The 55,117-nt window shown below is 75.4% G+C and carries 52 protein-coding genes and 3 tRNA genes (2 of these 55 cut by a window edge); 25 read left to right on the top strand and 30 right to left on the bottom strand.

Annotated elements, in window-relative coordinates; translation table 11 throughout:
* Both HWY08_RS05060 and HWY08_RS05055 read left to right on the top strand, forming a co-directional pair.
* Nucleotides 1-361, top strand: the 3' portion of a protein-coding gene (locus tag HWY08_RS05060; protein WP_235969465.1) for a glycosyltransferase. Its footprint begins 956 nt before the window's first position; the window shows 361 of its 1,317 coding nt (coding positions 957-1,317); its start codon lies beyond the left edge, outside the window; the stop codon is at nt 359-361.
* A 302-nt stretch (nt 362-663) separates the two neighbouring features.
* Nucleotides 664-1,812, top strand: coding sequence for an HNH endonuclease (locus HWY08_RS05055; protein ID WP_176063568.1), 1,149 nt, complete (start codon nt 664-666; stop codon nt 1,810-1,812).
* 197 nt (nt 1,813-2,009) lie between these two features.
* On the opposite strand, the gene HWY08_RS05050 is transcribed toward HWY08_RS05055, so the two are convergent.
* The 3 genes from HWY08_RS05050 to HWY08_RS05040 all read right to left on the bottom strand — a co-directional run bounded on the left by HWY08_RS05050 (nt 2,010) and on the right by HWY08_RS05040 (nt 7,496).
* Nucleotides 2,010-4,262: a polysaccharide biosynthesis tyrosine autokinase gene (locus tag HWY08_RS05050; protein WP_176063566.1), complete on the bottom strand. Its 2,253-nt coding sequence runs from the start codon at nt 4,260-4,262 to the stop codon at nt 2,010-2,012.
* Between the two features lie 12 nt (nt 4,263-4,274).
* On the bottom strand, nt 4,275-6,191 hold the full coding sequence (locus HWY08_RS05045) for a nucleoside-diphosphate sugar epimerase/dehydratase (protein WP_235969464.1): 1,917 nt from the start codon (nt 6,189-6,191) through the stop codon (nt 4,275-4,277).
* 264 nt (nt 6,192-6,455) lie between these two features.
* Nucleotides 6,456-7,496, bottom strand: coding sequence for a GNAT family N-acetyltransferase (locus HWY08_RS05040; RefSeq protein ID WP_176063563.1), 1,041 nt, complete (start codon nt 7,494-7,496; stop codon nt 6,456-6,458).
* 183 nt (nt 7,497-7,679) lie between these two features.
* Between HWY08_RS05040 and HWY08_RS05035 the strand changes: the two genes are divergently transcribed.
* Together HWY08_RS05035 and HWY08_RS05030 are read left to right on the top strand one after the other, a co-directional pair.
* Complete coding sequence (locus HWY08_RS05035) at nt 7,680-8,885, top strand: glycosyltransferase family 4 protein (protein WP_176063560.1); 1,206 nt, start codon at nt 7,680-7,682, stop codon at nt 8,883-8,885.
* Between the two features lie 10 nt (nt 8,886-8,895).
* A complete protein-coding gene (locus HWY08_RS05030) occupies nt 8,896-10,098 on the top strand; it encodes a DegT/DnrJ/EryC1/StrS family aminotransferase (protein WP_176063558.1) in 1,203 nt (400 codons plus the stop codon).
* Here HWY08_RS05030 and HWY08_RS05025 read toward each other — a convergent pair whose 3' ends face one another.
* From HWY08_RS05025 to HWY08_RS05015, 3 genes are read right to left on the bottom strand one after another with little or no spacing between them, the layout of a single operon-like run.
* Nucleotides 10,099-11,163, bottom strand: coding sequence for an ATP-grasp domain-containing protein (locus tag HWY08_RS05025; protein WP_176063556.1), 1,065 nt, complete (start codon nt 11,161-11,163; stop codon nt 10,099-10,101). It abuts the gene before it with no gap.
* Nucleotides 11,133-11,798 carry a sugar transferase gene (locus tag HWY08_RS05020; protein ID WP_176063554.1) on the bottom strand — a complete coding sequence of 222 codons (666 nt, stop codon included), beginning with the start codon at nt 11,796-11,798 and terminating at the stop codon, nt 11,133-11,135. The genes HWY08_RS05025 and HWY08_RS05020 overlap by 31 nt, the downstream gene beginning before the upstream one ends.
* Nucleotides 11,782-12,588, bottom strand: a complete 807-nt coding sequence (locus tag HWY08_RS05015; RefSeq protein WP_176063552.1) for a PHP domain-containing protein — start codon at nt 12,586-12,588, stop codon at nt 11,782-11,784. The genes HWY08_RS05020 and HWY08_RS05015 overlap by 17 nt, the downstream gene beginning before the upstream one ends.
* A gap of 175 nt (nt 12,589-12,763) precedes the next feature.
* On the opposite strand from HWY08_RS05015, the gene HWY08_RS05010 reads away from it, so the two are divergent.
* Nucleotides 12,764-12,838 (top strand) — tRNA-Lys (locus tag HWY08_RS05010).
* Nucleotides 12,839-12,896: 58 nt separating this feature from the next.
* On the opposite strand, the gene HWY08_RS05005 is transcribed toward HWY08_RS05010, so the two are convergent.
* Nucleotides 12,897-14,969 carry a polysaccharide deacetylase family protein gene (locus HWY08_RS05005; protein WP_176063550.1) on the bottom strand — a complete coding sequence of 691 codons (2,073 nt, stop codon included), beginning with the start codon at nt 14,967-14,969 and terminating at the stop codon, nt 12,897-12,899.
* A 256-nt stretch (nt 14,970-15,225) separates the two neighbouring features.
* Between HWY08_RS05005 and HWY08_RS05000 the strand changes: the two genes are divergently transcribed.
* Nucleotides 15,226-15,621: a response regulator gene (locus tag HWY08_RS05000; RefSeq protein WP_176063548.1), complete on the top strand. Its 396-nt coding sequence runs from the start codon at nt 15,226-15,228 to the stop codon at nt 15,619-15,621.
* A gap of 17 nt (nt 15,622-15,638) precedes the next feature.
* Here the strand turns inward: HWY08_RS05000 and HWY08_RS04995 are convergent, their stop codons facing one another.
* The gene (locus HWY08_RS04995) at nt 15,639-16,028 is read right to left on the bottom strand and encodes a hypothetical protein (RefSeq protein ID WP_176063546.1); all 390 of its coding nucleotides are present in this window, start codon (nt 16,026-16,028) and stop codon (nt 15,639-15,641) included.
* Between the two features lie 203 nt (nt 16,029-16,231).
* On the opposite strand from HWY08_RS04995, the gene HWY08_RS04990 reads away from it, so the two are divergent.
* Complete coding sequence (locus tag HWY08_RS04990) at nt 16,232-16,816, top strand: hypothetical protein (protein WP_176063544.1); 585 nt, start codon at nt 16,232-16,234, stop codon at nt 16,814-16,816.
* 22 nt (nt 16,817-16,838) lie between these two features.
* Here HWY08_RS04990 and HWY08_RS04985 read toward each other — a convergent pair whose 3' ends face one another.
* Complete coding sequence (locus HWY08_RS04985) at nt 16,839-17,096, bottom strand: hypothetical protein (RefSeq protein ID WP_235969463.1); 258 nt, start codon at nt 17,094-17,096, stop codon at nt 16,839-16,841.
* Between the two features lie 79 nt (nt 17,097-17,175).
* Entirely contained in the window at nt 17,176-18,069 is an 894-nt protein-coding gene (locus HWY08_RS04980; protein WP_176063542.1) for an endonuclease/exonuclease/phosphatase family protein, read from the bottom strand.
* A gap of 346 nt (nt 18,070-18,415) precedes the next feature.
* Between HWY08_RS04980 and HWY08_RS04975 the strand changes: the two genes are divergently transcribed.
* The 5 genes from HWY08_RS04975 (at nt 18,416) to HWY08_RS04955 (ending at nt 24,964) form a co-directional block, all read left to right on the top strand.
* Nucleotides 18,416-20,044, top strand: coding sequence for an efflux RND transporter periplasmic adaptor subunit (locus HWY08_RS04975; protein ID WP_176063540.1), 1,629 nt, complete (start codon nt 18,416-18,418; stop codon nt 20,042-20,044).
* Nucleotides 20,045-20,058: 14 nt separating this feature from the next.
* Complete coding sequence (locus HWY08_RS04970; protein WP_176063538.1) at nt 20,059-23,760, top strand: efflux RND transporter permease subunit; 3,702 nt, start codon at nt 20,059-20,061, stop codon at nt 23,758-23,760.
* A 63-nt stretch (nt 23,761-23,823) separates the two neighbouring features.
* Nucleotides 23,824-23,896 (top strand) — tRNA-Glu (locus HWY08_RS04965).
* A 93-nt stretch (nt 23,897-23,989) separates the two neighbouring features.
* Nucleotides 23,990-24,841, top strand: a complete 852-nt coding sequence (locus HWY08_RS04960) for a lipase family alpha/beta hydrolase (RefSeq protein WP_176063536.1) — start codon at nt 23,990-23,992, stop codon at nt 24,839-24,841.
* Nucleotides 24,842-24,891: 50 nt separating this feature from the next.
* Nucleotides 24,892-24,964, top strand: a tRNA-Glu gene (locus tag HWY08_RS04955).
* Nucleotides 24,965-25,023: 59 nt separating this feature from the next.
* Here the strand turns inward: HWY08_RS04955 and HWY08_RS04950 are convergent.
* A complete protein-coding gene (locus HWY08_RS04950; protein ID WP_176063534.1) occupies nt 25,024-25,401 on the bottom strand; it encodes a hypothetical protein in 378 nt (125 codons plus the stop codon).
* Nucleotides 25,402-25,719: 318 nt separating this feature from the next.
* On the opposite strand from HWY08_RS04950, the gene HWY08_RS04945 reads away from it, so the two are divergent.
* The gene (locus tag HWY08_RS04945; RefSeq protein WP_176063532.1) at nt 25,720-25,980 is read left to right on the top strand and encodes a hypothetical protein; all 261 of its coding nucleotides are present in this window, start codon (nt 25,720-25,722) and stop codon (nt 25,978-25,980) included.
* Between the two features lie 3 nt (nt 25,981-25,983).
* Here the strand turns inward: HWY08_RS04945 and lpdD are convergent, their stop codons facing one another.
* The 4 genes from lpdD to metF form a co-directional block, all read right to left on the bottom strand.
* Entirely contained in the window at nt 25,984-26,343 is a 360-nt protein-coding gene (gene lpdD, locus HWY08_RS04940; RefSeq protein ID WP_176063530.1) for a prenylated flavin chaperone LpdD, read from the bottom strand.
* Between the two features lie 34 nt (nt 26,344-26,377).
* Nucleotides 26,378-27,304 carry an arsenic resistance N-acetyltransferase ArsN2 gene (arsN2, locus tag HWY08_RS21600; RefSeq protein ID WP_209005117.1) on the bottom strand — a complete coding sequence of 309 codons (927 nt, stop codon included), beginning with the start codon at nt 27,302-27,304 and terminating at the stop codon, nt 26,378-26,380.
* A gap of 65 nt (nt 27,305-27,369) precedes the next feature.
* The gene (locus tag HWY08_RS04925) at nt 27,370-27,804 is read right to left on the bottom strand and encodes a hypothetical protein (RefSeq protein ID WP_176063528.1); all 435 of its coding nucleotides are present in this window, start codon (nt 27,802-27,804) and stop codon (nt 27,370-27,372) included.
* Nucleotides 27,805-27,984: 180 nt separating this feature from the next.
* The gene (metF, locus tag HWY08_RS04920) at nt 27,985-28,890 is read right to left on the bottom strand and encodes a methylenetetrahydrofolate reductase [NAD(P)H] (RefSeq protein ID WP_176063526.1); all 906 of its coding nucleotides are present in this window, start codon (nt 28,888-28,890) and stop codon (nt 27,985-27,987) included.
* Nucleotides 28,891-28,916: 26 nt separating this feature from the next.
* Between metF and greB the strand changes: the two genes are divergently transcribed.
* The 5 genes from greB (at nt 28,917) to HWY08_RS04895 (ending at nt 32,653) form a co-directional block, all read left to right on the top strand.
* Complete coding sequence (gene greB / locus HWY08_RS04915; RefSeq protein WP_176063524.1) at nt 28,917-29,408, top strand: transcription elongation factor GreB; 492 nt, start codon at nt 28,917-28,919, stop codon at nt 29,406-29,408.
* 63 nt (nt 29,409-29,471) lie between these two features.
* On the top strand, nt 29,472-31,220 hold the full coding sequence (locus HWY08_RS04910) for an alkaline phosphatase family protein (protein WP_176063521.1): 1,749 nt from the start codon (nt 29,472-29,474) through the stop codon (nt 31,218-31,220).
* On the top strand, nt 31,217-31,996 hold the full coding sequence (locus tag HWY08_RS04905; protein ID WP_176063519.1) for an endonuclease/exonuclease/phosphatase family protein: 780 nt from the start codon (nt 31,217-31,219) through the stop codon (nt 31,994-31,996). Before HWY08_RS04910 ends, HWY08_RS04905 begins: the two co-directional genes overlap by 4 nt.
* A 57-nt stretch (nt 31,997-32,053) precedes the next feature.
* Nucleotides 32,054-32,305, top strand: coding sequence for a hypothetical protein (locus tag HWY08_RS04900; RefSeq protein ID WP_176063517.1), 252 nt, complete (start codon nt 32,054-32,056; stop codon nt 32,303-32,305).
* A 27-nt stretch (nt 32,306-32,332) separates the two neighbouring features.
* Nucleotides 32,333-32,653 carry a YtxH domain-containing protein gene (locus tag HWY08_RS04895; RefSeq protein ID WP_176063514.1) on the top strand — a complete coding sequence of 107 codons (321 nt, stop codon included), beginning with the start codon at nt 32,333-32,335 and terminating at the stop codon, nt 32,651-32,653.
* A gap of 12 nt (nt 32,654-32,665) precedes the next feature.
* On the opposite strand, the gene yihA is transcribed toward HWY08_RS04895, so the two are convergent.
* Complete coding sequence (gene yihA, locus HWY08_RS04890; RefSeq protein ID WP_176063512.1) at nt 32,666-33,322, bottom strand: ribosome biogenesis GTP-binding protein YihA/YsxC; 657 nt, start codon at nt 33,320-33,322, stop codon at nt 32,666-32,668.
* A 3-nt stretch (nt 33,323-33,325) separates the two neighbouring features.
* Nucleotides 33,326-33,781, bottom strand: coding sequence for a multiheme c-type cytochrome (locus HWY08_RS04885; protein ID WP_235969462.1), 456 nt, complete (start codon nt 33,779-33,781; stop codon nt 33,326-33,328).
* A 22-nt stretch (nt 33,782-33,803) separates the two neighbouring features.
* Between HWY08_RS04885 and HWY08_RS04880 the strand changes: the two genes are divergently transcribed.
* From HWY08_RS04880 to HWY08_RS04855, 6 genes are all read left to right on the top strand, one after another.
* Nucleotides 33,804-34,277, top strand: coding sequence for a hypothetical protein (locus HWY08_RS04880; protein WP_235969461.1), 474 nt, complete (start codon nt 33,804-33,806; stop codon nt 34,275-34,277).
* 23 nt (nt 34,278-34,300) lie between these two features.
* The gene (gene coaE / locus HWY08_RS04875) at nt 34,301-34,936 is read left to right on the top strand and encodes a dephospho-CoA kinase (RefSeq protein WP_176063509.1); all 636 of its coding nucleotides are present in this window, start codon (nt 34,301-34,303) and stop codon (nt 34,934-34,936) included.
* Entirely contained in the window at nt 34,933-36,066 is a 1,134-nt protein-coding gene (locus HWY08_RS04870; protein WP_235969460.1) for an SDR family oxidoreductase, read from the top strand. The genes coaE and HWY08_RS04870 overlap by 4 nt, the downstream gene beginning before the upstream one ends.
* Before the next feature lie 35 nt (nt 36,067-36,101).
* The gene (locus HWY08_RS04865; protein WP_176063507.1) at nt 36,102-36,515 is read left to right on the top strand and encodes a MaoC family dehydratase; all 414 of its coding nucleotides are present in this window, start codon (nt 36,102-36,104) and stop codon (nt 36,513-36,515) included.
* Nucleotides 36,512-36,988, top strand: coding sequence for an FAS1-like dehydratase domain-containing protein (locus HWY08_RS04860; RefSeq protein ID WP_176063504.1), 477 nt, complete (start codon nt 36,512-36,514; stop codon nt 36,986-36,988). The genes HWY08_RS04865 and HWY08_RS04860 overlap by 4 nt, the downstream gene beginning before the upstream one ends.
* A 172-nt stretch (nt 36,989-37,160) precedes the next feature.
* Nucleotides 37,161-37,994 (top strand): CZB domain-containing protein, encoded by an 834-nt coding sequence (locus tag HWY08_RS04855; RefSeq protein WP_176063502.1) that lies wholly within the window; start codon nt 37,161-37,163, stop codon nt 37,992-37,994.
* 33 nt (nt 37,995-38,027) lie between these two features.
* On the opposite strand, the gene argG is transcribed toward HWY08_RS04855, so the two are convergent.
* The 11 genes from argG to trmFO all read right to left on the bottom strand — a co-directional run bounded on the left by argG (nt 38,028) and on the right by trmFO (nt 51,719).
* The gene (argG, locus tag HWY08_RS04850) at nt 38,028-39,386 is read right to left on the bottom strand and encodes an argininosuccinate synthase (protein WP_176063499.1); all 1,359 of its coding nucleotides are present in this window, start codon (nt 39,384-39,386) and stop codon (nt 38,028-38,030) included.
* 63 nt (nt 39,387-39,449) lie between these two features.
* Entirely contained in the window at nt 39,450-40,361 is a 912-nt protein-coding gene (locus HWY08_RS04845; RefSeq protein WP_176063497.1) for a hypothetical protein, read from the bottom strand.
* Nucleotides 40,358-42,229: a molecular chaperone DnaK gene (gene dnaK / locus HWY08_RS04840; protein WP_176063495.1), complete on the bottom strand. Its 1,872-nt coding sequence runs from the start codon at nt 42,227-42,229 to the stop codon at nt 40,358-40,360. The genes HWY08_RS04845 and dnaK overlap by 4 nt, the downstream gene beginning before the upstream one ends.
* Complete coding sequence (locus tag HWY08_RS04835) at nt 42,226-43,191, bottom strand: J domain-containing protein (protein WP_176063493.1); 966 nt, start codon at nt 43,189-43,191, stop codon at nt 42,226-42,228. The genes dnaK and HWY08_RS04835 overlap by 4 nt, the downstream gene beginning before the upstream one ends.
* A 66-nt stretch (nt 43,192-43,257) precedes the next feature.
* Nucleotides 43,258-44,187, bottom strand: coding sequence for an ornithine carbamoyltransferase (argF, locus tag HWY08_RS04830; protein ID WP_176063491.1), 930 nt, complete (start codon nt 44,185-44,187; stop codon nt 43,258-43,260).
* Nucleotides 44,184-45,395: an acetylornithine transaminase gene (locus tag HWY08_RS04825; protein WP_176063488.1), complete on the bottom strand. Its 1,212-nt coding sequence runs from the start codon at nt 45,393-45,395 to the stop codon at nt 44,184-44,186. The genes argF and HWY08_RS04825 overlap by 4 nt, the downstream gene beginning before the upstream one ends.
* Nucleotides 45,396-45,439: 44 nt before the next feature.
* Nucleotides 45,440-46,846 carry an ATP-dependent protease ATPase subunit HslU gene (gene hslU, locus HWY08_RS04820; RefSeq protein ID WP_176063486.1) on the bottom strand — a complete coding sequence of 469 codons (1,407 nt, stop codon included), beginning with the start codon at nt 46,844-46,846 and terminating at the stop codon, nt 45,440-45,442.
* Nucleotides 46,847-46,848: 2 nt separating this feature from the next.
* Entirely contained in the window at nt 46,849-47,388 is a 540-nt protein-coding gene (gene hslV, locus HWY08_RS04815; protein WP_176063484.1) for an ATP-dependent protease subunit HslV, read from the bottom strand.
* A 506-nt stretch (nt 47,389-47,894) separates the two neighbouring features.
* On the bottom strand, nt 47,895-48,812 hold the full coding sequence (gene xerC / locus HWY08_RS04810; RefSeq protein ID WP_176063482.1) for a tyrosine recombinase XerC: 918 nt from the start codon (nt 48,810-48,812) through the stop codon (nt 47,895-47,897).
* A gap of 52 nt (nt 48,813-48,864) precedes the next feature.
* On the bottom strand, nt 48,865-50,409 hold the full coding sequence (locus HWY08_RS04805; RefSeq protein ID WP_176063480.1) for a TolB family protein: 1,545 nt from the start codon (nt 50,407-50,409) through the stop codon (nt 48,865-48,867).
* Nucleotides 50,397-51,719, bottom strand: a complete 1,323-nt coding sequence (gene trmFO / locus HWY08_RS04800) for a methylenetetrahydrofolate--tRNA-(uracil(54)-C(5))-methyltransferase (FADH(2)-oxidizing) TrmFO (protein WP_176063478.1) — start codon at nt 51,717-51,719, stop codon at nt 50,397-50,399. Before trmFO ends, HWY08_RS04805 begins: the two co-directional genes overlap by 13 nt.
* 183 nt (nt 51,720-51,902) lie before the next feature.
* Here trmFO and HWY08_RS04795 point away from each other — a divergent pair, with 183 nt between their 5' ends.
* Nucleotides 51,903-52,283: a TraR/DksA family transcriptional regulator gene (locus HWY08_RS04795; protein WP_176063476.1), complete on the top strand. Its 381-nt coding sequence runs from the start codon at nt 51,903-51,905 to the stop codon at nt 52,281-52,283.
* Nucleotides 52,284-52,299: 16 nt separating this feature from the next.
* Here the strand turns inward: HWY08_RS04795 and topA are convergent, their stop codons facing one another.
* Together topA and dprA are read right to left on the bottom strand one after the other, a co-directional pair.
* Entirely contained in the window at nt 52,300-54,795 is a 2,496-nt protein-coding gene (gene topA, locus HWY08_RS04790; RefSeq protein WP_176063474.1) for a type I DNA topoisomerase, read from the bottom strand.
* 33 nt (nt 54,796-54,828) lie between these two features.
* A protein-coding gene (gene dprA, locus HWY08_RS04785) for a DNA-processing protein DprA (protein ID WP_176063472.1) crosses the window boundary here: on the bottom strand, nt 54,829-55,117 show its 3' portion. It continues 581 nt past the right edge of the window; only the last 289 of its 870 coding nucleotides appear in the window; its start codon lies beyond the right edge, outside the window; it ends in the stop codon at nt 54,829-54,831.

Raw genomic sequence — 55,117 nt, 5'->3', positions numbered from 1 at the left:
GGACGGCATCCCGGTGGCGCTCATGGAGGCGATGGCCATGGGCCTCCCGGTCGTCTCGACGCGCGTCTCCGGCATCCCGGAGCTGGTCGAGGACGGGCGGACCGGGCTCCTGGCGCCGCCGCAGGACGCGCCCGCGCTCGCGGCCGCCCTGGAGCGCCTCCACCGCGACCCGCCGCTGGCCCGGCGCCTGGCGGAGGCGGGCCGCGCCCGCGTGCTCGCGCGCTTCGACCTGCGCGAGAACGCCGCGCGGCTGCGCGATCACCTGCTCGCGGCGATGGGGGCACCGCCGCGGGCGCGGAAGGCGCCCGCGCGGGCTCCGCAGGAGCTCGGCCCGGCCGCGTCGTCGGGGGCGGCGGAGTAGAGCGGCCCGTGGCCCGGCGAGGGTGAACACGCGTGACCGGTGGCGATGCATGGCTGGGCGGACCGCCATTCACGATGCGTCACTATCCTGGGTCATCCCGCATGGGAGCTTGACGCGTTCCCGCGCGGATCGCGCTTCGGCGAACGCGAAGGCGCGAGGAGGCCTCTCCCGCGGCCGCGCCGGGCCGCTCCGAGGAGCGACGGCCGACCGAACCCGTTCTCGCCGGGCGTGCCTTTCGCGCCGGTCCAGCGCGAACCTCGTGCGTCCGGGGAGGCCTCGAACACGCATGAGACACTCTCCGTATGACCGACGCCCGCGCCCTCTCCCGACGCATCGCCTCGCTCCTCGCCGAGGAGCGAAGCCGCCTCGCCGACTTTCTCGTCGCCCTGGCGGACTTCGACCGCCAGCGCGGGTGGGGCACGCTCGGCTACGCCTCGCTCTTCCAGTACCTCGAGCGCGAGCTCCGGCTCACGAGCAGCGCCGCCGCTCGTCGGATGACCGCGGCTGCGCTCGTCCAGCGCTTCCCCGCGGTGGTAGAGCCGCTCCGGGACGGCCGCGTGTGCATGTCGGTGGTGTACGAGCTCTCGAAGGCGCTCACCCCTGAGAACGCGGGCGAGGTGCTGCCGCGCTTCTACGGCCTCTCGAAGCGCGAGGCGGAGGCGCTCGTCGCGGAGCTCAGGCCGGTCGCGAATCCGCCGCGGCGCGAGGTGGTCACGGCGCTCGCGCGCACCGCGCCGCCACTGCGCGCGAGCGCGCCCGCGGAGGCGCGGACCGCCTCGCCTGTACCCGAACGGACTTCGCCGGCGAAGTCCGAAAGGGTACAGCCGGGCCCCGACCTCTTCTCCGCGCCAGCTCGGCCGCGCGACGAGGTGGTGCCCCTCGACGCTGACCTCCGCCGCTACCACGTCACCGTCTCGAAGGCGTTCCTCGCCAAGCTCGACGCCGCCAAGGACGCGCTCTCCCACGCCATCCCCGACGGCGACACCGAGGCGGTGCTCACCGCCGCGCTCGACCTCCTCCTCGAGAAGACCGACCGCCGGCGCGGCCTCGTGAAGCGGCCGCGGCCGGCGCCTCAGAAGCCCTCCGCCGACCCGCGCCACGTCCCGGCGGCGGTCGCGCGGGAGGTGTGGAAGCGGGACGGCGGCCGCTGCAGCTTCCGCCTGCCGGACGGGAGCGTCTGCGGCTCGACGAAGCGGCTCGAGCTCGACCACATCGACCCGGTCGCGCTCGGCGGGCGCAGCACCGCCGACAATCTGAGACTGTGTTGCCGCAATCACAACTCGCTGCACGCCGAGCAGGTCTTCGGAAGGGAGCACATGGAACAGTTCCGGAAGGACGCGGACCGGAGCGCTCCAGCTCTCGCTGGCGGAAGCACTTCAGGGGCGTGCGGCGAGGGCGCTGAGGCCGCTGGCTCGACACGGACGCAGCGACGGCGCGGTACCGGATCGTGAGCCGATCTCGCGGACGGCGCCGCGGACGCGGGGCGACGCCTCGCCGGCGCCGCTCGCCGGGCGGCGCCCTGGCTCGGAGGGGCGGCGGCCACAAGAGGGCCACGCACCTCCCTGCTGCTGGGACGGGGCGCGGCCGACTCCTGGCCAATCATGAGCCGCCGCGTCGCCCGCCCCCCGCGGGCTCGCGCACAGCCGGGCTACCCGGCGAGCTTCACCCTGGGCCGCCGGTAGGAGCGGTGCTCGTACGCGCCGCGATAGCCGTGCGCCGGCCGCGCGGCGTTCATGATCGCGCCGTGCACGGTCACGCCGCTCTGGGCGTAGCGCTCCAGGGCGAGCGCGATCTCGCTCAGCGGGTCGCGGCCGGACCGCAGCACGAGCAGGTTCACGTCGGCGCAGCGGGCGACCAGCACCGGGTCGGTGACCGCCAGGATCGGCGGGGCGTCCACGACCACCACGTCGTAGCGGGTCGCGGCCGCCCGCAGGACCTCGTGCAGGCGCGGGCTGGCGAGCAGCTCGGCGGGGTGCTCCGGCAGGTGGCCCGCGGACAGCAGGTCCAGGTTGGCGGTGCCGGTGCTCTGGATGGCCTCCGCCGCCAGCGTGCGGCCGGCCAGGACGTCCGCCAGGCCGGCGTGCGCGCCGGCCGAGAAGAACCGCTGCAGCCCGCCGCGGCGGAGGTCCGCGTCCACGAGCAGCACGCGCTTCCCCGCGGCGGCGAAGAGGTGGGCCAGGTTCACCGCCACGAAGCTCTTGCCCACCGTCGGGGAGGGCGAGCTCAGGGCGACCACGTTGCCGCGCGCGTTGAGCAGGAAGCCGAGCGCGGTGCGCAGGGCGCGCAGGTTCTCGGTGGCGAGATCGTCCGGCGCCGCCGCCGCCAGCGCGGCGCGACCGCGCCGCCCGCGGCGCTCGAGCCGCGCCTCCTCCTCGCTGTGCGGCACGGCCGCCAGGATCGGCAGCCCGAGGGCCCCCTCGATGAGCTGCGGGTCCACCAGCTCCTCGTGCAGCACGCGCACGGCGATGGCGAGGCCGCAGCCGAGCGCGAGCCCGACCAGGGCCGCCAGCGCCAGCACCGGGACGGGCTTGGGCGTGAAGGGCTTGTGCGCCACCACCGGCGCGTCCACCAGGCGCACGTTGCCGAGGTTGCCCGACTTGAGGACCCGGAGCGCCTGCGCCTTGTTGAGCAGCGACAGGTAGATGTCCGCCTTCGCGTTCACCTCGCGGGTGAGCCGGGAGGCGTCCATCTGCGTGGCCGGCGCGGCGCGCACCTGGGGCTCGAAGGACGCGCGCTCCCGGCGGGCCGCCTCCAGCTTGCGATCGAGCGCCACCAGGTCCGGGTGCTGCGGACCGTACTTCTGCGCCAGCTGCTCCCGCTCGGCGGCGAGCTGCGCCACCTGCTTGTCGAGCTCGGCGAACCGGTCCACCGTCGCCTTGGCCTCGATCGGCAGATCGACGGTGGCCTTGCGCGAGCGGTAGGCCGAGAGCGCGCCCTCGGCCGCGTCGAGGCTCGCCTTCACGAGCGGCAGCTGCGCCTCCAGGAACGCGAGCGTCCGGCCTGCGGCCGCCGTCTTCCGCTCCACGTTCTGCGCCACGTAAGCCGAGGAGAGCGCGCCGACGATGGCCGCGACGCGCGCGGGGTCGCGCCCCTCGAGCTCCACCGCCACCACGCCGCTCTTCTTCACCTTCTCCTCGATCCGGAGCTCGCGCTGCAGCTCGTCGATCACGGTGTCGCGCCGGCGCCGCTCCAGGCGGAACTCGGTGCCGGGGCGCGCGACGAGCTCGGCGACGCTCAGCTCGACGCGGTGACCCGCGGCGGTGGAGGTCACCGGCGCGCCCACGCTGCCCACCGCCCACGGCGCGCCGTCGCGGCCGGCGAGCCGGTAGCGGCCCTCGCCGAGCGCCGTCAGCCAGATGGGCTCGTCGAGCAGGTCGTCGGACACCTCCAGCCGCGCGACCGCGATCCGCTCCCCGCCCCAGCCGAAGCGGCCGAGCGCCGCGAGCGGCGGCGCCGCCGGGGGCTCCGCGGCGCGGCGCCGCGCCAGCGCGTCGCCGAGCAGCGGCACGCGCCGGGGCGCCGCCACCACCGTCAGCCCGAGCGCGTCCACGACCGGGCCGGCGAGCGAGCGCGAGCGCATGATCTCCATCTCGCCCTCGATCGGGAGCTTCTGCTCGAGGAGCAGGGCCGCCACGTGATCGGCCCGGTCCGCCTCGCTCAGCGGCGCCGGCTCGTCGTCGACCTGGACCAGGGCGGAGGAGCGGTAGAGCGGCGGCGCGAGGAACAGGTACGCGCCGGCCGCGGCGAGCGCCAGCGCCAGCGCGCCCAGCACCCAGCCCTTCCCGTCGATCAGCGCCTGGAGGAGCTCGCCCAGGCTCGGCTCCTCGCGCCGGGTCCCGCGCGGCGCCGCGAGCGCACGCCCGCCCCGCACCACGCCCACCGCCTCGTTCTCGCTCGCCATGTGCTCGCTCCGTCAGTCCGTCAGCACCCGAGGCGCCTCGGCGCCCCCGCCCACCACCACGGCCGGTCCGCGCACGCCGCTGGTCCGGCGCGCCGCCGCGCGCCCGGCCGGCGTCGTCAACAGCTCGAGCTCTGCCACGTTGCGCGAGGGCCGGTAGGTCGGCACCAGGGCGCGCAGCACGGCCAGGAGCGTGTTCCGGTCGCCGACCTCGGCGAGCCGCTTCAGCTCGCCCAGCCAGTGGGCGAGGTCGGGCGGCGGCGCGGGGCTCTCGGTCACGTGGATCCGGTTGCGCACGCGCTCCGAGCGCTCCTCGTCCTCGGTGAGCAGCTCCTCGTGGAGCTTCTCGCCCGGCCGCAGGCCGGTGTAGGTGACCTCGACCTCGCCGGCGCGGCCGGCCAGCGTGATCATGTAGCGGGCGAGGTCGGCGATCCGGATGGGCTCGCCCATGTCGAGCACGCACAGGTCGCCGTAGCCGCCGAGCCCCGCCAGCAGCGTGAGCCCGACCGCCTCGGAGATGGTCATGAAGTAGCGCGTGCACTCGGCGTGGGTCACGGTCACCGGGCCGCCGCGGGCGATCTGCTCCTTGAAGATGGGCACGACGCTGCCGGCGGAGCCGAGGACGTTCCCGAAGCGCACCGCCGTGACCCGGGTGCGCGAGCTGCGGCCGAGGTCCCTCACCACCAGCTCGGCCACCCGCTTCGTCGCGCCCATGACCGAGGTGGGCTTCACCGCCTTGTCGGTCGAGATGAGCACGAAGCGCTCGGCCCCGCAGCCGTCCGCCATGCGGGCCGCGTTGAGCGTGCCGAACACGTTGTTCTTGACCGCCTCGTCCGGCGCCAGCTCCATGAGCGGCACGTGCTTGTGGGCGGCGGCGTGGAAGACGTCCTGCGGGCGGTACCGCTCGCCGAGCCGCAGCAGCGCGTCGGCGTCGCGGACGTCGGCCACCTCGGTCCGGATCTCCAGCTCGGGGTGGCGGGCGGCGAGCCGCCGGCTGCCGAGGTACAGCTCGTTCTCGTTCATGTCCACCATGACGAGCTGCCGCGCCCCGAAGCGCGCCAGCTGCGCGCACAGCTCCCCGCCGATCGTCCCGCCCGCGCCGGTGACGAGGGCGCGGCGGTCCGCGACCAGCGCCCGGATGGCCTCCTCGTCGAACGCCACGCTGTCGCGCGGGAGCAGGTCGGCCGGGGACACGTCGGCCAGCATCGAGGCCGAGAGCCGCACGGACTGGTCGAAGGAGGCGGGCACGATCTTGAAGCGGACCCGGCAGGCGGCGCAGGTCTCGATGATGCGGCGCACGTCCTCGCCCGAGCCGCAGCGCTCGGCCAGGAGGACCGTCGAGACGCGGTGGCGGGCGATGAGCGCGGGCAGCTCCCCGATCACCCCGAGCACCGGCAGGCCCGCCAGCCGGGAGCCCACCAGCAGGCGATCGCTGCACACCACGCCCACGACCTGGTGGAGCGCGGTGGTGCTCCGCTCGAGGTCGCGCCCGAGGAGCTCGGCGGCGCTGCCGTCGCCGATGATCACGGTCCGGTCGGCGCCGGGCCCGGAGCGCGCCAGGCGCTTCGACCAGCGCAGGAGCGCCCGCGGCCCGAAGCGCAGCGCGCCGTAGGCGGAGGTGGTGAGGAAGAACTCGAGCACGATCACCGAGCGCGGCACGCCGCCCGGCACGAGCGGCGCGGCCGCCGCGAACAGCCCGGTGCCGGCCAGCGCCGCGAAGCTCACCCGGAGCGCGTCCGACATCCCCGCCAGCCGGAAGGTCCAGCGGTCGAGCGAGGCGGCGCGGCTGCACAGCACGCGGCACCCCGCCACGATCAGCGCCGCCCGCGGCAGCGAGGCCAGGTAGGCGTCGGGGACGCGGCCCTCGAAGCGCACCTCCAGCGCCAGGCGCAGCGCGAGGACGGCCACCGCGCCGTCCGCGAGCAGGATCAACGTGCGACGAACCGCGTGCCACGCTCTAGGGTTCCGACGCATGCCCGACCCCCCGCCGACCTGCCGCCCACCCACCGCCAACATGAGTTCGCAGCCTGCGCCGCAGAAGCATCCCTCCGCTCGGGGTCCGCGCTCCCGCCAGAGGGCTCGCTGCAGGGGCGTGCGACCGTACCTTCACGGTGCGTGTTACCCGCCCGGCCGCGAGCGCCGGAGGGCTCGCTCGCCCGTCCGTCCACGGGGCCGGCCGCCGCCCGCTCGCCCAGTTCAGGCGCGGTACCCGGGGAAGAACCCCGGGCGCGGCGACCAGCCGGCTCCGGTGCGCGCGGCGACGAGGCCGACGTACGCGCGCTCGTCGTGCACGAGGCAGCCGACGCGGAACGGCACCTCGCCCGACCGCGCGTAGGCGCGCTTGTAGCGGAAGAGCCCGTCGCCCGGCGCGTAGCCGCCGCCCAGCACGTAGCCCTGCTTCCCCTCCCCGGCGGCCCAGCTGGCGATGCGGTGCTTCAGGAGGTAGTTCGGGCCGAGCGGGAAGGCGTCGGCGTGCGTCCCGCCGAGGAAGTAGTAGACGTGCTCCTCGGAGCAGAGCACCAGATCAGAGGAGACCACCGCGCCCTGCGAGAGCGTGTGGAAGAAGGCGAAGTGGCCCGCGAGCCGCTCCACCAGCTGCGCGAAGAAGGCGCGCGGGAAGAAGTACCAGGGGTCGGCGCCGTTCCGCTCCATGGTGTGCGTGTAGACGCGGACGAAGTCGTCGAGGCGCGCGCCCTCGCGATCCAGCTCCACCTGCAGCCCGGCGCGCTCGGCCACCTGCACCCACCTGCGCACCTTCCCCTCGTACCCGCGCCAGAGCGCCTCGGGGCCGCCCTGCAGCGGCACCACGATGTTGCGCGAGCGGACCTCGACGTGGCCCGGGAGCTCCGCCAGCTGCTCCGGGAAGAGCGAGAGCCGCACGAAGGTGCTGACGATCCGCTCCTGCTCGCACCAGCGCTCGTGCGCGCGCCAGTAGGCCTCCTCGTCGCGGCGCCCCCAGGCGAACGGCCCGCCGTAGCCGTACGGGGTCACGGCGTCGAGCCGCGCCTCGCCCGGCGCGGCCCACGGCTCGGCCGCGAGCGGGCGCAGCAGGAGCGGGAAGAGGATGCCGCCGTCCGCGTCCTCGCCCACCGCGCACACCACGCGGTCGCACGGACGCGCAAAGAGGCGCGCGTACTCCGGGTGCGCCTGGATCTCGCGCCGCGGCCACCGCCGCCACAGGGCGAGCCACCGGGCGAGATCCTCGGGCGAGGCGGCGTCGAGCACGCGGAAGTCCATGAGCGCACGATGGTCGCTCGGCGCGCGCGCGGCGCCCGCCTCGTTGGGCACCCCGCCTGCCGAGGGCCCGCAGGTCCCCCGCGCGGAAGGCGGGCGGGCGAGCGGGCCCTCGCGCGCACGCCGCGCCCGGCCTGACCCAAGTGATCCCTCCCGCGGCCGTCCGGGAGACGCCACCTTGCTCGCGTGCTGACCGTCATCGCCCGGCCGCTGCGGCTCCTGCACGTCACGACCGTGCCCGAGAGCCTGCTCTTCCTCACCGGCCAGCCCGGGTACCTCCGCGGGCGAGGCTTCGAGGTGGCGGCGGTCTCCTCGCCCGGCCCCGCCCTGGAGCGCTTCGAGCGCGCCGAGGGGGTCGTGGTCCACCGCGTCCCGATGGCGCGCGCCATCACGCCGGGGCGCGACCTGGTGGCGCTGGTCCGCCTCGTCCTCCTGATGCGGCGCCTCCGCCCCGACCTCGTCGACGCGCACACGCCCAAGGGCGGGCTGCTCGGGATGCTGGCGGCGTGGCTGGCCGGCGTGCCGGTCCGCGTCTACCACGTGCACGGGCTGCGCTTCCTGACGGCGACGGGGCTCGCGCGCCGCCTGCTGCGCACCACCGAGCGCCTGGCCGCGGCGCTCGCGACGCGCGTCCTGTGCGTCTCGCGCTCGGTGGCGGAGCTGGCGGTGGCCGAGGGCGTCGCGCCGCCCGAGAAGGTCTCCGTCCTCCTCGGCGGCAGCATCAACGGCATCGACGCGGCCGGCCGCTTCCGCGCGCCGTCGCCCGAGCAGGCCGCCGCCGCGCGCGCCGCGCTGGGCCTGCCGGAGCGCGCGCGCGTGCTGGGCTTCGTCGGGCGCCTGGTGCGCGAGAAGGGCGTGGTCGAGCTCTGGAGGGCCTGGACCGTGCTGCGCGAGGAGCTGCCGGACCTGCGGCTCGTGCTGGTCGGGCCGCTCGAGCCGCAGGACCCCATCCCCTCCGAGGTGGTGGCGTCGCTCGCGGGCGATCCGCGCGTCCTCCTCGCCGGCCAGGACTGGGACACGCCGAGGTACTTCCGCGCCATGGACGTCCTCGCCCTCCCCAGCTACCGCGAGGGCTTCCCGGTCGTGCCGCTGGAGGCGGCGGCGATGGGGCTGCCGGTGGTGTCGACGCGCGTCCCCGGGTGCGTGGACGCGGTGGTGGACGGGGTCACCGGGACGCTCGTCCCGGCGCGCGACGCGGCGGCGCTGACCGGCGCGCTGCGGGCCTACCTCGCCGATCCGGCGCTGCGGCGGCGGCACGGCGAGGCGGCGCGCGCGCGCGTGCTGCGGGACTTCGCGCAGGAGCGGCTCTGGAGCGCGCTCCACGACGCGTACGTGGAGCAGGTGGCGCGGGCGGGGCGAGCGCCGCTCGTGCCGGCCGGCGGGCAAGGCTAGGGGGCAGCGCATGGGTCGCGTCCATCTGTCGGTGCCGCACATGGGCGGCCGCGAGGAGGGCTACGTCCGCGAGGCCTTCGCGTCGAACTGGCTGTCCAGCGTGGGGCCCCAGCTCGACGCGTTCGAGCGCGCCTTCGGCGAGCGGCTGGGGCGGCCGGCGGTGGCGCTGGCGAGCGGGACGGCCGCCATCCACCTCGGGCTGCGCCTGCTGGGCGTCGGGCCCGGGGACGAGGTGATCGTCTCGGACTTCACCTTCGTGGCGAGCGTGAACCCGATCCTGTACCTCGGCGCGACGCCGGTCTTCGTGGACAGCGAGCCCGGGAGCTGGATGATGAGCCCGGCGCTCCTCGAGGAGGCGCTCGCCGAGCGCGGGCGCCGGGGCAGGCCGCCCAGGGCGGTGGTGGTGGTCCACCTCTACGGCCAGTGCGCCGACCTCGACCCCATCGCCGCGCTGTGCCGCGCGCACGGCGTGCCGCTCCTGGAGGACGCCGCCGAGGCGCTGGGCGCGAGCTACCGCGGCCGGCCGGCGGGCTCGTTCGGCGACCTGGCCGCGTTCTCGTTCAACGGGAACAAGATCATCACCACCACCGGCGGCGGGGTGCTCGCGTCGCCGCGCGCCGACTGGATCGACAAGGCGCGCTACTGGTCCACGCAGGCGCGCGAGCCCGGCCCCGCGTACCACCACGTCGAGGTCGGTTACAACTACCGGATGTCCAACGTGCTCGCCGCGATCGGGCGCGGCCAGCTCGAGGTGCTGGACGAGCGGGTGCGGCAGCGGCGCGCCGTCGAGGCGCGCTACCGCGCCGCGCTCTCGGACCTGCCGGGCGTCGAGTTCATGCCGGAGGCGGCCTACGGCCTCCACACGCACTGGCTCACCTGCCTCACGCTCGATCCGGCGCGCGCCGGCGCCACCCGCGACGAGGTGCTCGCCGCGCTCGCCGCCGAGGACATCGAGGCGCGGCCGCTGTGGAAGCCGATGCACCTGCAGCCGCTGCACGCGCACTGGCCGCGCCACGGCGGCGAGGTCTCGGCGGGGCTCTTCGCGCGCGGGCTGTGCCTGCCCAGCTCGAGCAGCCTCACCCTCGCCGACCAGCACCGGGTGATCGAGGTGGTCCGCCGCACCGCGCGGCGGGCGGCGGCGCCGGCCCGCGCGCCGGCGGAGGCCGGGGTGGCCTTCGCCGGGGCGGCCGCGGCGGTCGCCCCGGCGGGCTGATCAGAAGTCGGCCTCCTTCCGCCCCGCCGGCCCCTCCACCCGGCCGTCGCGGCGGACTGCGGCGCACGCCTCCTCGTCGAGGTAGACCTCGTCCCAGTACCGCAGCGCCCAGCCGCGGCGGACCGCAGGCATGGCGAGCGGCTCGCCCAGCACGAGGTCGCGCAGGCACAGCTCGGCCTCGTTGAAGCCGAAGTGGGCGCGCATCACCGCCGAGCTGGAGAAGCGCAGGTTGATCTCGAAGACGCGCACGCCCTCGCGGGTCTTCCGGAGCTGCAGGTTCACCGGCCCCCAGAGGTCGAAGGCCTCCACCACCCGCCGGCACGCCGCGGCGATCTCCTCGTCGAAGACCACCTCGGCCTTGTAGGTGAGCCCGGCCGCCAGGCTGCGCCGGAAGGTGATCTGCCCCAGGTAGCCCGAGCGTGGGCTGCGGTAGACGCCCACCGTGTACTCCTCGTCGTCGGGCAGCAGGTGCTCCTGCAGCACCGGCTCCGGCACGTGCTCGGTCAGCCAGGCGAGCTCGCCGGCGCTCTTCACGAGGTGGAGGTCGCGCGAGCCGGAGCCGTGGCGGGGCTTGAGGATGAGCGGGAAGCCGCGCCGGGCCACCAGCGCCGCCGCGGCGGCCCGGTCGCCGGCCAGGACGGTCTCCGGCACCGGCAGCCCGCGGTCGTGCAGCGCCTCGAACATGCCCCACTTGTCCATGAAGCGCTCGAGCAGCGCCGCCTCGTTCACGACCAGCCGCGCCCCGGTGCGCCGCTCGAGCTCGGCGCGGAAGGGCGCGACCCGCCGCATCTCCACCTCGGACCCGAAGCAGACGAGGTCCACCCGCTCGCGGCGGCACACCTCCTCGAGGCGCGACAGGTAGGCCGGCTCGTCCGCGGTCACGCGCGGCAGCACGTACCCCGCGTCGGCGCGGAACAGGCCCACCGAGATCGGGTCGGCGTCGGTCGCCACCACCCGCGGCCGCAGCGCCGACTGGCGGAGGGCCTTGAAGATGCTCACCCCGGGCGGCGCGCCCGCCCCGGTCACCAGCGCCGTCAGCTCGCGTCGCGCTTCTGCTCCGGCCATGGCCGCTCTCCCGTGGGTTCGCCGAGCTTCCTCGGCAGCTCCGTCCCCTCGCGCGCCAGCACCACCTTCACGGTGCGCGCGACGACCTGCAGGTCGCGCCACAGGGACCAGCCGTGCACGTAGGCGAGGTCGAGCTCGATCCGGGCCGGCCAGGAGATCCCGTTGCGCCCGTTGACCTGCGCCCAGCCGGTGATCCCGGGCCGCATGTCGAGCCGCCCGCGCTGGCGCGCGTCGTAGCGCTCGGCGTGGTGGGGCAGGTCGGGGCGGGGGCCGACGAAGCTCATGTCGCCCTTCAGGACGTTCACGAGCTGCGGCAGCTCGTCGAGGCTGGTGCGGCGCAGGAGCCGCCCGGCGCGGGTGATGCGGGGGTCGTCGCGGTAGCAGTAGCTGCCGAGCGGCGACCGCTCCGCGCCCTCCACCATGGTCCGGAACTTGTACATGGTGAAGAGCCGCCCTCCGCGACCGGCGCGCTGCTGGCGGAAGATCGCGCCGCCGCGGGAGTCGGCCCTCACCGCCGCCGCCACGAGCAGCATCACCGGCGAGAGCGCGGCCAGGAGGAGCGCCGACCCCGCCACGTCGAGCGCCCGCTTCACGGCGAGCTGCGCGCCGCGCCCGCGCTCACGGTCCGCCGGCATGCTGGCCCCCCTCCCCTGCCGTCCCGAGCTGATACTGCGGCGCGGCGGGCCCCCGGCCCCGCCCCGCGTCGTCCTTCCGGAGCCGCCGGCGCGCCGCGCGGTAGCCTTCCCGCACGAACGGGGGCAGCGCCCCCGCGTGCCGATGGTAGAGCTCGAGGGCGGCGCGCTTCAGCGGGTGCTCGTGCAGCTCGCGCTGCGGCGGGAACCAGATCCGCCGCGGCGAGCGCCCGTGGAGCGGCGCGGCCGCGTCGTACTCGACGAAGACCGAGCCCACCTCGCTGGCGCGGTGGGCGTCGCTGCTCGCCACGCTCGACAGGCCGCGCTCGGCGGCGAAGGCGCGGCTCGCGGCGTTGTGCTCGAAGGTGTCCCGGCCGTTGAAGCACTCGACCAGATCGGCCCGGGCGAGGACCTCCTCCACGAACGCCGGGGTCCGGCGCAGCTCGTGCCGGAAGACGCCGCTGCCGCGCCGGAAGAGGTGCGGCAGGAGCACGAGGCCGCCCTGGGCGTGGATGGCGTCCATCACCTCCAGGAGCCGGCGCTCCGCGAACATCGTCTGGAGCCCGAGCCCGATCACGTGCGAGCCGTCGTCGCAGGTGAGCTCGCACCCGATCACTACCTCCAGCGCGCCGCCCGCCAGCGCCCGCAGCGCCAGCGCGCCCTCGATGGTGTCGTGGTCGGTCACGCAGACGGTGGTCAACCCGGCGCGCCGGGCGGCCTCGAGGATCTCCGGCGGGGTGGCCCGCCCGTCGTACGAGTACGAGGTGTGGAAGTGGTAGTCGACGCGCGTCACCGTGGTCCCCGGCGCCGCCCGCCCTCCGGGCGTCCGCCCGGGCGGCGCGCGCCCACGGCATCATGTGCACGCGGCGGGAGCGCGCCTCGGCTCGGGACGGGGCGGCGCCCGGCGGGGCCGGCGCGGAGACTCGCGCGCCGCCGCGGATGGGTTATACGTCGTCGGCGCACGAGAGGGGGCGCTAGCTCAACGGTAGAGCTGCGGCCTTTTAAGCCGTAGGCTGAGGGTTCGAGTCCCTCGCGCCCCACCACTTTTCACCTACGCCCGCGGCGCTTCCGCCGACCCGGGAGCACGGGGAAGCCGGAGGCTCACCGCCGGTCGAGGGTCACCTCGGCGACGTAGACGCCGCGCCCCGCGGTCCCCGCGTAGCTCGTCGCCCAGGTGGGGGCGAGCAGGCTCACGAGGGCGTCCACCGCCTGGAGCGGGCTCGAGACCAGCAGGTGGCACCGGTACCAGCCGCCGCCCAGGTCGTCGATCGAGGCCGCCACCGTCGCCCCGCCGCCCGCGGAGGAGCGCACCGCCCCGCCCGCCAGGTCGAACCTCGCCTGCGGGTAGGGCGCGCCTCCGGGGTCGAGCTGCAGGTAGAGCTGGCTCCCCTGGTCCGCGTGCGCGACCGCCGTCAGCTCCCAGCTCCCCGTCGCGCGCGTCGGGTCGCTGCCCACGAGGTAGTGGTAGGTGCCGCCGCTCGCCTCGGTGAGGGCCTGCGCGGTGCGCCCCGCGAACGCCACCGCCGGGCCGACCAGGACCCCGTTCCGCTCCCAGCCGCTCCACGCCACCGGCGTGTACGTACCGACGGGCGGCGGAGGAGGCGGCGGTGGAGGAGGAGGCGCCGCGTAGGCGAACGCGCCCGCCAGCGTGGCGGACTGGCCGTCGGGGTTCGTCACCTTCACGTCCACGACCCCCGCCGCGTGCGCCGGCGCGGTGACCGCGAGCGACGTCGCCGAGGCGCTCGCGACCGCCGCGGCGGCGCCGCCGAACGCGACGGTCACGCCGGAGGCGAACCCGCCGCCGCTCAGGGTCACCACCGTCCCTCCCGCGGCTGGACCGCCTCCCGGCGCCACGCTGGTCAGCGTGGGCGGGGGCGCGGCGGGCGGCGGAGACGGCGGAGGCGGAGGCGCCCCCGTGCGCAGATCGAGGGTCACCTCGGCGATGTAGACGTCGCGGCTCCCGTCCCCGGCGTAGCTCGTCGCCCAGGTGGGGGCGAGCAGGCTCACGAGCGCGTCCACCGCCTGGAGCGGGCTCGAGACCAGCAGGTGGCACCGGTACCAGCCGCCGCCCAGGTCGTCGATCGAGGCCGCCACCGTCGCCCCCCCGCCGGCGGAGGAGTGCACCACCCCGGTCGAGAGGTCGAACTTCGCCTGCGGGTACGGCGCGCCCCCAGGGTCGAGCTGCAGGTAGAGCTTGTCGCCCCGGTCCGCGTGCGCGACCACCGTCAGCTCCCAGCTCCCCGTCGCGCGCGTCGGGTCGCTGCCCACGAGGTAGTGGTAGGTGCCGCCGCTCGCCTCGGTGAGGGCCTGCGCGGTGCGCCCCGCGAACGCCACCGCCGGGCCGACCGAGACCCCGTCCCGCTCCCAGCCGCTCCACGCCACCGGCGTGTACGTACCGGTTGGCGGCGGCGGCGGCGGAGGTGGGGGGGGAGGAGGCGGCGGACCTCCCGCCCCGGACATGAGCGCCACCCCCTCCCGGATGGTGACCACCTTGATCTTGCGCTGCGCGATGTAGTCGAGCGCGGCCAGGAAGTCCGAGTAGGCGAAGTCGGTCGAGGCGACGACCGTGTCCGTGAGGTTGTGCAGGTACAGGATGATCCAGGTGCGCTGCTGCAGCGCGGTGTCGACCCACCGCTCGATGTCCGAGAGCAGGAGGGGCGTGTCGCCGGCGAGGAGCTGGTAACGGTCGGTGTCGGCGAAGTCGAGGGTGGGGAGGTTGCAGGTGCGGTGCGACGCGTAGACCTGCTGGATCGCGGCGAGCACCCGCGCGTCGTAGGCGCCGAACGGGGAGGCGAAGCTCGGGACGTCGGCCAGGCCGAGCATGGACTCGAGCTGGCGCTTCGACTCGCCGAGCTGGTACGCGAGGTCGGCGTCCGAGAGCGTGGTCAGGTTCAGGTGGTCGACGGTGTGGCTGCCGATCTCGTGCCCGTCGGCGACGAGGTCCTGGGCCTGCGCCACCGTCAGGCCGGTGCCGCGCCCGAGCCTCCCGGAGATGAGGTAGAAGGTCGCGTGGAACCCGTGCTGGTTCAGCGCGGGTCTCGCGAGCGTGTACTGCGACGCCAGGTTGTCGTCGAACGTGAGGGTGATCATGCCCTCGGCGAACGGCGCGGCCGCCGAGGCGGGGAGAGAGACGGCTACTGACACGGCCAGGAGCGCTGCGCGTGCCGCCACCATGGGTTCTCCGAGCGGGAGGGACGTACCTCGGGCTCAGGATGTGGAAGGTGCCGCTAGGCCGGTAGTCCTGAAGGCGTGCGACCCTCAGTGAGGTCGGCGCCCGGGCCGCCCAGCCGCCGCCGCCGTGCCCGGCGTGCGAGGGCTCCGGCGCGGAGGGCAGGCGGCCGCACGCCGGCGCGGGGTGCGGGCGCCCGCCCGGCGCCTCGCCAGCCGGGCGCGGCTACCCGCCGGCGCCCGCCGTGAGCACCCTCGCCTCATGTCCGCGGAGCCCACCCTGGGCGAGGAGCTGAGCTGCCGCCGCGTGCTGGTGGTGGACGACGACGGGGCGCTCCGGGAGCTCCTCACCGACTACCTGGAGCTGCAGGGGATCGAGGTGGTCGCCGCGGACTCCGGCGAGGCCGCGCTGCGCGAGCTCCAGGGGCCGAGACCACCCGACCTGGTGGTGCTCGACATCCGGATGCCCGGGATCTCCGGCAACGAGGTGCTCCGCCGCATGAAGGCGGATCCGCGGCTGGAGCACATCCCGGTCGCGGCCATGACGGGCATGCGACCGGGGGAGTTCCAGCTCGTCGCGCCGCCGGACGAGTTCCTGGCCAAGCCCTTCGACGTCGAGAGCCTCAGCGCGGCGCTCACCCGCATGTGCGGCAAGTGAGCGCCTGGCGCGCCCGCTCAGCGGGCGGCGGCGCGCGCCGGCGGCTGCGGCGGCATGAACAGCCCGCTCGCCTGGGCGCGCAGCCGCAGGAAGGCCTTGAACAGATCGGTCGGGTCGAAGCCGCGCGTGCGCGCCAGCTCGGCGTAGATCTCGAGCGCGTGCAGCCCGCCGCCGAACAGGGTGCCCCCGTCCACCTGCCGCTCGGCGTCGTCGTGCTGCGCGCACTCGATGCGCCAGCCCAGCCCCGCGCGGTGCGCGAGGAATACGCCGCGCAGGTCGTGCAGGTCCGCCCCGCACCCTTCGCAGCGGAAGGTCACGCCGTCGATCCGAGGCAGGTAGGCCGTGCGCCGCTGCTCCTCGCCGGCCGTCGCCGGCGTGCGTTGCTCCGCCGTCTCGTGCGAATGCATCCGGGTTCTCCTCCTCGCTTCCCCGCGATCCCAAGCACGTACCGCGGGACTCTGACACCCAGCGGCGGCGCGTCGGGCCGCCAGCGGCCGCGCCCCCTCCCTCCTCGGCGCACCCCAGGCGGCCATGAAGGCGGGTGTCAGCCCTCGCTGGCAGAGTTTCGCGTGCGCCGGCTGTTTCCTCGGGGCGGGAGCGGAGGGCGGGCATGGGGTTCGAGATCGGGCGGAGGGTCAGGGAGGCAGCCGGCGCCATCGGCGAGCGCGTGGCGGAGCGGGCGCGCCGCCTCGGCCGCCTCGCGCACGCCGAGGCCGGACGCGTCTGGCGCGACGTCGGCGCGCGGCTGCACCTGCAGGACGCGCCGGCGGCCCGCGAGCCCGAGCTCCCTCCGCTGGGCAACGCCGAGGAGAACCAGGCGGTCGGCCCGCGCACACTCGCGGTCGTCGAGGCGATGGCCGAGGTGCTGGCGCGCTCCGGGTACGACGAGGTCCGGGCCGACGTGGCGGGGCTCACCGCCCCCGAGATCGTGCGCGGCACGGTACGCAGCCACCGCCCGTGCCTGTCGGCGCGGGCCGCCGGGCGCCCCGTGCTGGTCGACGTCTTCCTGCCGGAGGAGAGCGACGTCGACCGCCAGCTCTCCCGGTGGCACCTCTTCGCGAGCGCGGCCGAGCAGACCGGCGGCGAGTTCCACCTCGTGGTCCCCTCCTGGTTCGAGGGGCGCTCGGGCCGCGGCTGGGTGCGCCAGCTCTCCGAGGCCTCCGGCCTGGGCGTCGCGAAGATCTGGGAGCTGTAGGGGAGCTGGCGAGCGCCGCGCGCTAGCCCCAGAGCTTCTCGACGGGCCCGGCGACGATGCGGCCGCACTGCGAGCACACCTTGGTCCGGCCGCCCACGATGGCGCTCCGGCCGCTCGCGTCGGTGTGCTCGCACCCTTCCAGCAGCCGCGCGATCTGCTCCTGGACGTCCCGGAGCTGCCGCTCCAGCTTGGCGGCGTCGCTCTTCAGGAACTCCTTGCGCGCGAGGCGCTCTGCCTGCGACAGCGGACGCGAGGGCTGGGCGTGCACGGGCTTGGGCATGCGACCACCTTCCCCCTGAATGGTATCTCGCGCCAGCGGTCCTGTCTCGCCCGCGCCGGGGGGGCCCCCGGGTCCGAGCTCACCGGTCCGGCCGGAGGGGGTCGAGCCAGAGGTCCACCACCAGCGGCCGGTGATCCGAGGCGGCCGCCACCTCGGGCCCGCCGGCCACCGCCACGGCGGCGACGGACGCCGCCTGGCTGCGGCGCACGAGCGCATAGTCGAGCCGCTCCTCGGCGCCGCCGCCCACCCAGGTGAAGCCCTCGGCCGGCGCGAGCGCCGCTCCCAGATCCGCGATCGCTCCGTCTCCGAGGAGCGGCGCGAGCGCCCAGGAGCCGGGCAGGTCATTCAGGTCGCCCAGCAGGACGGCGAGGGCGCCTGGGTCCCGCTCCGCCGCGGCGAGGAGGACCTCCCGCGCCCGCGCCGCCTGGCGCGCGCGGCGGGCGCCGCTCGCCGGGTCGAGGCGCGAGACGAGGTGCGCGCCCACGAGGACGAGCGCCTGCGCCGCGCCCCCGAGCCGCACCTCGGCCAGATCGCGCGCCCAGAGGAACCCGCCGTCGGGGTCGCGCTCATCGAGGTGCGAGCGGTACTCGAGCAGCGGGAGGCGCGTGAGCACCCCCACGTCGATGCCCCGCGGATCGTGCCCCTCTGCCAGCGCCGCCCGGTACCCGCGCCCTGCCAGCGGGCCGCGCGCGAGCCGCTCGAGCAGCGCCAGGTTCTCCACCTCCTGCAGCACGACGGCGTCCGCGTCGAGCCGGCGCAGCACCGCGCCCACGCGCTCGAGCTTCGCCTCCACCTCGGCCGGCCCGAGCACCGCGTCGGCCTCGCCGGGCGGAGCCGTCCGGTCGGCCTCGTCGAACAGGTCGTGGACGTTCCAGGTGACGAGCCGGACCGAGCGGGTGGGCGGCGGCGGAGCCGCCGGCGCGGGGCCGCAAGCGAGGAGCAGGAGCAGGGAGGCGGCGGTCGCGCGCAGCATGGCGCGGAGCGCGGATGCAACCGGCTCGCCAGCGCGCGGGGCCTCGCCTGGCGCGCGGGTCGGGGCTCGGGCGCGGCCGCCGCGTCCGTCAGGCGGTCCGCGCGCGGTACGCGGCGAGGCCCGCCACCAGCGCCGCCGCCAGCGTGCCGTGGACGTAGCCGAGGTCATCGACAAGAGGAGGATGCGCGCCCGAGGGCGCACCCCCGGGAGGGGCAGGCGCTCGGTGGGCCGGCCGGCGAACCAGGGCTCGCGTGTCCATTCGGCCACCGGACGGCAAGCCCCTTGAGCCCCCTGCGTGCCGGGGCATGAAACCAAAGTAAGATGGAGGAATTCCGAGGAGTCCTCCATGAGCGACCGCGAGCTGACGCCGCCCCCGGCGGGCCCGGCGACCGAGCCGATGCCCGAGGGCTCCGAAGCCCCCCCGCCCGGCGTCCGCGCGATGGCCATCGCGCGGTGGGCGCTGGTCGCCCTCATGGCGGTGGCGGCCCTCGGCGCGTGGGCTCACTTCGCGGGCCTGGCGCCTGGCGGCCGCGCCTCGGCGCGAGCGGCGGGGCAGTACCACTGCCCGATGCACCCGGCCGTGCTGCAGGACCGGCCGGGAGCTTGCCCGATCTGCGGGATGGACCTCGTGCCGGTCGAGGGGAAGCCGACCTCGACCTCGACCTCGACCTCGACCTCGACCTCGACCTCGACCTCGACCTCGACCTCGACCTCGACCTCGACCTCGGCCTCGACCTCGACCGCGACCGCGACCGCGACTGGGGCAGCGGCGCAGGGGAAGTACTGGTGCCCGATGCACCCGGAGGTGGCGAGCGACGATCCGGAGGCGCGCTGCGAGAAGTGCGGGGGGATGAAGCTCGTGCCGCGGGCGCCGGCCGCGAACCAGGGCGGGGTGGCGGGGCTCGTGCCGGTGGAGCTCGACGCGGCGCGCACGCAGCTCATCGGGATGCGCACCGGCCCGGTGCTGCGCGAGCGGCTCGCGCCGCAGCTCCGGACGGTGGGGTTCGTCGCCGCGGACGAGCAGCGGCTGGCGCTGGTGACGACGCGCTTCAGCGGCTGGATCGAGAAGCTCCTGGTGGCGCAGAGCGGCGCGCGCGTCGAGAAGGGGCAGATCCTCGCCACCGCCTACAGCCAGGAGCTGGTGACCGCCCAGCAGGTCTACCTGAACTCCGTGAAGTGGGCCGACAAGCAGGGGCTCGCGACCGCGGGCGGGGCCGCGGGTGGCGTGGAGTACGACGCGCGCCGCCGCCTGGAGCTGCTCGGGGTGGCGCCCCAGGACGTGGCCGAGATCGCCCGGACCGGGCAGCCGCTGGCCACCGTCCCGGTGCGCTCGCCGGTGGCGGGCTACGTGGCGCGCAAGGCCGCCCTCCCCGGCCTCTACGTGCAGCCCGGCACCGAGCTCTTCCAGATCGTCGACCTCTCGACCGTGTGGGTGGTCGCGGACGTCTACGAGCGCGACGTCGACCGGGTCCGGGTCGGGCAGCGCGCCCGCTTCACGGTGGCCGCCCGCCAGGGCGAGACGTTCGGCGGGCGGGTGCAGTTCGTCTATCCCGCCGTGAACCCGGAGAGCCGCACCGTCCAGGCGCGGATCGAGCTGAAGAACCCGGGGCTCCGGCTCAAGCCGGGCATGTACGGCGACGTCCTGCTCGACCTCCCGGCCGGCGACGCGCTCACGGTGCCCGGCGAGGCGGTGGTCGACACCGGCGACCAGCAGTACGTGTTCGTCGCCCGGCCCGCCGGTCGCTTCGAGCCCCGGCGCGTGCGCCTCGGCGCGGGCGGCGACGGCCGGGTGCAGGTGCTGGAGGGGCTCGCCGAGGGGGAGATGGTCGTCACCACCGCCAACTTCCTGGTGGACTCGGAGAGCCGGCTGCGGGCGGCGGTGGAGGGCTTCCGCCCGGTGGGCGCCGAGGACGAGCGCCGCGAGCGCGAGGGCGACGACCGCCGCGAGCACGCGCGGGCGGACGCGCGGAACTAGCACCCGGGAGCGCCATGGTCGCCCGCGTCATCGAGCTCTGCGCCCGCAACCGCCTGGTCGTGCTGCTGGCGGTGGCGGTGGCGACCGCCGCGTCGATCTACGCCATCCGGCACGCCAAGCTCGACGCCATCCCCGACCTCGGGGATCCGCAGGTCATCGTCTTCACCGAGTGGATGGGGCGCTCGCCCACGCTGGTCGAGGACCAGGTCACCTACCCGGTCGTCAGCTCGCTGGTGGGGGCGCCCCGCGTGGCCGGCGTCCGCGGCTACTCGATGTTCGGGATGTCGTTCGTGTACGTGGTGTTCGAGGAGGGCACCGACCTCTACTGGGCCCGCAGCCGCGTGCTCGAGCACATGAGCTCCCTCCGCGCCCGGCTGCCCGAGGGCGCGAACCCGGTGCTCGGCCCGGACGCCTCCGGCGTCGGCTGGGGCTTCCAGTACGCGCTGGTCGCCGACGGGCGCACCTCGCTCGACGAGCTGAGGACGTTCCAGGACTTCACGCTGCGCTACGCGGTCGGCCAGGTGCCGGGGGTGGCCGAGGTGGCGAGCGTGGGCGGGTTCCAGCGCCAGTACCAGGTGACGGTGGACCCGAACAAGCTGCGCGCCTACGGCGTCACGCTGGAGGAGGTGGCGGCGAAGATCCGCGACTCCAACAGCGACGTGGGCGGCCGCTCCATCGAGATGGCCGGCCGCGAGTACTACGTGCGCGGCCGCGGCTACATCCAGGACCTGGGCGCGCTGGAGCGGGTGGCGGTGCGCGCGCGCGGGCCCGCCGGCGTGCCGGTGCTGGTGCGCGACCTCGGCACGGTGCGCTTCGGGCCAGAGCTCCGGCGCGGGCTGCTCGAGTGGAACGGCGACGGCGAGGCGGTGGGCGGGATCGTGGTCGTGCGCTACGGCGAGAACGTGCTCGACGTGGTGGGCCGCGTGAAGCAGAAGCTGCGCGAGCTGGAGCACACCCTGCCGCCCGGGGTGAAGGTCGAGGTCGCCTACGACCGGACCGACCTCATCCACCGCGCCATCGGCACCCTGCAGCGCGCGCTGGTGGAGGAGGCGCTGGTGGTCGCCTTCGTCATCCTCGCCTTCCTCCTGCACGTGCGCTCGGCGCTCCTGCCCATCATCTCGCTGCCGGTCGCGGTCGCGCTCGCCTTCATCCCCATGGTGCTGCTCGACATCCCGGCCACCCTCATGAGCCTGGGCGGCATCGCCATCGCGATCGGCGCCACCGTCGACGCCGAGATCGTGATGATCGAGGCCTCGCACAAGAAGCTGGAGCACGCGCCCCCCGGCGCCGACCGCCGCGCGCTGCTGGCCGAGGCGGCGCGCGAGGTGACGCCGGCCATCTTCTTCTCGCTGCTCGTCATCGCGGTGGCGTTCCTGCCGGTGTTCACGCTCACCGGCCAGGCCGGGCGCCTCTTCCGCCCGCTCGCCTACACCAAGACGTTCGTCATGCTCTCGGCGGCGGTGCTCTCCATCACCTTCGCCCCGGCGCTGCGCGACCTGCTCCTCCGCGGCGAGATCCGCAGCGAGGCGCGCCACCCGCTCTCGCGCGCCATCGCCCGCGTCTACCGGCCGTTCGTGTTCGTGGCGCTGCGGAACCCCAAGTCGACCCTCGCCATCGGGCTCCTGGCGGTGCTCTCGGCGGTGCCGCTCGCGCTGCAGCTCGGCCACGAGTTCATGCCGCCCCTCGAGGAGGGCGACGTGCTCTACATGCCGACCACCTTCCCCAACCTCTCCATCGAGGAGGCCAAGCGGCAGCTGCAGCTCCAGGACCGCGTGTTCCGCGGCTTCCCGGAGGTGGCGAGCGTGTTCGGCAAGGCGGGCCGCGCCGAGACGGCCACCGACCCCGCCCCGCTCACCATGGTCGAGACCACGGTGCGCCTCAAGCCCGCCGCGGCCTGGCGCAAGCTCGAGCGCCGCCGCTGGTGGTCCGGCTGGGCGCCCTCGTGGCTCGCCCCCGCCCTGCGGCCGCTGTGGCCCGATCGCACCCGCATCACCTGGGAGGAGCTGACGGCCGAGATGAACCGGGCCATGCAGCTCCCCGGCTGGACCAACGCCTACACCATGCCCATCAAGGCGCGGATCGACATGCTCTCGACCGGCGTGCGCACCCCGGTCGGCGTCAAGATCATGGGCACCGACCTGGCCGAGATCGAGCGGGTGGGCGTCGCGCTCGAGGGGCTGCTCGCGTCGCTCCGCGGCACGCGCAGCGCCTTCTACGAGCGGAACGAGGGCGGGCTGTACCTCGACGTCGTGCCCGACCGCGACGCGCTCGCCCGCTACGGGCTCACCGTGGGCGACGTGCAGCGCACCGTCGAGGCGGCCATCGGCGGCGCGCCCGTCGGCGTCACGGTGGAGGGGCGGAACCGGTTCTCCATCAACGTGCGCTACCCGCAGCACCTCCGCGGCGACCTGGAGCGGCTCCGGAGCGTGCTCGTGCCCATCGGCGGGGCGGCGCCCTCCGGCAAGATGGGCGCGCTCGCGCCGCCGCGGGTGCCGGCGCTGCTGCTCGCGCAGATGGGCGGCGGGATGGGGGGCGGCGACGCGCCCGCCGGGCCGGTGAAGCGCCTGCCCCGGACCATCCCGGGCACCCTCTCCGACGCGCCGGCGCTGGAGTGGGACCAGGCCGTGAACCAGGCCGACCAGGGCACCCTGGCCGGCCTCGCCGGCGGCGCCGGGCGGCGGGCGCAGGCCTTCGTGCCGCTGGGGCAGGTGGCGGACGTGCGGATCGTGGGCGGCCCGCCCATGGTGCGCGACGAGGGCGGGCTCCTCGTCGGCTACGTCTACGTCGATCTCGACCCCGCGCGCGACGTGGGCGGGTACGTGGCCGAGGCGAAGCACGTCGTGCACGAGGCGCTCGAGCACGGCCGGCTCACGCTGCCGCAGGGGACCTTCCTGCGCTGGACCGGGCAGTACGAGGAGCTCGAGAAGATGGCGGAGCGGATGCGGCTCGTGCTCCCGGCCACGATCCTCATCATCGTGCTGCTGCTCTTCCTGCACTTCCGGAACTTCGTCGAGGTGCTGATCGTCCTCCTCTCCATCCCGTTCGCGCTGGTGGGGAGCGTGTGGCTCCTCTGGCTGCTCGACTACCGGCTCTCGACGGCGGTGTGGGTGGGGATCATCGCGCTCACCGGGCTGGCCGCCCAGACCGGCATCGTGATGATCGTCTACATCGACCACGCCTACGAGCGGCGGCGCAGGGCGGGCAAGATCCGCGACCTGTCCGACATCATCTGGGCGCACATGGAGGGCACGGTCCAGCGGGTCCGCCCGAAGCTCATGACCGTCGCCACCATGCTGGCGGGGCTCATCCCGCTGCTCTGGGCCACCGGCTCGGGCTCCGACGTCATGAAGCGCATCGCCGCGCCCATGGTGGGAGGCCTCCTCACCAGCGCCTTCCTCACCCTCGAGATCATCCCGGTCGTCTACACCTACTGGCGCCAGGAGCAGGTCCTCTGGGAGCGGCTCGAGGCGCTGGACGCGCGGCGGCTGGCGCGCCTGCGCTCCTTCACCCGCGTGCTCGGCACCGGCTGGGCGCTGGCGGCCGCGGTCGCGGTGGCGGCGCTCTACGTCGCGCTGCCGCGCCTCGCCTGGGCGGCGGCGCTGGCGCCGGCGGCGGCCTGCGTCGCGCTCGGCTCCTTCGCCTACCTGCGCGAGCGCCCCGCCGCGCGCCGCCTGGTGTGGCCACCCGCCTCGACCGCCGCCGGGCGCGCCGCCTAGGGGGTCTCGGAAGCGCGCACGCGCGCTTTGACGCCGCCGCCGCCTTTCGATAGAACCGCGCGCGACCCCATCGTCTAGAGGCCCAGGACGCAGCTCTCTCAGGGTTGAAACCGGGGTTCGAATCCCTGTGGGGTCAATCGGTTGCACGGCGGCGAGCGGGGAGGCACGCACAGCTCCCCACGCCGCCGCCGTTGCCCGCCGGGTGAGCCGAAGCTAGCGTCGCGCGCGCGTGTCGCCGCTCCTCGCCCTCGCGCTCGGGGTCCTGGCCGCCGGCGCCGCCGGCGCGGCGTGCTGGCTCGTCTGGCGCCGCTTCCGCCCCGCCCCGCGCCCCCTCCGGCGCGCGCCCCACCTCCGCCACCCGCTGGTCCTGGTGCACGGGCTCATGGGCTTCGACGCCGTCGAGGTGCGCGGCGTCCGGCACGACTACTTCCGCGGGCTGCCGGACCTCCTCGAGGCGCAGGGGTGCGCCGTCCACCGGCCCCGGGTGGCCGCCACCGGCTCGGTGGCCGCCCGCGCCGAGGCGCTCGCCGCCTGCGTCCGGGCCCTCCCCGACCGCAAGGTGAACATCCTCGCCCACTCCATGGGCGGCCTCGACGCGCGGTACGCGGTGAGCCGGCTCGGCCTCGGCGACCGGGTCGCCTCGCTCACCACCGTGGCGACGCCGCACCGCGGCACCCCGCTCGCCGACCTCGGCACCGAGGTCCTGGGCGAGCGCCTCGGCCTGCGCTGGGCCCTCACCCGCCTCGGCGTGGACGTGGACGGGTTCTACGAGGTCACCAGCGCCCGCACCGCCGCGCTCGGCGCCGCGGCCCCCGACGTGCCCGGGGTCGCCTACGGCTCGGTGGTCGGGGTGGCCGCCCGGCGCCGCGAGACGCACAAGCTCCTGCTGCCGGCGTGGGCGTACCTGCGCTCCGCCGCGGGGGCGAACGACGGCCTCGTCCCCGCCAGCTCGCAGCCCTGGGGCGAGGTCCTGGCCGAGATCGACGCCGACCACTTCGCCCAGATCGGCTGGTCGCGCCACTTCGACGCGCCCGCCTTCTACGAGCGGCTGCTGGGGGAGCTGCGCGGGAGGGGGTTCTAGGCGAGGACTCTTTGACAGCCGCGGCCCCGGCGGCTAGTTTCCGGCGCTCCGACCCCATCGTCTAGAGGCCCAGGACTCGGCCCTTTCAAGGCTGCAACCGGGGTTCGAATCCCCGTGGGGTCAACCTCTTCGTCGAGCGCCGCCGCGGCCCTTGACGAGCCGGACCCGGCGCGTGCGCTCCGCTAGGGCAGCCGGAACTGGATCCCCGCCCGGACGTTGTTCGCGACGCAGCCGCCCTCGACGCCGATCCAGGCGAGCTGCCACATCGTCCGGTACGGCTGCGGCAGCAGGCGCGCCACGGTCACGTGCAGGAGCAGCGTCCCCACGAAGTACCCGGTCACGGTGGCGGCGGCCGGGCGCCGGCCGAGGATCGGGTTGTTCTCCACGTATCTCGGGTCGGCGCTGATCCGCAGCGTCTGCGACATGTCGAGGAGATGGAGGGTGGCGCCGGCCGCCTCGATGACCGTGTCCTTCACGGTCCACGTGCTGGCCCGGGCCGGAGCGGCCACCAGCACCAGGAGTGACAGCAGCAGCCACCGCTGGGTCCGCTCGATCCTCATGCTCCCCCCTGGCGGATCTCGACTATCCGTCAACGCAGGGGAAGCCCCCCGCCGACCGACCGGGCGAACCGCCCGCTGGCGTCAGAAGATGGTGCTCCCCGGCGCCGACGGCAGCCGGGCGGCGCCCCCCGCCCCTTCACGGCATGGGGCCGAGCAACCTCGCGCGGGGCGCGCTCGCGCCGCCCACGGAAACCTGCCCGCCGGTCCGCGTCCGTGGTAGACGCCGGGGGCGATGACGCGACTCGTCTTCTGGCTCTGGATCGCGGGGATGGTCCTCGCGGTGGCGGTGCGGGTCCTCACCCGCAAGCGCAGGCGCCGGTGATCGCGCCCCGCACCCGCGCCCTCCTGGCGGCGCTCATCGGCTTCGGCCCCGGCCTGGCGTGGTTCGCCGCGGTGGCGGTGCGCTACCGCGCCAGCCCCGACCGCACGGCCGCGCTCGCGCTCGGCGCCCTGACCGCGCTCGGCGTGGTGGGCCTGTGCGGCGTCTTGCTCGCCTGGTTCCCCTACACGGTCGAGCGGCTCGGCTTCCGCCGCCTCGGGGCCTGGCTGCGGAGCTGGTGGGACGAGGACGCGCGGTAGAGGTCAGCCGGCCGTCGCGAGCCGCGCGAGCAGCTCCAGCGCCAGCTCCTCGCTCACCCGGCGGACCTCCTCGATCTCGGCCGGGGTGATCCGGTCCAGGTGGATCCCGCACGCCACGGTCACCACGCCGCGCGTCGCCGCCGCGAGCCGCGCCGCGATCTGCCGGGCCAGCTCGTCCTCCCGGTGGCCGAGGATGGCCAGGACGGAGGTGGTCGCGCCGGCGTCCGCCCGCGGCTGGCTCACCGCCACCGCGCCGACGTGGGGGCGGTCCCCGCCCGAGAGCGTCACCGCGAGGTCCGCGCCCAGCCGCACGGCGGTCAGGCGCAGGGCCACGCGCCCGCGCGCGAGCGCCAGCTCGATCACGGCGCCCTCCCGGCTCCGGCGCGCCGCCCGCCGCTCACGCCGCGTGCGACCGGGAGGCGAGCCGCGACATGAGCAGCACGTCGGTGCGCTCCTCCCACCCGAGGCGGCGCCAGAACGCGCGCGCGGCCGCGTTCGACGGCAGCACCATGAGGTGACACTTGTCGACACCCTCGCGCGCGAGCGCCTCCGCGGCCGCCAGCGCGAGCGCGCGCCCGAGGCCGCGGTGGCGGTGGGCGGGCGCGACCGCCAGGTGGTGGAGGAACCCGCGGCGGCCGTCGGTGCCGCAGAGGACGGCGCCGGCCAGCTCCGCCCCCACCTCGCAGACGAAGCTCAGCCCGGGGTTCCGGTCGAGGTAGCGGGTGATGGGCTCGCGCCGGTCGTCCGCGTCCCGCAGCACGATCCCCTCGCAGGAGCGCCACAGCGCCAGCGCGCGATCCACGTCGTCCGGGGCGAACTCGCGGACGCGCACCCGCGGCGGCCGCGGCGCGGGCGCCGCGCCCTCGCTCGCCGCCGCCCCGTCCGCCGCGAGGCGCTTCATCATGCAGACGGCGCTCGCCGGGCAGAGCGTCTTGAACTCCGGGCTCTCCCGCACCGGCCCGGGCACGTGCTCCCGCGCCACGCGCGCGAACCCGGCGCGCTCGAAGAACCCCTCGGCGGTGGTGGTGAGGAGGTAGACCTCGCGCACCCCCTTGGCGCTGGCCTCCGCCAGCACCCGGCGCGCGAGCTCGCCGCCGAGCCCCTCCCCGTGCCGCGAGGGGACGACGGCCAGGGAGCGGAGGAGCGCGTTCGTCCCGTACAGCTCGAGCCCGACGAACCCGACGAGCGCCTCGCCCGCGCGGGCCGTGGTGAAGCTCTGGTGAGGGGCGCCGACGTCGTCGGACGGCAGCCCGAGCGCCGCCAGGACGCGCCGGATCTCCCCGAGATCCCCGGCGGCGGCCGGGGCGAAGCGCAGCTGTTCCATCGGCCCAGCATACCGCGCCCGCGGCCGCAGGGTAGCGGTCGCCGCCGGGCGCGCCGGGCTTCCGGCTAGAACCGGCCGCCGAGGCGCACCGTACGGGCGGTGAGCACCGGGTAGCGCTCGGTGGTGTTGAGCCCGTCGGTGGCGGCCACGCCGCGCGAGTCTCCGAGCGCGTGCGCCGCGCCGAGCGCCCCGCCGATGAGGATGCCGGCACCGGCGCCGATGGCGATGTCGCGCCCGTAGTTGCCGTTCTCCAGGAGCCCGATGCCGACGCCGACGACCGCGCCGGCGAGGCCGCCGTAGAGCGCGCTCATGAGGATGGTGCCGCCGCCGGAGGCGTCGGTGGCGCCGACCGCCTCGCGCTCCACCGGGGCGAGCGGCGGGAGCGCCGCGAGCGCCGTGCGGCTCATGGCGGCGGGCGGCGCGCCCTCGTCACCGGCGCGCGCCGCCCCGGCGGCGGCGGAGAGGGCGAGGACGCAAAGGACCAGCGTGACGCGGTGCATGTTTCCCCCCAGTGCGCGCGAGGCGCGCTCGTCTGTAAGCTCGGGGCAGACCGGCGCGCGCGCAAGCGAGCGCGGGCGGGAGTCGGACGCCGGCCTCCCGAGGGGATGCGAGGGGACGGCGCCCGGCCGGCCGGGCGAGCGTCCGGGGCACGGCGCACGCCTTCCGGCGGAGCGGCGCCGTCAGCCCTCGCGCCAGGGCTCGGAAGCCCGCAGCGCGGCGACGATGGCCCGGGTGGAGGGGGAGCGGTTGAGCGTGTAGAAGTGGATGCCCGGCGCGCCCCGGCGCAGGAGGTCGGCGCACTGCAGGCCGGCGTACGCGACCCCGAGCTGCAGCGAGCCCTCGGCGTCCTCCCGGCGCACCTGCATCGCAGCGCGCAGCCGGGGCGGGATCTCCGCGCCGCACAGGGCCGTGAACCGCTCCACCTGCTCGACGGCCGTGAAGGGCATGATGCCCGGCAGCACCGGCAGGGCGATGCCGGCGGCGCGCGCGCGCTCGACGAACCGGAAGTAGTGGGCGTTGTGGAAGAAGAGCTGGGTGACGAGGAAGTCGGCGCCGGCGTCCACCTTGAGCTTCAGGTGGGCGAGGTCGCGCGCCAGGTCGCGCGTCTCGACGTGCCCCTCGGGGTACGCGGCCGCCCCGACGCAGAAGCTCCAGCGCGCCGGCTCCGCCCGGATGAACGCCACCAGCTCGCTCGCGTAGCGGAAGCCCTCGGGGTGCGGCTCGAAGACGCGCTGCCCGCGCGGCGGGTCCCCGCGCAGGGCGAGCACGTTCTGCACGCCCGCCGCCGCCAGCTCGTCCAGCACCTGCGCCAGCTCCTGGCGCGACGCGCCGGCGCAGGTGACGTGCGCCACCGTCTCCACCTCGCTCTCGCGCTTGAGCCGGGTGACGAGCTCGAGGGTCCGGGCGCGGGTCGAGCCGCCCGCGCCGTAGGTCACCGACACGAAGCCGGGCGCGAGCGGCCGGAGCGCCTCGACCGCCTCGAAGAGCTGGCGCACCCCGTCCTCGGTGCGGGGCGGGAAGAACTCGAACGAGAAGACGGGCTCGCCCCGCTCGCGCGCGAAGCGCAGGATGTCGGTGACCTTCACGCCGCGCAGGTTACCATCGCACCGCCATGAGCTCGACCCCGAAGCGGCCCCGCTACATCACGCCCGAGGGCTACCAGCGGATCGCGGCCGAGCACGACCGCATCTGGACCGAGCTGCGCCCCCGCGTGGTGGCCGAGGTCGAGGCGGCCGCGGCGCTGGGCGACCGCAGCGAGAACGCGGAGTACATCTACGGGAAGCGCAAGCTGCGCGAGCTCGATCGCCGGCTCCGGTTCCTCTCCACCCGCATGGACGAGCTCACGGTCGTCGACCCGCGCCCGCACCCCTCCGGCCGCGCCTACTTCGGCGCCTGGGTCACGGTCGAGGCGGAGGACGGCGAGGAGAGGCTGTACCGGCTGGTCGGCCCGGACGAGGCGGACGCCGGGCGCGGCCTGCTCAGCGTCGACGCGCCGCTCGGGCGAGCGCTCCTCGGGAAGGCGGAGGGGGACACCGTCCGGTTCGAGCGCCCCGCCGGCCGGGTGGAGATCACGGTCGTCGAGGTGCGCTGGACCGCGCGCTGATCCCCGGCCCCCCGCGCGCCATGCCGCGCTGCCGCTCGCCCGACGCCTCCCTAGCCTTGGGAGGTGAGGCTGCGGGGCACGAAGGCGCGGGTCGACGACGCCCTGGCGCGGCTGGCGGGCCCCGGGGTGCGGCACGTGCTCCGCCCCCTCTCGGAGCGCGGCCGCCTCCGGCCTGGACCGCTGGAGAGCGGGCGGCGGCTCCTCCTGGTTCAGCTCGACGGCGTCTCGCGGCGCCGGCTCGAGTGGGCGATGGACGCGGGCCACATGCCGTTCCTCGCCCGCCGGCTGCGGCGCGGGGAGAGCGGGCTCGCCAGCGCCCGCGGGGGCGTCCCCGCCTCGACCCCCGCCTTCCAGGCCGGCCTGCTCTACGGCGTCTCGCCCAGCGTCCCGGGCTTCGTCTGGTACGACCGCCGCAGCGGGCGCGAGATCCGGATGGACCGCGCCTCCGACGCCGCCGCCATCGAGGCGAGCCTCTCCGAGCGCCACCGCCCGCTCCTCGAGGGCGGGACGTCGTACTTCTCCATCTTCAGCGGCGGCGCCGCGCTCCCGCACTTCTGCCTCTCGGGGCTGGCCGGCGAGTACGGCCTGGAAGAGCTCGCCGGCGGCTTCTCCGGCTGGGACGCGCTGGCGAGCGCCCTCGTCCACACGGTCACGGCGGCGCGCACGGCGGGCCGGGCGGCGCACGAGCTGGCGCTGGGGCTGTGGCAGGGCGCCGCCTGGTCGCTCACGCTGGGGCGGCTGAAGCACGAGCCGCGCTTCCTCCTCCACCGGCTGCTGGTCGGGGCGCTCATGCGCGAGCTGGCGGTGGAGGGCATCCTCATCGACGTCGCCCGCGGCGTCCCGATCGTCTATTGCGACCTGCTCGGCTACGACGAGTTCGCGCACCGGCGCGGGCCCGACGCGCCCGAGGCCGTGTCCCAGCTCCGCTCCATGGACCTCGCGCTGGCCGCCGTCTACGCCGCCGCCGAGGCGGTGCCGTCGCTGCGCTACGACGTCTACGTCTTCTCCGACCACGGGCACGTCGCCACCAAGCCCTTCGAGTCGTTCACCGGCCTCTCCCTGCCCGAGTACCTGGCGCTCGCCGACGGCGGCGTGGCGGTGCCGCGGCGGCTCGGGGGCGAGGAGGCGGTCCGGCTGGCGCAGACGCGCGCCGTGCGGGCCGCGCTCTCCACCTGGCCCGCCGCGTTGCGCGTCCGCCTGGGCCGCGGCCTCGACCGACTGGAGCGGGGGGTCATCGGGCACGCCCTCGGGTTCGCCCGGCTGGACCGCGTCGTGACCGCGGAGGCGGGCGACCTCGCCCACGTCTACTTCACCGACGAGCGCGCCCCCATCGACCTCGAGGCGGTGCGGCGGCGCCACCCCGGGGTGCTCTCCGCGCTGCGCGAGTCGCGCGCGGTGGGGATCGTGGTGGCCCGCCAGGGCCGGCGCGGGGTGGCGCTCGCGCGGGGCGAGGAGCTCGACCTCGCGCTCCCGGCGGACGTGGCGCGGCTGCCGCACCCCGACCCGGCGCTGCTCGCCGGCTACCTGGCGGACCTCGTCTCCCTCCCGCACGCCGGCGACCTGGTCGTCCTCGGCTGGCGCGGCGAGGGGCAGGTCCCGGTGGCCTACGCCTGGGAGTTCGGCTCGCACGGCGGCGTGGCGCCCGAGGAGCTCGAGACCTTCTTCGTCCACCCGCCCGGCTGCGCCCTCCGCTTCGGCGACACCGTGCGCCCCGACGCCCTCTACCGGCTCTTCGACGAGGCCTACCGCACGCCGCGGCGCGCCCCCGGCCAGCGCGGCGCGGCGGCGGCGCGGCGCGGGAGCGCACCGTGAGGGTCCTGTCGTGGAACATCCACGGCATGCGCGGCCGGGACGGGCGCGCCGATCCGGAGCGGGTGGCCCTGGTCATCGAGGAGACGCGCGCCGACGTGGCCGGCCTGCAGGAGGTGGGCGCGCTGGGCGGGCCGGGCGAGCTGCTCGATCCGGCGGGGACGCTGGCCCGCCTCACCGGCCTCGCGCAGGCCTTCGGCCTCACCGAGCTGCGCGGCGGCTATCCCTACGGGAACTGCATCCTCTCGCGGCACCCCATCGCCGCCACCCGCAGCTACGACCTCTCGGTCCCGCGCCGGGAGAAGCGCGGCTGCCTGCGGGCCGACGTCGACCTCGGAGCGGGCGCGCTGCACGTCTTCAACGTCCACCTCGGGCTCGACCGGCGCGAGCGGCGGCGCCAGGCGGCGCAGCTCCTGTCGGCGGACATCCTGCGCGACACCGCGCTCGCCTACCCGCTCGTGCTGCTGGGCGACTTCAACGCGTGGTCGAGCCGGTCCGCCGTGCCGCGCTGGATCCGGCGCCAGCTCGCCGACGCGGCGCTCGCCGCCGGGAGCCCGCGCGCCACCTTCCCGTCGGCGTTCCCGCTGGTCCGCCTCGACCGGGCGTACGTGGGATCGGCGGTGCGCGTGCTCGGCTGCTCGGTGCACGACACCCGGCTCGCCCGCCTCGCCTCCGACCACCTGCCGGTCGTGGTGGACCTCGAGCTCGCGCCCGCGGCCCGCCGGCCCCCACCGGCCCGCCCCGTCGCCACCCAGGGGGTCACCACCGAAGTGCGTTAGCGCGTCGCGCCGGGCGTGCGCAGCTTGAGCGCCGGGCGGAGATCGAGGGGGTTCGGCATGGCGGACGGCGCGCGGCTCGACATCCAGGAGATCCTCGAAGGGCTGGGGCAGCGCGTCCAGGAGCGCCCCTACCCCATGCTCGCGCTCGGCGTGTTCGCGGGCTACGTGGCGGGAGGCGGGTTCTTCTCGAAGCTGACCCGGCCGATGGCGCGCGCGGCGCTGGGCGCCCTGCTCGTGCCGGGTGTCCGCGAGCGGCTCCGCGGGGTGGCGGCCGACCTGGGCGCGAGGGCGCCGGCCGCGCAGGCGTAGCTGAGGGCTCAAAACGAGGGGGAAGCCATGACGTGGAGCGACGTGTCGGATCTGCGCTGGAAGGACATCAAGAAGGCGGTGAAGGGGATGGACCGGGACGACGTGCTGCACCGCCTCGGCCTGGAGCAGCACACGCCGACGAGCGACTTCTTCACGGGGCTCGGGCTGTTCGCGGTGGGCGTGCTGGTGGGGGCCGGGCTGGGCGTGATGTTCGCGCCGAAGCCGGGCGCCGAGATGCGCAGCCAGCTCTCCGGGACGCTGCGGAGCCGCGGCAGCCGGATGGCGGACGAGCTGGGACAGCGCGTCGCCGGCGAGCACGGCGAGGGCGCGTCCTCGCGGATCTCCTAGGCCCGGCGCCGCTCAGGGGGCCGGAGGGGCCTCGTCCTCGCCGGGCGAGGCCCTCTCCTTGACGAGCGCGCCCAGCCGCGTCCAGAGCGCGTCGGTGCCGGTGCCCTCGACCGCCGAGCACGGCACGACGTCGTCCGGCGCGAGCGCGAGCGCCAGCGCCGCGCCGCGGGCGGCGGCGAAGCGTCGGCTCTTCGGGAGCTTGTCCATCTTGGTGGCGGCGACGAGCACGCGCCGGCCGTGCGCCTGCAGGAAGGCCAGCGCCTCGCGGTCGCTCTCGGGCGGCTCGTGCCGGGCGTCGACGATGAGCACCACCGCCACCAGCCGTTTGCGCTCCCGGAGGTAGTCCTCGATCATCGCCGCCCAGCGATCGCGCTCGGCCTGGGGGACCTTGGCGAAGCCGTAGCCGGGCAGATCGCACAGCGCCAGCGCGCGCGGGCGCGCCTTGGGCGAGTCCTGCCGCAGCACCTTGAAGAACTGGAGCGCCTGCGTCCGCCCCGGCGTGGCCGACACCCGCGCCAGCCCGGTGCGCCGGACGAGCGCGTTGAGGAGCGACGACTTCCCGACGTTGCTCCGGCCCACGAAGGCGATCTCGGGCCACGGCTCCAGGGGCCACTCGTCGCGCTTCGTGGCCGTCTTCACGAACTCGGCGGAGATCACCTTACCGGCCACGATTCACTCTCCGTGCCCGCGGCGACGGGCACCTTCGGCCGGCTCGCGGCCGTGGGCGATGAGCGGCAGCTTGTGCGCGTAGTCGAACCGGGTCAGGCTGGGCGCCGACTCGGTGTGGCAGGCCAGGCAGGTCTTCTCGCCGGGCTCGACGAGCCCGACCGCCCGGGCCAGCTCGCGGTCGCGCATGACGTAGGCCTGCGCGTACACCCGGCCCCCGCCGTGGCAGGTCTCGCAGCCGACCCCGCTCGCGCCCTTGTCGGCGTCGGGAGCGTGGCAGGAGGTGCACCGGCGATCCTGGCGCTGCGCCTCGGTGAGGCTGGCCGTCGCCCGCGCGTGCGGGCCGTCCTTCCAGGCCTCGTAGGCGGAGGGGTGGCAGGCCTTGCACGTCTCGGCGCCGATGAGGTCGGCGCCGGCGGCGAGCGCGGGCAGGAGGGCGGTCAGCGCGAGGGCTCGGAGCACGGGCGCGGGAGTATAATGCCTCATGCTCCTCCTCCGCCTCCTCGTCGCGCTCGCCGTCGTCTCCGGGGCCGCCCCCGCGCTCGCCTCCGGGCGCGGCTGGCAGGGCGTCACCCCCGGCGCGACCACCGAGTCCGAGGTGACCTCCCGCTTCGGGCCCCCCTCGACGCAGGGCAAGCTCTCCGGCCGCAACGCGCTCGTCTACAAGGGCGACCAGGCCATCTCCGGCACGCGCCAGGCGCAGTTCTTCGCGCGCGACGACGGGGTGGTGGTGGAGGTGGTCGTCTTCCCGGTGAACGCGCTCGACAAGGAGACGGTGGAGGGCACCTACGGCAAGCCGTCGCAGAAGGCCTTCACCGACGACTTCCGCACCGTGTGGATGTACAAGCCGACCGGGATCACCGTCTACTTCGGCAAGGAGGGGACGGTCGAGGCCATCAGCTTCAAGCCGCTCGCCGGGGAGAAGCCGGTGGCGGGCAAGGCCGCCCCGTCGCCCTAGGGCGGCGCGCGCGAGGGGTGGACGTGCGCGTCATCGGCCTCACCGGCGGCATCGCGAGCGGCAAGAGCACCTTCGCCGCGGAGCTGCGCGCGCTGGGCGCCCCGGTGGTGGACGCCGACCAGCTGGCGCGCGCCGCGGTCGCGCGGGGGTCGGCGGGCCTGGCGGCGGTGGTCGGCGCGTTCGGGGCGGAGGTCCTGGGCGAGGACGGCCAGCTCGACCGGCGGCGGATGGCGGCACGCGTCTTCTCCGACCCCGCCGCCCGGGCGCGGCTGGAGGCCATCGTCCACCCCACGGTGCGGGCGCTCTTCCGGAAGGAGCTGGCGCGCCTCGCCGCGCGCGGGGAGCCGCTCGCCTTCTACGACGTGCCGCTCCTCTACGAGGCGGGGCTCGAGCGCGAGGTGGAGCTGGTGGTGGTGGTGTGGACGCCGCGGGAGGTCCAGCTCCGGCGGCTGGCCGCGCGCGACGGCCTCTCGCGCCCGGAGGCCGAGGCCCGGCTCGCGGCGCAGACGCCGCTCGACGAGAAGGCGGCGCGCGCCGACGCGGTGGTGGCGAACGACGGCGCGCCGGCCGCCCTGGCGGGGAAGGCGGCGCGGCTGCTCTCGGATCTGCGGGCGGGCCTCACCCGAAGGCTTCCCAACGCGGCGGCGCCGCGCTATTGACCCTCGGCATGGGGGAGCGCGGGCAGGTCGTCCTCGTCACCGGCTGGCCAGGCTTCATCGGCCGGCGGCTGGTGCGCCGCCTGGCCGAGCGCCTCGACCCGTCGCGCGACCGGCTGGTGCTCTTCACCCGCCCGCCCCACGCCGCCGCCGCGCGGGCCGAGCTGGCGGCGCTCGGGATCGCCGGCGAGGTGCTCGAGGGCGACGTGGCCAAGATGCACCTCGGGCTGTCGGGCGAGGAGTACCGCCGCCTGGAGGGGCAGCTCACCTCCATCTGGCACCTCGCGGCCGTCTACGACCTCGGCGCCGACGCCGACACGCTCCGCGCCGTGAACCGGGAGGGCACGCGGCACGTGCTCGAGCTGGCCCGGGCGGCGGAGCGGCTGACGCGGCTGCACCACTTCTCCACCGCGTACGTGTCGGGCGACCGGCAGGGCGTGATCCTGGAGGAGGAGCTGGAGCACGGCCAGCGCTTCCACGACGCCTACGAGCGCTCGAAGTTCGAGGCCGAGCGCCTGGTGCGGCGCGCCATGCCGGAGCTGCCCGCCACCGTCTACCGCCCCAGCATCGTGGTGGGCGACTCCCGCACCGGCGAGGTGGATCGCTTCGACGGTCCGTACTACCTGGCCATCCTGCTCGTGGCCTCGCCGCTGGGCGTCCCCCTGCCGCTGCCGGGCGACGGGGTGGCCCCGCTCAACGTGGTGCCGGTCGACTTCGTGGTGGACGCCGCGCTCGCCATCGGCGCCCACCCGGCGGCGGTCGGGAAGACCGTCCACCTGGTCGATCCCTCCCCGCTCTCGGCGCGGACCGTCTACGAGCTCATCGCGGCCCGGGCCGGCAAGGCGCTCCCCTCCGTCACCCTGCCCCACCGCGCCGTCGAGGCGGTGCTGGGGCTGCCGCTCCTCGAGCGGCTGGTGCGCCCGCACCGCAACGCCATCCGGCTCGTGAACCACCTCGCCATCTACAACTGCCGCCACCAGCTCGAGCTGCTCGCCGGGACCGGGCTCTCCTGCCCGCCCATCACGAGCTACCTCGACCGCCTCATCGAGTTCGTGCGCGGCTACTACGCCGCGCCGCCGCGACCGCCGGCGCGGGACGAGCTCGAGGACCCGCTCGACCGCCCGCCCCGGTAGGCCGGCCGCGCCCCGCCGCGGCGCGAGGAGGACCCGTGAAGCCCCTCTCCGAGTTCAAGGCCGGCGACGTCTTCGAGCTCACGCGGAGCTGCGATCGCTACCGGCCCGTCTACTACGCGGCCGTCTCCGGCGACTTCAACCCCATCCACGTGGACCCGGAGATCGGGCGCCTGGCCGGCCAGGGTGGCGCCATCCTCCAGGGGATGTGCACCATGGCCTGGCTGGCCGAGGCTTGCCTGCGCTACTTCGGCGATCCGGGGCGCGTGACCGCGCTCTCGGCCCGCTTCGCCCGGCCGGTGAAGCCGGGCGACACCCTCCGCTTCGAGGGGCGCTGCGTCGCGGTCGAGGGGCGGCGGATCCGGGTGGCGGTGACCGCCACCAACCAGCGCGGCGAGGAGGTCCTCGCGCGCGCCCAGGCCGAGGCGCTCGTCGAGGAGGAGGCGCCGTGACGGGCCGCGCGCACGTGGGCCGCCGTTACGGTCCGTACCGCTACACGGTGGGCCTGGAGGAGATCCGCGACTTCGCCGTGACGGTGGCGGGCGGCGTGCCCGGCCGCGTGTTCGCCGGCGAGCCGCCGGAGCCCCCTCACCCGCTCTTCGTGGACGCGGCCGCCGCGCGCGCCTCGCGGCACGGGGGGATCATCGCGCCCCCCACCTTCTGCGTCCGCTTCGCCATGCAGCCGTTCGCGGAGGCCTGCGCCGACCCGGCGCTCGGCCTCGACCTGGTGCGGCTCGTCCACGGCGAGCAGGCCTTCACGTTCGGCGACCCGGTGCGGCCCGGGGACGTGATCGACACCTCGGGCGAGATCGCAGACCTCTCCGAGAAGGCCGGGATGACCTTCCTGACCGTGCGGACGGTCAGCGTGAACCAGCGCGGCCGGACGGTGGTCGAGGGGACCTGGACGGCGGTGGTGAGGCCGTAGGCCACCGCGGCGGCACGGCGCACCAGGACGGGCGTCCCGCGTCCTCGGGATGGTCCAGACACACCCTGAGTCACGCGCGCCGCGGCGCCGCGCCCGCGGGGCGCGGGCCGGGCGCGGCACGTCGCTCGCACCCTCGGCCGCCGGGCGACTCACGCCCGCCTGCGAGGAAACCATGACCCAGGACTCTTCCCCCGAAGGGGCCACCGCGGCGCGCGGCGCCCGCTTCTGCATCCTGGGCGTCGGGCCCCACCTCGTCGCGCTGGACGCCGGCGCGGTGCAGGAGATGTTCGTCCTGCCGCCCATCCACCGGCTGCCGGGCTCACGCCCGCACCAGCGCGGCGTGGCGGCGCTCCGGGCCGGGACCCTGCCCGCCGTCGATCTGCGCGTCTGCCTCGGCCTCCCCTCGGCCACGGCGGCGCTCGAGGAGCTCCTGCAGCTCCTCCGCGACCGCGAGCAGGATCACCTCCGCTGGCTCGCCGAGCTCACGGCCTCGGTGCGCGAGGACCGGGCGTTCGGGCTCGCCACCGACCCGCGCAAGTGCAAGTTCGGGCAGTGGTACTACGCGTTCCGCACGGACGACGCCGTGCTGCGCGGTGAGCTCGAGCGCTTCGAGAAGCCGCACGCCGCCATCCACGCGCTGGCGGACGAGGTGGCGGCGCTCCGGACCGGCGGGCGCGCCGAGGAGGCGCTCCAGGTGCTGGAGCGCGCGCGCCAGGGGCTCCTCGCCGAGCTGGTGCGGCTCTTCGAGCAGCTCCGTGACGTGGTGCGCGCGCAGCACCGGGAGATCGGCGTGGCCATCGCCGGCGGCGGCCGCTCGGCGGTCGCCATCGTCGACCGCGCGGAGGCGGTGACCGACCTGACGCTCGTGGAGGGCGACGACCCCCTCGAGGCCTCGCGGCTCGGCTCGGCCCTCGTGACCCGCACCGCGCGCTGGGCCGCGGCGAAGCAGCCGGTGTTCGTGCTCGACGCCGCCCGCCTCGCCGCGGGCGACTCCGGGCGCGCCTAGGCCGAGGCGGCGCGCGCCGGGCCGCCCCCGTCCCTACGCCTCGTCGTCCTCGCCCGTCCCGAGCAGCGCGCCCAGGCTCGGGCCGCCCGGCCCGGCGCCGAGCTTCCGCACCGCCTCCAGGTGGTGGATGAGCAGCGCGCGGTTGTCGCCGACGTTCAGGTTCTGCAGCTCGAGGGCGCCGATGCGGTCCTCGGGCGTGAAGGCCGGCTCCTCCACCCGCTCCATCGACAGCTTCTCGGGCGCGTAGCTCATGTACTCGGCCTTGGTGGCCACGATCGTCCAGTCGTCGCCGCGCCGCAGCTCGACCTTGACCGACCCGGTGACGGCCGGCGCCACCCAGCTCGTGAGCGCCCCGCGCAGCATGAGCGCCTCCGGGTCGAACCACTTGCCCTCGTAGAGGAGCCGGCCCAGGCGGCGGCCCAGGGTGAAGTAGAGGTCGAGCGTGTTCTCGTTGTGGATGGCGGACAGGAGCCGCTCGTAGCCGAGATGGAGGAGCGCCATCCCCGGCGCCTCGTAGATGCCCCGGCTCTTCGCGTCGATGACCCGGTTCTCGATCTGGTCGCTCATCCCGAGGCCGTGGCGCCCGCCGATGCGGTTCGCCTCCAGGAAGAGCTCGTAGGGCGACGAGAAGCGCTTGCCGTCGATCTCGACCGGCTGGCCCTGCTCCCAGCCGATGGTGATCTCCTCGGCGGGAATCTGCACCTCCGGCCGCCAGTGGGCGACGCCCATGATCGGGTGCACGATGCGCATGCTCGAGTCGAGCCGCTCGAGGTCCTTCGCCTCGTGGGTGGCGCCGAGGACGTTGGCATCGGTCGAGTACGCCTTCTCGGTCGCCATCTTGTAGGGCAGCCCGCGGCGCACGAGGTACTCGCTCATCTCCTTGCGGCCGCCGAAGGCGGTCACGAAGTTCTGGTCGAGCCACGGCTTGTAGATGCGCAGCTCGGGGTCGACGAGCAGGCCGTAGCGGTAGAACCGCTGGATGTCGTTGCCCTTGTGCGTCGAGCCGTCGCCGAAGACGTGGACGCCGTCCTCGCGCATGGCGCGCACGATGGCGGTGCCGGTCACGGCGCGGCCGAGCGGCGTGGTGTTGAAGTACTTCTTGCCGCCGGCGGAGAGGTGGAAGGCGCCGCACTGGATGGCGGTGATCCCCTCGCGCACCATCGCCTCGCGGCAGTCGACGAGCCGCGCCTTCACCGCGCCGTGCTGCAGCGCGATGGGCGGGATCTCGGCCGGGTTGGCCTCGTCCGGCTGCGCCAGGTCGGCGGTGTAGGCGTGGACCGCCATGCCCTGCTCGGACATCCAGGCCACGGCGCAGCGGGTGTCGAGGCCGCCGCTGAACGCGATGCCGATGGGCGTGCCCTTGGGAGGGAGCGACTTGTAGATCCGGCTCATGGGTGTGCGACCTAGCAGAAAAGCGCGCGCGGTTCCAGCGCGCCGGGGGCGGGGCGCGCCGGGCTAGCCGATCACGCCCTGCTGCAGGAGGTTCGCGAGGATGCGGGCGGTGTCGAGCCGGGGCAGCCCCGAGAGCGCGAACAGGTCCTCGTAGCTCACCGTCCCGTCGATCTGGGCCAGCAGGAAGCCGGCCCGGTGGTCGAGGGAGAGCCACGTGACCTCCTCCGGGCTGATGGCGAGCCGGGGGATGGCGCCGGGCGGGCCGAGCTTCGACTCGTAGAGCGCGATCAGGGTGGCCTCGTTGTGCGCCAGGTACTCGCGCGCCTCGGCGTGGGTCGGGTGGACCTTCAGCACGCGCTCGATGAGCTCGAGCGAGCCGGAGAAGTCGCCCAGCTCGAACAGCTCCCGGGCGCCCTGCAGCCAGACGTCGACCTCGCTCGGTCCCGCCGCCGCGGGCGCGGCGGAGCTCCGCGGGACGAGCGGGTAGACCCCGGACTGCTCCTCCACGCTCGCCAGGTCGAGCCCGCCGCCCTCCGAGATCACGACCGGCGCGGGCTCGGCCGCCTCCGCCTCCCACGGCGAGCGGGCGTAGTCCTCGAGCGTCGGGCGATCGGCGCGCGCCGGGGGCGCGTAGGCCTCGAGCGTGGTGCGCCTGGCGTGCGCGTCCGGATGGGCGAACGGGTCGCGCGGGCGGGGTGGCGCGGGCAGCGCCACCGGCGCGGCGGGCGCCCGCGCCCCGGGAGCCCGCCCGGCGGCGCGCGCCGGGGTGGCGGTGGCGGGCGCCGGGAGCGGCACCGCGCCGGCCGGGGGCGCCGCCGCGCCGCCCGGGGGAGCCTCGAGCAGCGCCAGGTACGACAGCGTCCGCTCCTCGCCCGGCGCGAGCGCCAGCGCCTCGCGCCAGCGCCGCTCCGCTGCGGCGAGGTCTCCGCGCGTGTAGGCACGGATCCCCTCCTCGATCAGCTCGGCGACGCTCACGCCCGGGGCCCTCCGGCCTCTCCGGCCAGCCCGCGGAAGAGCTGCAGCGTGCGCTCGAGCTGATCCTCCAGCGCCGACAGCTGGCCGGCGTCGCCCGCCTCCAGCGCCGCGCGCGTCCGCTGCACCACCGCCTCCGCGCGCGTCACCGCGTCCATCCCGAACCGGCTGCGGGCGAGCGCCGCCGTGACCGCCGGCACGAGCGCCTCGATCTCGTGGACCAGCCGCTCCGCCGCCGCGCGCCGCTGCGCCAGCTCGGCCGAGGCCTGCTTGCGCTCGAGCAGCGCGTCGCCGCTCTCGTCCAGGATCCGACGCAGCTCCTCCTCGCTCAGGCCCGAGGTGGCGGTGATCGTGATGGACTGGCGCTGCCCGGTCGCGAGGTCCTTCGCCGAGACGCCGACGATGCCGTCGGCGCTGATCTCGAAGGTGACCTCGATCTCCACCTCGCCGCGCCGGGCGGGCCGGATCCCGGTCAGCACGAACTCGCCCAGGAGCTCGTTGTCGGCCGCCTTCTCGGCGGCCCCCTGCAGGACCGCGATGCGGACCGAGTGCTGGTCGTCCTGCGAGGTGGTGAAGATGTGGGTCGCGGAGGTGGGCACGGTGGTGTTCTTCGCGATGATGGTCTGGAAGTAGCCGCCCACCACCATCAGCCCGAGATTCTGCGGCGTAACGTCGAGCAGGAGCACCTCCGGCCCGCTCGGCTGCGGGTGGGCGAGCGCGTGGGCCTGGATGGCCGCCCCGAGCGCCACCACCTCGTCGGGGTGGACGCCGCGCGACGGCTCCCGCCCGAAGAACTCGCGCACCGCCGCCTGCACCAGCGGCATGCGTGTCATCCCGCCCACCAGGATCACCTCGTCCACCTGGGCCGGCCGGACCCCGGCGTCCTCCAGGGTGCGCTTCGTCACCGCCACGCAGCGCGCGACGAGGTCGCGGGTGAGCTCCTCGAGCTGGTCGCGCTTGAGCTGCCGCTCGAGGTGCAGCGCCGGCTTCCCCTCGCCCCCGCCGAGCAGGAAGGGCAGGTGCACGCTCGCCGCCGGCGCGCTGGAGAGTTCGCACTTCGCGCGCTCGGCGGCGTCCTTGAGCCGCTGCAGGGCCATGGTGTCGGAGCGCAGATCCACGCCCAGGTGGTCCTGGGCGAAGCCGAAGATGAGCCACTCCATCACCCGGCGGTCGAAGTCCTCGCCGCCGAGGTAGGTGTCGCCGCCCACCGCCACCACGTCGTAGACGCTCCGGGCGATGTCCAGGACCGAGACGTCGAACGTCCCGCCCCCAAGGTCGAAGACCACCACCTTCTTCTCGACCGGACGCCCGAAGCCGTATGCCAGGGCCGCGCTGGTGGGCTCGTTGATGATGCGCAGCACCTCCAGCCCGGCGATGCGGCCGGCGTCCTTGGTGGCCTGCCGCTGGCCGTCGTTGAAGTAGGCCGGCACGGTCACTACCGCGCCCGCCACCGGGCCCCCGAAGAACGTCTCCGCGTCCGCCTTGAGCTCCGCCAGCACCAGCGCGGCGAGCTCCGGGACCGCCCACACGCGCTCGCCCATCCGCACCCGGACGTCGTTCCCGTCGGGGCCGGCCACGAGCTGGTAGGGCAGCGCCCGGCGCGCGTCCTCCACCTCGCGCGAGCCCCAGCGCCGCCCGATGAGCCGCTTGGCGGCGAAGACGGTGTGCTCGGCGTTGGTGATGGCCTGCCGCTTCGCGATGTGCCCCACCAGCCGCTTGCCGTTCCGCGCCACCGCCACCACCGAGGGGGTGAGCAGCTGGCCGGCGCGGTTGGGGATGAGGCGCGGCGCGCCGTCGACCACCGTCGCCACCGCCGAGTTGGTGGTGCCGAGGTCGATGCCGATGACGGGCCCCTCCGCGGCGGCGGTCATCCGAGGAAGCTCCAGCGCAGCTTCTTCATGAGCGCGCGCGCTCCCTCGAGCTCCGGGTCGAGCTCGAGCGCCCGCTCCAGCGCGCGCCGCGCCTCGCGCGGCTCGCCGGCGGCGTGCAGCGCGGCGCCCAGCGCCTCGAACGCGCGCGCGTCGCGCGGCCCCACACGCGCCGCCTGCTCGGCCAGCGCCCGCGCCTCGGCCGGCTGGCCCGCGGCCAGCGCCGCCCGCGAGGCGGCGATGGCGTAGCGCGGCGTGCCGGGGTCGAGCGCCGCCGCCTCGCGGAGCGCGGCCAGGCCGGCGCCGGGACGCCCCACCGCGTCGGCCGCCAGCCCCTGGTCGTACAGCTCGCGGGCGTGCTCGGCGCCGGCCCGGCGGCGCGCCTGCTCGGCCAGCGCGCGCGCCTCGGGGTGGCGGGGGTCGAGGCCGGTGGCGGTGAGGAGGTCGTTCGCGGCCTGGGTGAACTTCCCCTCCTCGAGCGCGCGCTTGCCGCGGGCGACGAGCTCCTGGACCCGCGCCGCCCGGGCCACCAGCGGGTTCGACCGGGCGAGCCGCGCCCGCCGCTCGCCGGCGCGCGCCTCGCCCTCGAGCCGGCGCGTCTCGAGGCGCGCGAACTCCTCGGGCGGCGCCGTGCGCCGGGCGTACTCGGCGCGGCGCCCCTCGTCGCAGAGGACGTCCCGGGCGGCCGTCAGGGCGCGGAAGATGCGCTCGACGCGCGGCAGGTAGGAGCCGAGCCGCCGCCCGGCGTGGCGGTCCGGGTGGAAGACCTTCGCGCGCTGGAGGTACGCCGCGCGCGCCTCCTCGGCCGGCGCGTTCCACCGGACGCCGAGCAGCGCCCAGTGGTCGAGCTCGCCCAGCTGGGCGTGCAGCCACAGGATCTCCTTCTTCAGCTCCAGCGGGAGATCCACGTCCTCGGCCAGCTCGGCCGGGGGGAAGACGAAGCTGGCGTAGCGGTCGGCGGGCACGGGGGTGGGCCGGTGTGCGCGCGCGGCTCGGCCTGCCCCGGAGATTACGGCCGCCCCACCCCACGGTCAATCCGGGGAGAGGAGCAGCTCGAGCAGCGCCTTCTGGGCGTGGAGGCGGTTCTCGGCCTCGTCGAAGACGGCCGACTGCGGCCCCTCCAGCACGTCCTCGGCGATCTCCTCGCCCCGGTGCGCCGGCAGGCAGTGCAGGACGATCGCGGCGCGGTCCGCCTCGGCCAGGAGCGCCCGGTCCACGATGAACCCGGCGAACCGGCGCTGCCGCTCCGCCGCCTCGGCCTCCTGGCCCATGCTGGCCCACACGTCGGTGTTCACCACCTGCGCGCCCCGGGCAGCCTCCCGCGGGGTGCGCACCACCGTCGCCTTGCCGGCGCAGCGGGCGACGAGCGCCGGGTCGGGGTCGTAGCCGGCCGGGCAGGCCAGCCGGAGGGTGAATCCGAGGACGGCGCACGCCTCCAGCCAGGAGTTGGCCATGTTGTTGCCGTCGCCGATCCAGGCCACCTGGAGGTCGGCGCGGCGCGGCGCGTCCGCGCCGAACCGCTCGCTCACGGTGAGCAGGTCGGCCAGGATCTGGCACGGGTGCGAGGCGTCGGTGAGCGCGTTCACCACCGGGACGCTCGCGTAGTGCGCCATCTCCTCGAGCTTGGCGTGCTCGAACGTGCGCACCACCAGCGCGTCGAGGTAGCGGGAGAGGACGCGGGCGGTGTCCTTGATGGGCTCGCCGCGGCCGAGCTGGGTGTCGCGCGGCGAGAGCATGACCGCGTCCGCGCCGAGCTGGTGCGCGCCCACCTGGAAGGACACCCGCGTCCGCGTGGAGGCCTTCTCGAACACGAGCCCGAGGGACATGCGCTCCAGCGGGCGCGGCCCGCCCTTGCCGAGCAGCTTCCACTCGGCGGCGCGCTCCAGGAGCTCGGCGAGCTCCTCGCGGGAGAGGTCGGTGATGCGCAGGAAGTCGCGCTTCTGTCGGGTGGGACCGGTCATGCCGAGGCCTTCTCCGGGGCGGCGGCCAGCGCGGCGGTGAAGCACGCGAGCGCCTCGTCCGCCTCGGCGGGGGTGAGCGTGAGCGCGGGCGCCATGCGGATGACGTCCTCGCCGATGGGGTTCACGAGCAGCCCGCGCTCGCGGCAGAGCCGGGCCACCTCCGGGGCGGCCACGCCCCGGAGCAGGGTGCCGAGCAGCATCCCGCGGCCGCGCACCTCGCGCACGCGGCCGGTCCGCGCCAGCGCCGCCAGGCCGTCGCGCAGGCGCTGCGCGACCGGGACGGACCGCGCCAGCACGCCGCCGTCCAGCTCGCGCAGCACCGCCAGCGCCACCGCGCAGGCGAGCGGGTTGCCGCCGAAGGTCGTGCCGTGGCTGCCGGCGGAGAGGTGCGTCCCCACCTCCTCGGTGGCGAGGAGCGCGCCGATGGGGAAGCCGCCGCCCAGCGCCTTGGCGCTCGACATGAGGTCGGGCACGACGCCGTCCCACTCGTGCGCCCACCAGCGGCCGGTGCGGCCGACGCCGGTCTGCACCTCGTCGAGGCAGAGCAGCGCCCCCGCCCGCCGCGTGAGCTCGCGCGCCGCGCGCAGGTAGCCCTCGGGCGCCGGGATGACGCCGGCCTCGCCCAGCACCGGCTCGACGATGAAGCCGGCGGTGCGGTCGGTCAACGCGGCCTCGAGCGCGGCGACGTCGCCGTAGGGCACGTGCCGCACGCCCGGCACCAGCGGCTCGAAGCCGTGCTGGTACTTCTCCTGCCCGCCGGCGGTGACCGTGAAGAGCGTCCGGCCGTGGAAGGAGTCCTTGCAGGCGACGATCTCGTGGCGCTCGGGGTGGCCGCGGTCGGCGTGGAACTTCCGCGCCAGCTTGAGCATCGCCTCGTTCGCCTCGGCGCCGCTGTTGCAGAAGAACGCGCGGCGCGCCCAGGGGACCTTGGCGAGGAGCGCCTCGGCCAGCTCGACCTGGCGCGCGATGGTGAAGTGGTTCGAGACGTGCCAGACGGTGCGCGCCTGCTCCTCGAGCGCCTTCACCAGCGCCGGGTGGCAGTGGCCGAGCGCGTCCACCGCCACGCCGCCGATGAAGTCGAGGTACTCCTTGCCGTCGGCGTCCCAGACGCGCACGCCCTGGCCGCGCACGATGGCGACGGGCTGGGGCCGGTAGTTGGGGGTGAGCGCCTTCTTCGCGCGCTCGGCGAACGCCTCGTTCTGCGTCATTCGGCGCCTATATCACAACCGGGCCGGCGTGGGGCGCGGCCGCGTCACAGGATGTAGCGCGAGAGATCCTCGTCGGCGAGCACGCTCGCCAGCCGCTCGCGCACGTACTTCGGGTCGATGGCGAGGCGCTGCCCGCGCTTCTCGGTGGCGTCGAAGCTGATCTCGTCGAGGAGGCGCTCCATGACCGTGTGCAGGCGGCGCGCCCCGATGTTCTCCATGCGCTCGTTCACCTCGGCCGCGATGCGCGCGACCTCCTCGATGGCCTCGCGCGAGATCTGCAGATCGACCCCCTCCGTGGCGAGGAGCGCCACGTACTGCTTCACCAGCGAGTTCTGCGGCTCCTCCAGGATCCGCACCAGATCCTCGCGGCGGAGCGGCTCCAGCTCCACGCGGATGGGGAAGCGCCCCTGCAGCTCCGGGATGAGGTCCGAGACCTTGGTGACGTGGAAGGCGCCGGCCGCGATGAAGAGCACGTGGTCGGTCTTCACCATCCCGTACTTCGTGTTGACGTTCGAGCCCTCCACGATGGGGAGGAGGTCGCGCTGCACGCCGCCGCGCGACACGTCCGGGCCGTGCCCGCCGTCGCGCCCGGCGATCTTGTCGATCTCGTCGATGAAGATGATGCCGGCGTTCTGCGCCCGGTCGAGCGCCTCGCGCGTCACCCGCTCCATGTCCACCATCCGCGAGGCCTCGTCCTCGGTGAGGACCCCCAGCGCCTCCTTCACCTTGAGGCGGCGCTTCCGCTTCTTCGGCCCGCCCCCCAGCATGGAGAGGATGGGGTTGTTGCCGAGCTGGCTCATCATGTCGTTGAGCCCCTGGGCCATGTCCTCCATCCCCGGGGCCATGATGGGCAGGAAGGGCGCCCCCTTCTCCGCCACCTCGACCTCGACGTCCTCCTCGTCGAGCGTGCCGGCGCGCAGCTGCGCCCGCGCCCGCTCCCGCCCGGCGGTGCCCTGCTGCGGCCGCTCCGGCTCGCCCTCCCCGCGCACCCGCTGCATCGCCCCGCGGAAGCCCAGGCCGAAGGCGCCGCCCCCGAAGCCGAGCGCGTCGAGCACCTTCTCCTCGGCCGCCTCGCGCGCCCGGCCGGCCAGGCGCTCCATCTCCTCCTCCTTGACGAGCTTCACCGCCGCCTCGACCAGGTCGCGCACCATCGAGTCCACGTCGCGCCCGACGTAGCCCACCTCGGTGAACTTGGAGGCCTCGACCTTCACGAAGGGCGCGCCGGCGAGCCGCGCCAGGCGGCGCGCGATCTCGGTCTTGCCCACCCCCGTCGGCCCGATCATGACGATGTTCTTGGGCAGGATCTCGTCCTTCAGGTCCGCCGCCACGTGCTGCCGCCGCCAGCGGTTGCGCAGCGCGATGGCGACCGCCCGCTTCGCGCTCGCCTGCCCGACGATGTAGCGGTCGAGCTCCGCGACGATCTCGCGCGGGGTGAGGTTCCGGGGATCCACGGCTAGAGCTCCTCGAACGAGAGCCGGTCGTTCGTGTAGATGCAGATCTCGGCGGCGAGCTTCATCGCCTCCTCCGCCACCGCGCGGGCCGGGAGCTGCGAGTGGGCGAGCAGCGCGCGCGCGGCGGCGAGCGCGTACGGCGCCCCCGACCCCACCGCCGCCACGCCCCCGCCCGGCACGACGTCCGGCTCGATGACGTCCCCCGCGCCGGAGAGCACGAAGGTGTGCTCCCGGTCCGCCACGATGAGGAGGGCCTCCAGCCGGCGCAGGAACCGGTCGGTGCGCCACTGCTTCGCGAGCTCCACCGCCGCCCGCGGCAGGGAGCGCGCGTGCTCCTTGAGCTTCTTCTCGAACAGCTCGAAGAGCTGGAAGGCGTCGGCGGTCGCCCCCGCGAAGCCGGCCAGCACCTGCCCCTCGGCCAGGCGCCGGACCTTCTTGGCGGTGGACTTCATGACGGTCTTGTCGAGGGTGACCTGGCCGTCGCCGGCCAGGACGACGCTCCCCTCGCGGCGGACGCACAGGACGGTGGTGCCGTGGAACATGCCGCAGGACGTAGCGCGAGGAGGGGGATGCGGCAAGGGCGATGGTGCGCGCGGACCCGAAGGCGGATGCGACCTTCGACCGCGACCTTCTACCGCGACCACCGACCATCGACCGTCGACCATCGACGTCCTGACGAGGGCCGAGCCCAGTGCCCACGGGCACCGCGTGCTCCACGCCGTGCCGGCCGGTGCCGCCCCGCGCCCGCGCGCGCACGAGGCGCCATCGCGGAGCGCCGCCCCAGGTGACCCGCTCGCCGGAACGCGCCCAGGGGACCCCACCGCGTCGAGGACTGACCGAAGCACCGCGGCGCGCAGGCGCCGCGGTGCGAGATTCCGCAGACGCGTCGTGAGGACCGCGGTGCGCGTTGGGGCCTCGGGGACCTCGGTGCGGCGCGGAGCGCGGGCGCCGACGCGCGCGCGGGCGCGGGGCGGCGGGGTTCCCTCGACGGCGACTTCGACCCGACCTCGACCTCGACCTCGACCGCGACCGCGACCGCGACCGCGAGCTACTTCGCCCGCGGGTGCGCCTGGTCGTAGACCTCGGCGAGGCGCTTCCAGTCGAGGTGGGTGTAGCGCTGGGTGGTCGAGAGCGAGGCGTGGCCCAGGAGCTCCTGGATGGCGCGCAGGTCGGCGCCGTTGCCGAGGAGGTGGGTGGCGAAGCAGTGGCGCAGGACGTGGGGGTGGACGTGGCGCGGGAGGCCGCTCGCCAGCACCGCGCGGGAGAGGCGGCGCGCCACCGAGCGCTGCGACAGGCGCCCGCCACGGTAGTTGAGGAACACGGCGCGGCGCGCGCGGGCGCCGTCCGGGCCCGCGGCGAGCACCGGGCGGCCCTCGTCCAGCCAGCGCGCCAGCGCCGCCCGCGCCGCGGAGCCGAACGGCACCACGCGCTCCTTGCTCCGCTTGCCGAACACGCGCACCAGTCCCTGGGCCAGATCCAGGTCCGGGAGATCGAGCCCCGTCAGCTCGGAGACGCGCAGGCCGCTCGCGTAGAGGAGCTCCAGGAAGGCGCGGTCGCGCAGCTCGAGCGGGGCCGCCAGCTTCGGCGACTCCACCAGCGCCGCCACCTCCTCCTCCGGCAGCACCTCCGGCAGCTTCTTCGGGCGCTTCGGGCTCGACACCGCCCGGGCCGGGTTCGACGGCGCGAGGCCCTCGCGGACGAGGAACTTGTAGAAGCTGCGCAGCGCCGAGAGCTTGCGGCCGATCGACACCGGCCCGCACTCCGCCGAGGCGTGCGCGATGAAGCCGCGCACCGCCGCCGGGGAGGAGGGCACGAGCGGGAGGCCCCGCCCCGCGAGGTAGGCCGCGTACTGGGCCAGGTCCGTCAGGTAGGCCTTCGCGGTGTGCGGCGAGCCGCGCCGCTCGCTCGTGAGGTGGGTGGCGAACCGCTGGAGCTCCAGCGGCTGGGCGGCGAGGTCGAGCGGCACCCCGCGATCGTGCCAGAGCGCGGCGGCGGCGCGAGTTTTCGGGCGCCCGCCCTCAGGGGAGCTCGGCCACGTACACGCCCGGCCGCTTCGGGTCCACCACGGCGTACCCGAGGCGGCGCGCGTCGCTCCCCAGGAACTGGACCGACCCCGGCAGCGCGTAGGTGTCGACCGCGGTGAGCTTCCCCGCCTCCCACACCGCCAGGTCGAGCGCGACGCGGTCCTTGCGCGCCCACGCCACGAGCAGCCGGTCCGGGCGGCCCGGGGCGAACTCGAAGCTCTTCACCCCCTCCGCCACGAGCTCGCCCTTCGCCGGGGCCGTCCCCCCGTCCGCGGCGCCCGCCGGCGCCGGGGCGCCCACCTCGACGCGGTAGAGGTCGCACGCCTCGCCCTCGCGGACGCAGGCGGTGCGGTAGTAGAGCCAGCGGCCGTCCGGGGAGAAGGAGAAGCCGAACACGCCCCGCGCCACCGTCCACGGCTGCGCGTCGCGGTCCGGGCGGAGCAGCCCCAGGTCCACCGAGTAGCCGCCCGCCGTCACGTGCTGCAGGAACGCCACCGCCCCGCCGCCCGCGGCGAGGTCGAAGTCGGAGACGTTGCGCGCCACCGGCCGCGGCTTCTGGTCGAGCCCCCCCAGGGTGAGCCGGCCGGTCCGGCCGCGCGGCTCGTAGTCCTCCAGCCAGGCGAGCCGCTCGCCGCGGGCGCTCCAGCGCGGCTCGCCCACCTTCTGCCCCAGCCTCCGCGGCGCACCCCCGGCGAGCGGGGCCACCCACAGGTCGCCCTGGCGGCCCGGCGCGGCGTCCGCCACGAAGGCGATCGCGTCGCCGCCGGGCGAGAACAGGAACGACTGCACGTCGCGCCCCAGCGCCGGGGAGGGGCGCGGGGCCCCGGGGCTCGCCAGCGTCAGCGCCTGGGCTGGACCCGCCGTGAAGGCGAAGTGCTCGCCGCCCCGGGCGAACGCGTAGTCCCGGACGGCGGCGGCCACCGGCGCGGCCGCCTGGCCGCTCACCGCCAGGAGCTCGCCCCCCGCCACCGCCGCGCGCCGCGCCAGGAGCGCCGCGCCCTCGCGGCCGCCGAACTCGAGGCTCGACACGCCCGCCGCGCCGGCCACCGGCTGGGGCGGGCCGTCGATGCCGGCCACGAAGAGCTGCCCCTGCGCCGCCCAGCCGACGCGCGAGCCGTCCCGGGCGAGCGCGTAGAAGGTGACGCCCTCGGCCAGCCGGCGTGGCGCCCCGCCCGACCAGATCCACAGCGCGCCGCGACCCCGCGGGTGGTCGTAGTCTCCGAGGGCGGCCAGGGCGTGCCCCTCGGCGCTCCAGCCGAACCCCGGCGGCAGGGTGGTGACCCCGCTCGCGACCTCGACCGCCGCGCCGCCCTGCGCCGGGACGACGGCGAGCGCGCAGGCGGCGGTCCCGGGGGGAAGGCTCCGGTCCGGGAGCTTCCGGCAGCCGTGCAGGTACGCGAGCTGCGCGCCGTCGGGCGAGGCGCGCAGCGCGAGCACCTCGCCCTCGACGAGGCGCCGGCCCCGCGAGGCGGGCGCCGCGGGGCGGGAGCACCCCGCCGCGAGGGCGACGCCGAGGAGGACCGCGATCAGGCGAGCCATGTGGCGAGCTCCTGGCGCGCGCGCGCGGCGTGCGCCTGCTTGCGGGCGGCCTTGCCGCGGTGGCGCCCCTCGAGCGGCGGGAACAGCGCGAAGACGACGTTGGTCGGCTGGTAGGGCGTCTCCGGCGGGTGGGCGGCGCCGGTGAGGTGCCGGTGGAGCGCGCCGAGCGCGGTGGCCGGAGGCGGGGGCCGGAACGGGCGACCCGCGAGCCGGTCCAGCACGGCCCGCGCGGCCAGGAGCCCGCAGGCGGTGGACTCGACGTACCCCTCGACGCCGGTGATCTGGCCGGCGAAGAACAGGTGCGGCCGCTCGCGGTGCGACAGGTCGGGCGCGAGCAGGCGCGGCGCCTCGATGAAGGTGTTGCGGTGAATCTGCCCCATGCGGACGAACTCGGCGCGGGCGAGGCCGGGCATGAGCTCCCGGAAGATGCGCCGCTGCGCGGGCCAGGTGAGCCGCGTCTGGAAGCCCACCAGGTTGTAGGCCGTCCCCGCCTCGTCCTCGCGGCGGAGCTGCGCCACCGCGAACGGGCGGCGCCCGGTGCGCGGGTCCTCGAGTCCCACCGGCTTCATCGGTCCGTAGGCGAGCACGTCCGGGCCGCGCTCGGCCATGACCTCGATGGGCAGGCAACCCTCGAAGTAGCTGGGCTCCTCGAAGGCGTGCGGCGCCACCTTCTCGCCGGCGAGGAGCGCCGCCACGAACGCGCGGTACTGCGGCTCGTCGAACGGGAGGTTGAGGTAGTCGGCGCCGCCGCCCTTGTCGTACCGCGACTTCGCGTAGGCGATGGCCGGGTCGATCGAGTCCGCCGCCACGATGGGGGCGATCGCGTCGTAGAAGTGGAGCCGCCCCCCGCACGCCTCCGCGATGGCCTCGGCGAGCGCGTCCCCGGTGAGCGGGCCGGTCGCGATCACGGTCGGTGCAGGTCCCTCCGGGAGCGCGGTCACCTCCTCGTGCGCCACCCGCACGAGCGGGTGCGCCGTGAGGCGCTCGGTCACCGCGGCGCTGAACCGCACCCGATCGACGGCCAGCGCGTCGCCCGCCGGGACCCGGGTGGCGTCGGCGGCGGCGAGCACGAGGCTGCCGAGCCGCCGCAGCTCCTCGTGCAGGAGCCCGACCGCGTTGTCGGGGTTGTCCGAGCGCAGGGAGTTCGAGCAGACGAGCTCGGCCAGCCCGTCGAGGTGGTGCGCCGGCGAGCGGCGCCCGGGCTTCATCTCGCGCAGGGTCACCGGGACGCCGGCGCGCGCCAGCTGCCACGCCGCCTCGCTGCCCGCGAGGCCGCCGCCCACCACCGTGACCCGCCGCTCGTCGCTCATGTCGCTCGCTCGCCTCCTCGGCACCCGCTCGCCCCTCGCGCGACCGGCCGAGGGTTGCCGCAGTGGGCCTCGTGGCCAGGTTGTAACCCAAGCGCGCGGGACCCGAGGGGTGGCGGGGTCGTTTCTTTCGTGGGGGTCGCCCCGCGCGCCCATTCACCGCGGATCCGATGGAGGCCGAGCGCCGTGCGAGCGAAGGAACTGGACGCCCTGAAGGACGACCTGCTGCGACGGCGCCGCACCATCCTGGAGACCGCGGAGCGGGCGCAGGAGGAGCTGGACGCGCTGCGCGGCGCCGAGCGCGACCCCGAGTTCGAGGAGGGGGCGCAGAGCGAGCACGAGCAGTACACGCTGGCGCTGCTGGGCGAGGCGCAGCGCAAGCAGGTCGCCATGATCGACGCCGCCCTGGCGCGCATCGCGCACGGGGAGTACGGCGTCTGCTTCGACTGCGGCACCGACATCGACCCGAAGCGGCTGCAGGTGCTGCCCTTCGCGCTGCTCTGCACCGACTGCGCGACCCGCCGCGAGCGCGGCACGGCGGCGGCGCTGCAAGGGCCGACGATCTGAGCGCGGGGCCGCGCCGCTACGCGTCGACCTCCTCGGGCACCGGCGGCGTCTCGGCGCCAGCGGGGGGCGTCGCGCCTTCGACCTGGCGACGGTAGTCGCACTCCTTGTTCGGGCAGGCGATGAAGGGGCCCGTCTTCTTGGAGAACTTCTCGAGCAGGTAGGCACTGCCGCAGGTCGGGCAGGCCTCGTTGCGCGGGCGGTCCCAGGAGACGAAGTCGCACTTCGGGTAGGAGGAGCAGCCGTAGAAGGTCTTGCCGCGCTTCGAGCGCCGCTCGCTGATGTAGCCGCCGCAGCCCTTCGGGCAGGTGACGCCGATCGAGATGGGCTTCGAGGTCTTGCACTCGGGGTACTTGGAGCAGGCGAGGAACCGCCCGAACCGGCCGCGCTTCACCACCATCGGCGCGCCGCAGGTGGGGCACTTCTCGTCGGTGGTGATCTCCTCCTCCTTCACCGGCGCGATCGAGCCGTCCTCACCCCGCTTGAAGTTCATCGTGTTGCGGCACTCCGGGTACCCGGAGCAGGCGAGGAACTCGCCCATGCGGCCCCACTTGATGACCATGGGCTTGCCGCACTTCTCGCAGACGAGGTCGGTCGCGATCTCCTGGCGCTTCACGTCGCGCATGGTGACCTCGGCCTTGGCGAGGTCCTCCTTGAACCCGGTGTAGAAGTCCTGCAGCACCGACTGCCACTGCGCGTTCCCCTCCTCGATCTCGTCGAGCTTCTCCTCCATGCCGGCGGTGAAGGCGACGTCCATCTCGTGGGGGAAGGCGCGCACCAGCTCGTCGGTGACCAGCAGGCCGAGCTCGGTCGGCTTGAAGTTGCGCTCGACCTTCTCGACGTAGGTCTTCTCCTGGATGGTGGAGAGGATGGCGGCGTAGGTCGAGGGGCGGCCGATGCCCCGCTCCTCCAGCTCCTTGATGAGCGACGACTCGTTGAAGCGGGGCGGCGGCTGGGTGAAGTGCTGCTCGGGGAGGAGCTTGCGGAGGTCGAGCGCCATGCCCGCCTCGAGCGGCGGCAGCAGGCGATCCTGGTTCTTCGACTTCTCGTCCGCGTCGCCCTCCCCCGCCGCCTCCGGCTGCGCGCCGGCCTCGTCCTCGGGGCGCTGCGCGCCGTAGACCGCCAGGTAGCCGGGGAACTTGAGGATGGAGCCGGTGGCGCGGAACACCGCCCGCCCCGCCGCGACGTCGGCGGTGGTCTGGTCGTACACGGCCGGCACCATCTGGCAGGCCACGAACCGGTTCCAGATGAGCTGGTAGAGCCGGAACATGTCGCGCTCGCCCATCTGCTCGAAGAACGGCTCGGTGCGCTCCGGCGTCCACTCGAGCGAGGTGGGGCGCACCGCCTCGTGCGCCTCCTGCGCCGACTTCTGCTTGGTCCGGTAGACGTTGGGCTCGTCCGGCAGGTGGTCCTTGCCGTAGGCCTGCGCGATGTGGCCGCGCACCGCGTCCACCGCCTCGGTCGAGAGCCGCACCGAGTCGGTGCGCATGTAGGTGATGAGGCCGATCGCGCCCTCGTCGCCGAGCTCGACCCCCTCGTAGAGGCGCTGCGCCAGGGTCATCGTCTTCTTGGCCGTGAAACCGAGGCGGTTGGCCGCCTCCTGCTGCAGCTTGGCGGTGGTGAAGGGCGGGGGCGGGTTGCGCCGGCGCTCCTTCTTCTCCACCGCCGCCACGACGAACTTCTCCCGCTCCAGCTCCTGCACCAGGGCGCGGGTGGTCTCGCCCTCCTTGAGGTCCGCCTTCTGGCCCGAGAGCTTCACCAGCTTGGCGCGGAACTCGGGGGGCAGCGCCGCGGCGAGCTCGGCCTCGAGCGACCAGTACTCCTCGGGGACGAAGGCCTGGATCTCGCGCTCGCGCTCCACCACGAGCCGCACCGCCACCGACTGCACGCGGCCGGCGGAGAGGCCGCGCCGCACCTTCTTCCAGAGGATGGGGCTGATCTGGTAGCCGACCAGCCGATCCAGGATGCGCCGCGCCTGCTGCGAGTCGAACCGGTTCTGGTCGAGCGCGAGCGGCTGCTCGATGGCCTTCTGGATCGCGTTCTTCGTGATCTCGTTGAAGAGCACGCGGCGGACGCGCTCGTCCCCGCCGGCGGCCCCCAGCTCCTCGGCGATGTGCCAGGCGATCGCCTCGCCCTCGCGATCGGGGTCGGTCGCGAGGAAGACGCGGTCGGCGTTCTTGGCCGCGCGCTTGATCTCGGAGAGGACCTTGGCCTTGCCCTTGATGACGTCGTAGGCCGGGGCGAACCCGTGCTCGATGTCGACGCCGATCTTCGACTTGGGGAGATCCTTCACGTGGCCGACCGACGCCTTCACGTCGAAGCCGCGCCCCAGGTACTTCTTGATGGTCTTCGCCTTGGCCGGCGACTCCACCACCACCAGGCTGGGCCCCGCGCCGCCCGCCTTGCGCGCGCCGGCCTTCGCGGCGGCGCCCTTGGCCGCGGCCGGGCCCTTCGCGGCGCGGGCGGGCGCCTTCCGCTTCGTCGTCGTCTTCTCGCTCTTGGCCTGGGTCGGCATCGTTTCCTTCGTCGGCGTCGTGGCGGCGCGCGGTCAGGCGCGGCGCAGGAAGAGGTTTCCGGGGCGCTGCTCGCACAGCCCCCGCAGCTCCAGCAGGAGCAGGGCGGAGAGGGCGGCCGCCGGCGGGACGCCGGCCGCGCGCGCCACCTCGTCGGCGTGCCGCGGGACGCGCCCGAGCGCGGCCAGCACGGTGGCCTCCTCGCCGCCCGCCTCCGCCCCGGCCGGCGCCGGCAGGAGCGAGAGCTGGCCGGAGAGCCCCAGCGCCTCGAGCAGGTCGCGCGCGCTCGCGGCCACCTTCGCACCCTGCCGGAGCAGCGCGAGC

Origin of the sequence: Anaeromyxobacter diazotrophicus (genome assembly GCF_013340205.1) — a bacterium.
GTDB classification, from domain to species: domain Bacteria; phylum Myxococcota; class Myxococcia; order Myxococcales; family Anaeromyxobacteraceae; genus Anaeromyxobacter_A; species Anaeromyxobacter_A diazotrophicus.
Note: the sequence above shows the minus strand (reverse complement) of the source record. Positions and strands in the feature narration are given on the sequence as shown.

Excerpts from the sequence above, each read along its gene's own strand:
- HWY08_RS05055 (WP_176063568.1), top strand. The coding sequence starts at position 664 with ATGACCGACGCCCGCGCCCTCTCCCGACGCATCGCCTCGCTCCTCGCC.
- HWY08_RS05050 (WP_176063566.1), bottom strand. The coding sequence starts at position 4,262 with ATGGCGAGCGAGAACGAGGCGGTGGGCGTGGTGCGGGGCGGGCGTGCG.
- HWY08_RS05040 (WP_176063563.1), bottom strand. The coding sequence starts at position 7,496 with ATGGACTTCCGCGTGCTCGACGCCGCCTCGCCCGAGGATCTCGCCCGG.
- HWY08_RS05030 (WP_176063558.1), top strand. The coding sequence starts at position 8,896 with ATGGGTCGCGTCCATCTGTCGGTGCCGCACATGGGCGGCCGCGAGGAG.
- HWY08_RS05025 (WP_176063556.1), bottom strand. The coding sequence starts at position 11,163 with ATGGCCGGAGCAGAAGCGCGACGCGAGCTGACGGCGCTGGTGACCGGG.
- HWY08_RS05020 (WP_176063554.1), bottom strand. The coding sequence starts at position 11,798 with ATGCCGGCGGACCGTGAGCGCGGGCGCGGCGCGCAGCTCGCCGTGAAG.
- HWY08_RS05005 (WP_176063550.1), bottom strand. The coding sequence starts at position 14,969 with ATGGTGGCGGCACGCGCAGCGCTCCTGGCCGTGTCAGTAGCCGTCTCT.
- HWY08_RS05000 (WP_176063548.1), top strand. The coding sequence starts at position 15,226 with ATGTCCGCGGAGCCCACCCTGGGCGAGGAGCTGAGCTGCCGCCGCGTG.
- HWY08_RS04995 (WP_176063546.1), bottom strand. The coding sequence starts at position 16,028 with ATGCATTCGCACGAGACGGCGGAGCAACGCACGCCGGCGACGGCCGGC.
- HWY08_RS04990 (WP_176063544.1), top strand. The coding sequence starts at position 16,232 with ATGGGGTTCGAGATCGGGCGGAGGGTCAGGGAGGCAGCCGGCGCCATC.
- HWY08_RS04985 (WP_235969463.1), bottom strand. The coding sequence starts at position 17,096 with ATGCCCAAGCCCGTGCACGCCCAGCCCTCGCGTCCGCTGTCGCAGGCA.
- HWY08_RS04980 (WP_176063542.1), bottom strand. The coding sequence starts at position 18,069 with ATGCTGCGCGCGACCGCCGCCTCCCTGCTCCTGCTCCTCGCTTGCGGC.
- HWY08_RS04975 (WP_176063540.1), top strand. The coding sequence starts at position 18,416 with ATGAGCGACCGCGAGCTGACGCCGCCCCCGGCGGGCCCGGCGACCGAG.
- HWY08_RS04970 (WP_176063538.1), top strand. The coding sequence starts at position 20,059 with ATGGTCGCCCGCGTCATCGAGCTCTGCGCCCGCAACCGCCTGGTCGTG.
- HWY08_RS04950 (WP_176063534.1), bottom strand. The coding sequence starts at position 25,401 with ATGAGGATCGAGCGGACCCAGCGGTGGCTGCTGCTGTCACTCCTGGTG.
- arsN2 (WP_209005117.1), bottom strand. The coding sequence starts at position 27,304 with ATGGAACAGCTGCGCTTCGCCCCGGCCGCCGCCGGGGATCTCGGGGAG.
- HWY08_RS04925 (WP_176063528.1), bottom strand. The coding sequence starts at position 27,804 with ATGCACCGCGTCACGCTGGTCCTTTGCGTCCTCGCCCTCTCCGCCGCC.
- greB (WP_176063524.1), top strand. The coding sequence starts at position 28,917 with ATGAGCTCGACCCCGAAGCGGCCCCGCTACATCACGCCCGAGGGCTAC.
- HWY08_RS04900 (WP_176063517.1), top strand. The coding sequence starts at position 32,054 with ATGGCGGACGGCGCGCGGCTCGACATCCAGGAGATCCTCGAAGGGCTG.
- HWY08_RS04895 (WP_176063514.1), top strand. The coding sequence starts at position 32,333 with ATGACGTGGAGCGACGTGTCGGATCTGCGCTGGAAGGACATCAAGAAG.
- HWY08_RS04880 (WP_235969461.1), top strand. The coding sequence starts at position 33,804 with ATGCTCCTCCTCCGCCTCCTCGTCGCGCTCGCCGTCGTCTCCGGGGCC.
- HWY08_RS04855 (WP_176063502.1), top strand. The coding sequence starts at position 37,161 with ATGACCCAGGACTCTTCCCCCGAAGGGGCCACCGCGGCGCGCGGCGCC.
- argG (WP_176063499.1), bottom strand. The coding sequence starts at position 39,386 with ATGAGCCGGATCTACAAGTCGCTCCCTCCCAAGGGCACGCCCATCGGC.
- dnaK (WP_176063495.1), bottom strand. The coding sequence starts at position 42,229 with ATGACCGCCGCCGCGGAGGGGCCCGTCATCGGCATCGACCTCGGCACC.
- argF (WP_176063491.1), bottom strand. The coding sequence starts at position 44,187 with ATGACCGGTCCCACCCGACAGAAGCGCGACTTCCTGCGCATCACCGAC.
- HWY08_RS04825 (WP_176063488.1), bottom strand. The coding sequence starts at position 45,395 with ATGACGCAGAACGAGGCGTTCGCCGAGCGCGCGAAGAAGGCGCTCACC.
- hslV (WP_176063484.1), bottom strand. The coding sequence starts at position 47,388 with ATGTTCCACGGCACCACCGTCCTGTGCGTCCGCCGCGAGGGGAGCGTC.
- HWY08_RS04805 (WP_176063480.1), bottom strand. The coding sequence starts at position 50,409 with ATGGCTCGCCTGATCGCGGTCCTCCTCGGCGTCGCCCTCGCGGCGGGG.
- trmFO (WP_176063478.1), bottom strand. The coding sequence starts at position 51,719 with ATGAGCGACGAGCGGCGGGTCACGGTGGTGGGCGGCGGCCTCGCGGGC.
- topA (WP_176063474.1), bottom strand. The coding sequence starts at position 54,795 with ATGCCGACCCAGGCCAAGAGCGAGAAGACGACGACGAAGCGGAAGGCG.